Source organism: Sphingomonas sp., from assembly GCF_030145815.1.
GTDB lineage: Bacteria > Pseudomonadota > Alphaproteobacteria > Sphingomonadales > Sphingomonadaceae > Sphingomonas.
On the sequence record NZ_JAIXHL010000012.1, the window covers coordinates 57,474 to 113,093 of the forward strand.

The window sequence follows — 55,620 nt, forward strand, 5'->3', positions numbered from 1 at the left end:
GCCGATGTCGAGCTGGAGCAGTTCCGCATGCGCCGCGAGATTGAGGGGATTACAACCCCTACGGGAGGTACTTCGACTTACGAACGTATCCGCAACGCCGGCGACCGATCGGACCTCAACATCAAGCTCGATTACAAACGGGCGATGGGCGAAGGGCGCTCGCTCAACATCGGCTATCAGGGCGAGATCAGCGACACGGATTTCGACTTCCAGGGCGCACGGGGCGGGAGCTTCGACACGCTGGCCCCGGTCGCCGGACTCACCAACCGCTTCGATCTGCGTCAGAGCGTCCATGCGCTGTTCGCGACCTATCAGATCGATACCGGCAAGCTGGAACTTCAGCCAGGGCTGCGGCTCGAGCAGGTCGATCTGGACCTCAATCAGATCACCGACGGGGTGCGCGCCAAGAACGACTATTTCCGCGCCTATCCCACGCTGCATCTCGGTTACGAACTGTCGGCAAGCCAGAAGCTGCGCGCGAGCTACAGCCGCCGGGTCCAGCGCCCTTCGGGTCAGGACCTGAACCCCTACACGCTCTACATCGACCCGCTGAACCTGCGCCGCGGCAATCCGGATCTCCTGCCCGAAGTGACCGACTCGTTCGAACTGGGCTGGCATCTGCGCAAGGGCGGAGCCCTCTATTCGGTTACCGCCTTTTACCGCACCTCGCGCGGCGGCGTGACCGATGTCGTGACCGATCTCGGCAGCGCGTTTCTCACGACGCGCGCCAATCTCGCGACCGGGGAGCGCGCTGGCGTAGAGATTATCGCCAATGGCAAGCTGTCCAAGACGCTCAGCTACAATGCCTCTGCGACAGTTTTGTGGAACGAGATCGACGCGCGGATCGGCGGAGTGGCGGCACCGCGATCCGGCACCACCGGAACGCTGCGCGCCAACCTGACATGGCAGCCGACCCAGAAGGACTATGTGCAGGTCAGCGGTTTCCTGTCGGGAGATCAGCTGCTCGCACAGGGCTATCGCCGGTCGGACGGCGTGCTCAACCTCGGCTATCGCCGCAAGCTCAATGACCGCTTCAGTCTGATGCTGACGGCGCAGAATGTGCTCGACACCGCCAAGCAGGTGACCTTCATCGAAACACCGACATTGCGCGACCGCTTCGAACAGCGCGGCGCGGGCAGGATCCTATTGTTCGGTGTGACCTACACGCTCGGCCAGAGCAATCGCCGACGCAACGACCCTGGCTTCGACTTTGACCAAGGGGGAGTGCCGCAGTAAGCGCTGACCTCATCAATGCGCGGCCTAGTGGTAGTTACCTTTCGAAATGCAGCCCTCATCCAACCTTGGCCAAGTCAACATTGTCCGGTGATATGGTCGCGACTTCCGCGCCTTGCGGGTCGTGGGCAGTTCCGGGCTGTCCTGAAAACGCGCCGGCGCTTACGGGGCGGATTGTCTTGAGCGTAAATTGGATTGATCAGACGCTTGGGTTGCCGCCCCGTGACCGAGCGACATGCTTGTCACTATTTGCTGGCCTCTCCTGAAACAAGGAGTCTGGTTGCATCGCTGGACCCAGCAGACGGGTGCGCATGATCAACTGAAAGGCGCAGCGTATCGCGAGTGGTGTGACGTTGCGACCGTGACACTGCGCGTGTCGCGCAAGCGCCGGATAATCCGGCACATCGGGCAAAGCCGCGTCCACGTGCAGTTCTTCCGCGCTCGACAGAAAATCGATCGCCTGCTGCAATTCGCTGGGAGTTGGCGTGTTCATTGCTCGCCGTCTCGCGACCGCATTTGCGACAGAGCAAGCAGCGCCGCAGACGCGGTGAAGACGCGGCGCCGCGGTGCCGAGCTGACTTCGTTCAAGGGCGGCGCTTAAAAGGGTATCGATCTCGCGCAAGTAGGTAGGATTGCGCCAGCATGCCAGCCTCAAACCGGCCTAGAAGGCGACGTCGGACGCGGATCCGGCCTTGCGGGCCACCGGCCCTCAACCCGCATCGGCCTGGCCCCGGCATTGCAGCGACACGCGCGCCGCCGGCGCTTGAGCCGTCAGTCGCAGATGCCGCGTCGGACACGTTGAAACCGGGCCGCTGTTGCGCCCGGCCCTCGACCTTGCAGCACCCGGCAAGATTGCGGCGCCCCCGTCGTTGCACTGGCGGTCAGGCTGAGACCCCAAGCGTAACCGCCATCCAGCCATTCTGTGCACATCGCTCGGGCTGGTCATGTCACACGGCGTCGCCGGCATATAGCAACGCCCCGTTAGCGTTCTCCAGTTACGCAGCCGCATGACCCAGGAACTTGACCGCTCGACCCGGCTGGCCCTTCTCATTGACGCGGACAATGCGTCCCCGCGGATCGCCAAAGGCCTGTTCGAAGAGGTAGCGTCGATCGGGGAAGCAAGCGTTCGCCGAATCTATGGTGACTTTTCAGGCATGCAATTGAAGGGCTGGTCCGAAGCGCTCGCTCCTTTCGCGATCATTCCGCAACAGACACCGGCTAACACAGCCGGCAAGAATGCGTCCGACATTGCGATGGTCATCGATGCGATGGACCTGTTGCATACCGGACGATTTGGCGGCTTCTGCCTGGTATCGTCCGATGGCGATTTCACGCGGCTCGCTGCGCGAATTCGCGAGCAGGGCGCCGATGTCTACGGGTTCGGCGAGCGCAAGACGCCCCTGAGCTTCCGCCAGGCATGCAAACGCTTCATCTACACTGAAAATCTGTTGCCCGCCGGAAACGCGGCGCATGCGACCGACCAATCCGCATCGCCCGGACCGGTCATTCTGAAATCGCCCCCGCACGCTGCCATCCCGAAAATCCGCACAGCGCTAGGCCAACTCGATGACACGGACGGTTGGTATTTTCTTGGTGCGGTCGGCAACCGGCTGTCGGCACTGATGCCCGACTTCGATGCGCGCAGCTATGGTTGTCCGAAACTGGTCACCCTGATCGAGCGCTCGGAAGCGTTCGACATCAGGCGCGACAATCTCATGGTCTATATTCGGCCAAGGAGCGGGTCCGACCGCCCCATGCAATAGCGCCGCGCGCGGCGACACCGAGCATCGGAGTTGATGAAACTAAAAAGGGCGTCATCGGGCAGCCGGCGAATACGGGTCGGGGTCGCTCGCATTGTGGAGGAATGAACCCAGCTCCCGGCGGAGAGCCAACCGACCTCCCCCACCCCCCGTACCCAGGCTGTGGCACACCAAGTCGGAATATGCAGCCCCGCCCTGCCGTGGTCTGCCTCGGCCGCAATAGACCTCGGACCCGATAATGCGCGCGTTGCACGTGCTTCATAAACGCCCAGCTGGAAGCAATCGCTCCGCACCGTGCATTGAACCGATTCCGCAAAGTGAGCCGCTCACAGCTTGTGATGCATGACTCAAGCGCAACGTCGCCACGCCGCGACACCGCCAGGCGCATCAAGATCCGGAACCAGACAAATGAGCAGACAATTCAGCGCGCGGAGATGGAGGATCGACCATCCATTGTAAAATCTCAAGACCTGCCATCCGCGCCAGGCCAGCCCCGTTAGCGCGGTTCCTGCCCTACCCCCTCACCGAGCAGCTTCAACGTCTCGGCGTCAGCGACGCCCCCGAACCAACGGGCCAGCGCATCCTCGAAGAGCGCCAGCGGCCGCGCCGCCTCGAACAGAGTCAACGACGAGCGCAGCTTGAGCGCGTCCACCTCGCCGAACACGGCAATCGGATCGGCATTCGGAAGGTCCTGAAGTTCGCTAACACACTCGAGATAGCGCGCACCCAGCACCGGATGGCGCAGATACGCCCGTGCCTCTTCGAGCGACCGGATCGCATAGTGTCGTGCGGTTTCACTGCGGCCCAGACCTTCGAATTGAGGGAAGACGAACCACATCCTATGTGATCTTTTGGAACCCGCACGAATCTCGGCGAGCGCCTGCTCATAAACGCCATGCTGCGCTGTCACGAATCGCTCGAGCTCGACGTCCCGAGTTCCGCCAAGTTCAGTCCCGCCCACGCCGTTTCCCCCTTCGAGCGAATCCCCGCTTGTTCCCGCATTGTTCGTAACATGACGCCAGCCCATGTCGATGCGCTTCATCGATGAAAGACCGGAGCCGAAGCAAAAGCCAGCCACCGTACCAACCCGGCTTGCGGATGTTCTTTATATGTTCCACATCTGCGTCGTGAACAGAATAGCCCCCGATCAGATTGCCGACGCCATCCTGTCAGCCCCGGCCTGGGTCAGGCTCGGGATCGCCGCTCCTGGTGAACGGCTGCGCAGGCAAGCGGCGCTCGAACTTGCCCGCACGATCATCGGCGAGGACCAGCCGGACGATCGCAACCAGCTTTGTCTAAGACTGTGACATGGCGGCCAAACATTTGGACGGCTATGGCCAGGACTGGATCGGGCCGCCGGTCGGATCAGTTTCCGCCATATCCCGGCACCCATTGGCCGCTAGTGCCGCACCGGGACGTCCACCGTATCGAGCTCCAGACGGCAGTGGCGGATATGCGCCGCCAGTGCGGCCCGAATATCCTCGCACACCTGCACATCAGCCACGGCATCGGGAAGTATCTGCGCATTGACGAGCAGTGTGGCGATCACCTCCAGCAGGCCATCGATGGTCGCGCCGAGCTCGAGGGGCTGCCCCGATCCCTCGCTCGGCGCGCTTCTGGCCATCGCGACAATTGCGTCGACAATTCCGAGAAATACACGGCGCTGAGTCTCGGCACTGACCAGTTCGGGATCGAAGATCACGCGCGTCAACCGCTTAGAAAGTTCCCAGCGCATAGGCCGCGCTGAAATAGCGTTCGATCGCGCGCAATGCGCCATCTGACAGCGAAATCATGTGCCGCCGCCTGTCGCGTTGGTCGGGTTGACGAACCAACATGCCCGCGTCGGTCATCGACCCGATCCACCGCAATGCCGTGGTCGGTGGCGTCGCCGCCGCAATGCAAAGGCTTGAGATCGAGACCTCCCGTCCTTCCAGATGGGCAGCATAGAGGTCGAGCAACATGTCCCAGGCCGGATCGGCAAATAGCCGGCTGTCGAAATATCGTTCGCGCATCCTGCGCGCCCGGATGGTCCGGCGCACAATTTCCGCGCGACCGGTCGCGTCCAGGGTCGAGACGAACGCCGAGCTCTTTGCGAGCCCCGTTTCCGCTGCGAGCACCTGCACGGTCCGGGCGATCTTGTCGATATCTTCGCGCATGACTTCAAGGTCATTGTCTCGCGCGCCGGCGCTGTCGCGCAATATGAGTTCTCGCGGTCTAAAAACTGCCTGATCGAGCGCGGCCCTGCGATCCGCCGCAGTCGGCTCGCACAACAGCAGCGCTTCGATCGGCCAGAGATGGCCAGCAACCAGATCGAGTTGTTCCAAGGGCGTACTGGCTACAAGAGGCACGCCGGTTTCGGACGAAAAAGCTGCGAGCCGGTCGAGCAGACGCCCGAGATCCGCATGTGGCGTCGATCCGACCTCAAGAACCAACACATCGGCCAAACAATCTTCCAGCGCTAAATGCGCCGTATCGATGGTTTCATGGAGACGACAGGAAAGACCCGCTTGCGCGATTGCCTCAATCGCAGCATCGGTTCCCGGTCCCTCGTCACCGAGGAGCAGAACAGACCTGCCCAAAGATTCGATCGAACCGAAGTGTCGCGGGTCCATAGCTCTCGCTTTCAATTACACCAATACGGCGCATCCTATCCAAGCCCGGCGCGATCCACGCGAACACTTTGTCCGTATCGGATGCATTTGAGTGCGCAGGCCGTTGCAAGAGCAGGACACACCCGGACATGAGATTTTGGGCGTGGCCCCGCCGACCATAGCCGTCGTGGCGACCGGCTCCGTTTTGGACTTATCGACGGTTAACGATGTTTATATCGTCTCAGCATGAGCAGCGACTCATCCCCCGACGGCAGCGATCGCTTGCCGATCGTTTCCGAGGTCGAGCTGGATTGCATCCGGCTCGCTGGCACCGGTGCGAGCTCAAAGGTCATCGCGCGGCAGCTCGGCCTCTCGCACAATACCGTGAACGTCTATGCATCGCGGGTAAGGCGAATTCTCGGTGCCGGCGATCGCTACGAAGCGGCCCTGCTGCTGAGACGCCATGACGCTGGAGAGGACCTTAAGAAGTTTAAACTTAATGCAGAGCTGCTTGAAGCGAACACGAGAAAGGTCAATCCCGACAAGGCTTTCTCCGCTCCGCCGGAGATGGCGATCGGGAGCTTCCTTCGTGAAGATCGCGCAGAGTTCGACCTGACGATCCCTGCAGGAAATCCCGATCCACTCACGCAATTCGGGAGCTGGGGTCGAGACAACGCACTGAGTTCCGGTCAAAGGCTGTGGTGGATTGCCAGGACAACCGTCCTTGTGATCCTGGCGACGTTCCTCGCATTCGCCGCAGTCCAGTCGCTGGATGCAACGCTAACGAAGCTCGGCTTCATCAACTGATTGGCTCAATCGCTGCAGCAACAGCTCTGCCGACGGCGTCGGCGGAAAGGGAGACGTTATGCCGGAATTCAAGGAAAGCGAAATCAAGCTCGCAAGCGCCGCCGCGACCGAGGTCGCCGAGACATTTCTTCCTGCAGAACACGCCCAGGGCTTCGCCGCGCTTGACGGCGCGCGCGCCCTCGCAAGGCTGTTGGAGCTCAGCGAGAATCCGATCTTCCACGGTCGACTCGCGACCACCGCACGCGCTCTTGCAGAAGGCACGCAGCATTCGGTCAACGCCAAGTTTGCGTTCGAGTTTGCCCATGGAAGCTTCATGAAAGCTGTCGGACGCACGCCACTTCCCGAGCATGGCTGGGGCTGCCCCGGGCCTACCTGCCCATGGGACCTTGGCAAACCGAGCGGTATGGCTCCGGACCAGCAAGGTGCGCCGGTCGTTCCTGCTGATCTGGCCTAGCTCAGATTGACGGGGCGGCGCGACGATGTTTCGATACGGCAATGGCCTTCTTCATCGCATTCGTCGCGCTGCTACTCTTCTCGACCGGGTTCGCTGTCTGGAAGGGCGGCGCACCCGAACGGATCGCAGCGGGTCTGTACTGGACGGCATGGCTTGCGACCCTCCTCGCCAATCCGGTGGCAATGAACCGGTGGCGCACCATCGAAATTGGCTACCTACTCATCGATCTGTGCCTGCTGGTTGCGCTGACGCTACTCGCACTACGGGCCAATCGGCACTGGCCGATGGCAGCGGCCTCGCTGCAGCTGATCATCGTGATCGGGCATTTCGCCAAAGCACTCGATCCGACCCTGCTCGGGTCGGCTTATGCGATCATGTCGGTGTTTTGGCCCTACCTTCAGCTGATCATACTGGCGGTCGGGACGCGGGTGTATTGGCGGCGGGTCAGGATCCAAGGGGCCGCGGCCTCCTGGTCGCGCTCCTTGCCCCTGTAACATCAGACCCGGACACGGTGGGTGAGCTCCTGCTCGCGCGGCTGGGTTCGCTTCCCCGCATTCTGGCCACGGACGAACAATGCCTGACAGCGATCGGCATCTCGCCTCAGACTGCTCGCCATCTTGCCCTGAACCGAGCCGTGCTTCGCCATGTGCTCAAAGCACGGCTCGTCGATCGGCCGCTGCTCGCAAGCCTCTCCGCGGTTCGGGATTATTTGACGATCGAGATCGGCCATGCACCGATCGAGACCCTACACATCCTGTTCCTCGACGGCCGCAACCGCCTGATCGACGAATTGGTAGAATGTGGCGAGGTTGATCAGGTGCACTTCAGCATTCGAGCCATTGTTCAGCATGCCCTGATCGTGGGCGCTGCGGGACTGATTCTCGCGCACAACCACCCGTCTGGAGACAACGCCGCGAGCAAAGCTGATCGCGAGGTTACACGGACCTTGGCGCGTGCCCTCATTCCCCTCGGGATCAAGCTGTTTGATCACTTGATCATTGCCGGATGCGAGGTCCGCAGCCTCCGATCGGAAGGCATGCTCTAATTGCACGGGTTCAACTCCACGACGCTCGTACTCGCCGATATGCTCGTTGCGAGCCCAGCCATCACCGCACTCCGGAGGATCCGATTGAAGCTCCACTTTGATGAGAACAACGCGCAGCAGTCAAAATGCCCGCAGGCCCATGTAATTCTGTCGTCAGCGGTAAAGCACCTGCCGCGGATATCGCGCACACGCCTCACTTCCGAAAACCGATGTTCGCATGCGACATCAGCCGATCCACTTTTGCTCCTGTGGTTGCCAATTTTTCGCTTGATCCCTAGGACGCTCGTGCGCAATATTCAGAAACCCGCAGATTTCTGCGGGGTTCGGGGATGCTTGGAAACACCTCCAGCAGTCGCAGGATGAACTTGTAAACCGAAGGTCGCGGGTTCGATTCCTGCAACCGGCACCATTTTCTCCGTCATCCCATGCACGGCCACGTCACGAACGATCGGTGCCCCCATCAATCCGGGTCGAGTACGAACATTGCCCGCCGAGCGGTCGCGATATCCGGTGCGCCTTTCCACGTGATGCCGATGTCGCGTCGCCGCGCGCCGGGCCCCCGCGAGCGGACCTCGGCAAAGCGCGAATCCTGCGGGCGGAAGATCGCGGTCTTGGTCCCGTCGCGCGCGGTTCCCGGCATGCTCGCCCAGCCATCCGGGTGAATGTGCGCATCCATATGGCAGTCGATGAACACCGCCTGCCCGATCGCGGCGGGGTCGGCATAGCGCCCGTCCGGAAACACCGTGGTCGGATGCCAGGGTCGGCCCAGTGCGACCGAGCCATCGGCAACCCCCGCTTCGCGCGTCAGTCGCGAGCGATAGATGACGATCCCGATCGGCTGGCTGATCGGCGTCGATGGCGCGGTGACGAACGAGGCGAAGGCCTCGCCATCGGTCGCCGCGCCGCGCCGCCGCGTGCGCACCTCGCTGCGCTCGATCAGCAGCGTGCCGTTGCCGAAGATGAAGTCGACATTTCCGGCGATCAGGCTGTTGCGGATGATCGCGCGCTTGCCGCGGGTGAACAGCGTGTCCTGATAGCCGAGCAGCGCGACGCGATCGAACAGCACCCGGTCGCTCGTCGTATCGAGCGTGACGGCGACCGCCTGACTATTGGAAATCTTGCGCGGATCGCGCTCGGGCAGCGCGTCATTGGCGAGATAATCGAAGTCGTTTTCGATCGTCATGCCCGAGATCAGGACCTGATCGGCAGCGACTGTCAGCGTCGCCGATCCGGCGGTGCCCCAGCGGCCGCGATCATAATGCGCAGCATGTTCGGCGACCGCGTCGAAGTGCAGCCGGGTGCGGCCGATCCCGCGCCCGATCAGCCGGATGCGGTTGCGGCGGATCGTCGGCTTTTCCCGAAACGCGCCTGCGCCGACATCGATCGTGACCCAGCGGTCCGACCGGTCCTGTTCGGCGGCCTCCAGCGCTGCGCCGATCGTAGTGAAGCAGCGCGGCTGCTCGGCGCAGGAGGCGCGCACCTTTAGCGGGGCCGGCTTGGCAAGTGCAGGTGCCCCCGCCGTGCACAGCAAGGAGAGAAACAGCGCGGTGAGAGCGGTCTTCATCAGCGGTCCCGGAGAAAGCGGTCAATCTCTGCCGCGACGCGCGCCAGATAGGGGTCGTAGAGCCAGAAGGTGTGCGGCGCGCCGTCGAACTTGACGAAGCGGTTGCGGATACCGTGACGGTCGAGCGCGGCCTGCACGCCGACCCGGCCGGCGGTAAAGCGATCATGGCTGCTGCCCAGGATCAGCGTCGGCGGCGATTGTGGGCCGACATACGTCGCGGCGCTGGCGGCGCGCCAGCGCTCCGTCTGGCTCGCATAGTCGCCGCCAACCCAGCGCGCGAAGGGCGATGCGGCGCGGGCGGCATCTTCATGGCGCAGCGCCAGCGGATCGGTCATGTCGAGCACGCCGTCGAGGTCGACCAGCGCGCGCACCCGCGTGTCGGCGCCCGCTTGCGGCGCGAACGGTCCGGCCGTCGCCGAATAGGCGAGCAGCGCCGCCATCTGCCCGCCCGATGAGTCGCCACCCAGTGCGAGGCCATCGGGTCGCAGCCCGAACTCGGCGCTGCGCGCTTTCACCCACAGGATCGCGGCATTCACGTCGATCAACCCGGCGGGATAGCCCGCCTCTGGCGACAGGCGGAATTCGGGCATGAACACCGCATAGCCGCGCTGGGCGAGCAGATTGGCGAGCGGATAGCTGTGCGACTTGTTACCCGACGCCCAGGCACCGCCATGGATCAGCAGGATGCCCAGCCCGTTCGATCGGCGCACGGGCGGCAGGAAGATATCGAGATGAAGGTCGCGCTCGCGGATATGCCGGTAACGCTGGTCGAAGAGCATGCGCTGGCCCTTGGCGGTGCGCAGCTGCGGCAACGTGATTTCAGGATGCGCCACGCGGTCCGCGGCAAAGCGCCGCGCGACGTTGAAGCTGTCATCGATCGGCAAAAGGCTCTGCGCCGCCACGGGATTGGCGACGGCGCAGAGCAGACCCGCGGAGAGGGCCGCCGGTTTAAAAACGCAGGCGAGCGCCGACAAACCACTGCGCCCCGGTGTGCGTGTATTCCCGGGTAAGGTCCTGCGTGCCGTCGCCGGTGCCATAGATGCGCTCGACCTCATCGGTGATGTTGATCCCTTCGACGGTCAGCGTGAGCTGCGGCGTCACGTTGTAAAAAGCCGAGAAGTCGACATGGGTCGGCCCGTATTTCCGCTCCTGCGCATTGCCGCTGCTGCCAGGCTGCGACAGCAGATAATCGTCGCGCTTGTTCGCCGAAATCCGCGCCCCGAACTTCTTCGAGTCATAATAGACCGTGAGGTTGTACGAGTTGCGCGACAGGCCCGTCGAATCCCGTGCCGAAACATAGGTGTAGTTGGATGCCACGCCCAGGTTGCGCAAGGCGCCGGGCAGGAAGGTGAAGGGCTGATTATAGGTCAGCTCGATCCCCTTCACGCTGTTGCCGCCGTCCGCGTTGAAGGGGATGGTGAAGGTGTAAGGCACCAGCGCCGGATCGGCATTGTAGGACGGGTCATATTGCGGATCGGCATAAATGGCCGGCCAGAAGGCCGGGTCGACCATCTGCGTCACAACCCGCGTCGTCAGCGACGTCGTGATGTCCTTGTTGAAAAAATTGACGGCCAGCAGTCCGCCCTTGCCGAAATACCATTCCAGGCCCGCATCGATGTCGTTCGACTGATAGGGCTTGAGGTCCGGATTGCCGAGATTGCCGACGGTGCGCGTGGTGTAGCCGAACACGGGTCCGGCAATGTTCAGCGTGCTGAGGCCGGGTCGCGTCATGCTGCGCGAGTAAGCAAGGCGTGCGACCAGCTTGTCGGTGATGTCCAGCGCCAGGTTCATCGACGGCAGATAGTTTTCGTAGCTGCGCGTCACCTCGACCGGCTGGCCGGCGATGGTCGCCTGCGAGCTCAGATTGGTCTTGACGTAGCGCAGGCCGGTATTGGCGCGCAGCTGCATCCCGCCAAGGTCGAAGGTGCCGTTGAGCTCGACATAGCCCGCCAGCGTCTCCTCACCCACTTCCCAGCCGGCGCCGACATTGGTGGTGTAGCCGCCGGGGATCAGGCCGCTGCTGGCGATCTTGTCGAAATCGATCACCGCAAAGGGGTTCAACCCGATGCCCTCAAACCCCTGACCGAAATTGGGATAGGGAAAGGCGCGCATATAGGTCGACGGGTTGAAGTTGACATTCGCCCCCGCCCCCTCGCCGTAGCGGACCTTGCGGTTGTTATAGGCAAAGCCGGTCTTGGCCGAGAAACCGCTGTCATCGGCATAGGTCAGGCCGAGCTTGCCGGTGTAATTTTCCTTCAGCACGGTGTTGATGCGGTTCGCCGCGGTCAGGGCGTCGACATAGTTGGTGAACACATTGGGATCGTAGGATCCGAAGCTGACCACCGGGACATAGGGGTTGGTGCGATAGTCGTAGGAAAAGGCGTGCGGCACCGAGCGCGCGTAGAAACGCAATTCCGTGCGGTCGGCGTCATCGCTCGCCTTGCCCAGCAGCCCCTCAATCTTCACCCGGTCGGAGAGTTCGTAGCTGCTCGACAGCACGAACTGCTTGAACTCCGACGTCGACTGCTGGTGCCGGCTTTCGTACCAGGAGGTGACGTCGTTGAATTGCGCCGCGATCAGCTGTCGGCCATCCGGTGCAATCGTGAAGGCGACCGGCGTCTGGCCGACAAAGCCGCCCGCCGGACCATGGGTCAGCAGCCACTCCATCGAATTATAGCTATAGCGGTCATTGTCGAGCCGCGAATACAGCGCGTCGAACGTGACGAGCAGCTTTTCGGTCGGCTTGAACTGCAGTGACGCGGTCAGGCCCAGCCGCTTCTGGTCATTCCCGAAAAAGTCTGCGCGCGGCAGGCGCGGCGCCCACAGGCAGTCGAGCGGATCGGCCGCTCCGCACGCGCGCGGCGTGCCGGTGACGGTCGGGTTGGTGTCGGCCCAGGAGTCGCCGTTGACGTAAGGGCTGATCCACAGGACGCTCGAATAGCCCTCCTGATACACGGTGCGCTGCGAATAGGCGGCCGACAGCAGGATGCCGATCGTATCGTCGGCAAAGGTGTTGCTGACGACGGCAGCGACGCGCGGATCGACCTTGCGGGTCAGCGAATTATATCCGCCCTGCCCCGACACGAATGCGTTGAAGCCCGGATTGTCGAGCGGCTTGGACGTGTACAGGTCGACCGTACCGGCGATGCCGCCTTCCTCGATCGACGCGGTCTGGGTCTTCTGGATGTCGATCCGGTTGAACAGTTCCGACGCAAAGATGTGGAAGTCGAATGCGCGACCGGCGTTCACGGTGAAACCACCCGAATCCAGCCCGTCGCTGCTCGCGGGAACTTCCATTCCGTTCAGCGTCGTCCGCGTGAAGTCCGGCGCAAAGCCGCGCAGCGTGATGTTGCGGCCCTCACCGCCCTCACGCGAGATGGCGACGCCGGGGAGGCGCTGAATCGATTCGGCGATGTTGAGATCGGGCAGCTTGGCGATGTCTTCCGCCATGATGCTCTCGATCGTGTTGACCGCGCGCCGCTTGTTCTCCTGCGCGCTCTGCAGCGACTGGCGAAAGCCGGTGACGACGATCTCTTCGCCCGGGCCGGTGTCGTCAGCGGCGCCGGTCGCGGCATCCTGCTGCGCAGGAAGTGCGGCCGGAGCGTCGGCACCGACCGCGGCCGAAGCCGTGACTGCCGGGGTGACGGCTGCCTGCGTCCCTGCCGGGCGGCGCTTGACCACCATCGCCCCGCCGACATCGACCGCGATCAGATCGGTCCCGGCGAGCAGCTGACGCAGCGCGACCGCGACATGCATGGTGCCCTTGACGCGATTGACCTTGAGCCCGTCGACAATCGCCTGGGGCGCGAGGATCTGGATGCCGGCCTGGCGTGCGAACTGGGGGATGCCGGTCTGCGCCGATTGCGCCGGCACGTCGAACCGGCGGATCTGCGCCGCCGCTTCGGCCGGTGCGACGGCCAGCACGGCAACCGCCGCAACACTGGTCAACAGGATGTGATTCATCGTGCGCATTTGCGCTCCTCCCCCAAGTTTCCGCGCTCGCCTTGTGCGATGCTGCGATCAAGGGGGAAGAGCGGTGCCTGACCGAATTTCCGTCACTTGGTCGCGTTTTTATTTCGCGACAGGCTGATTTCTTTCGCCGTGACCGTCACCTCGGCGTCCAGCGTCGCCTCCAGCGTCCGCGCAAATCCGGCCGGATTATTGAGCTGAAACAGTCCGACCAGCCGCTCACGGCCCAGCGCCGGATCGCGCACGACGAGCTGTTGCCGGTTGTAGCGGTTGAACGCCGCCACCGCCTCGTCCAGCGTTTCGCCTTCGAGCGCGATTTCCCCCTCGCGCCAAGCGAGCGAACGCTCGATCGCGCTCGGCGCGCTGCCCGTCACCGGGGCCGTCCCGTCGCTGCGAAACGCGGCGAATTCGCCAGCCTCGAGAATGCTGACCGCGCCGCTGGCGTTGGACGCCCAGATCGCAACTCGCCCTTCGGTCACCGCGATCCGCACATCATCGCCCATCCGCGTCACCGAAAATGCCGTGCCGACCGCTTGCACCTTGGCGATGCCGGCATCGACGATGAACGGGCGCTGCCGGTCCTTCGCCACCTGAAACCACACCTGGCCGCGCGCAAGATCGATGCGGCGCGCGTCCTTCGCCAACGCAATGCGCAATTCGCTTTCGGCATCGATCGCCGCGATCGATCCGTCGGCGAGCGGCATGCGCCGGATCTCACCCGGGCCGGTCGCGACATGGTCCGCCGAAGTCGCGCGCAGACCGATCACCGCCGTGACAGCGGCGGCGGCGGCGATGCTGCCGGCCCCCGCCAGGACCCAACGGCGGCTCCGCCACGCGGGCGCCGCCGGTTCCTCGACGACGCCGACGGGTTCTGGCGCGATGGCGCGATCGATGCTGCTGAGCGCAGCCTGCGCCCGCAGCAGTGCGCCCGCATGGCGCGGATGCTCCGCCAGCCAGGCGTCGAGCGCCACGCGCTCGTCGGGCGAGAGCGGGTGCCGCAGCGCCCAGCGCGCGGCCTGGGTTTCGATTGCGTCACGCATTGCGGCGCTTCCTCCGCGCAACGCTGGGCTCGGCCCCGGCATCCGGATCGGTCAGCAGGCGCAGGATCGCGCGCAGGCTGCGGCTCGCGTCATTTTCGACGACCGCTTCGGACACCCCCATCGATTGCGCGATCTCGCGCTGCGACATGCCCTCAAGCCGGCGCATGATGAAGATGGCACGGGCGCGCTCGCTCAACGTCGCCAGTGCGGCCTGCACGCGGCCCAGTTCGCTCCGCGCCATCACGACATCCTCGGGTGACGGGTCGTCGGAACTCCACTCGATGTCCAGCTCGGCGAGCGCTTCAAGCCGCACGACGCGCGCCGACTTCAGTTGGTTCTGCAACAGATTGCGAGCCACGGCATAGAGATAGGCGCGCGGCTGGGTGATATGCGCCACATCGTGCAGGCGGGCGAGCCGACAATAGCAGTCCTGCACGATATCCTCGACATCGCTGGGCGATGCAACACGCCGCCGCAGCCAGGATCGCAGGTCGCGTTCCAGGGGAAGGATCTCGCGACCGACCCATTCAGCTAGCTCCTCGCGCGTGGTGATACCCTCTCCCCCCATGCGCATAAGAGCCGCATTCGCCGGGTTTCCGTCAAGCGCGCGAAAATTTAGTTGCAGAACGGCGCGCGCGGGGCAGGACGGTTACAAGGTTACGCCACGTTTCCTGATGTCTTCCAGTGGTCGAGCGCGGTGGACGCTATTCGGCCCGGCGCTCGATCATCTTCTGCGCCTCAAGATAATTCAGGAATTCGAGCGTATCGGCTTCGACCGTGGCCAAGGGTGCGCGATAGGCGGCGGCGAGGGCGGCACACAGGTCGCCGACCCGCACGGGCGTGTCCAATCGTTCCCAGATCGCACGGCTGGTCACCTTCATCGTGTAATAGTGGCCGGTCTCGATGCTCATCAGCACGGACTCGTCATCGACGCTGGCGTCGAGCACCGTGCCGCTCCGGACCACAATTGTTTCAAGATCGATCATGATCGTGCGAACCCTTCCCAATGCGCCCCTATAAGCCCGCTCGCGCGGGGTGAACCCCAACGCTTCAGTGATTGCCCCGCTCGCTCCAGCGGATGAAGCGGCCGGTCTGGACCGCGCGCGGCAGCAACTGCGCCAGCTCGAACCGCCGGGTTTCGGCGGCGGCGGCATCCTCGGGCCAGGTGTCGAGCAGCTGCTTGAGACGCGGGAGATCGAGCATTTCGGCGGCGAGCGGCACCTGGGCCAGCCGCTCGATCTCCGCCGCGAAACTCTCGCGCTGCGCGGTGATCCGCGTGAACCATTCAGGGTTTTGCCGCCCGAAGCCGCGCTCGGCCAGCACGGCTTCGGGCAGGCGATCGGCGAGCACCCGGCGCGCCAGGCTGCGCTGCACGCCGCCCAGCAAATACTGATCGCGCGGGATTGCGAGGCAAAATTCGGTCAGGTCGGGGTCGGCCAGCGGGTCGCGGAGCTCCAGCCCGTAATAGGCGCGGACGGCGCGAATGGTCTCGATCATGCGGACCCGCTGCGCGCCCAGATGATGCACGATCAGCTTGCGGCTGTCGCTGCCGTAGAGGGCAAGACCATCCTCCCCCTGTGCCGCAAGCGCCGCGTCCAGGCCCACTTGTGCCGCAAAATCCGACCGGATCGCGGCATATTTGGTGGAGGGTGCCGCATCGCCATGGCGCCAGCGCCACAGGGCTGCACGCAACTTGGCTGGCAGCGCGGGAAGCAGCACCTCCCCCTTGAGCGTCCCCCACAATGTATTCTGTCGATACCGCGCCGCGCCGGGAAGAAGCCGGATGAGCTGGTCGATACGGCCCGCCCGGGCCAAATCGCCCAGCCCACGCATCCCGCTATAGCTGAGCGTCAGATTGCCCGACTGGCCGGTCAGCAGAACATTGTGCCCATTACCCTGCGCAGTGCGATAGGCCGGGTCGAACCAGCCAATGTGATTGGCATTGATCACCGGTCGCCCCCCGGCGACGAAAAAGGCGGTTGGGTCCAGCTCGATCGACGCCGGATCGTCCGAATGACAGAAATGCGGCTGGAGATTGGGATAGCGCGCGGCGAGTGCGTCGACATAAGGCCGCTCGCGGTCATACCACCCGCCCCGCTCGGCAAGCGTACGGCCCGGCGGCGGCTCGACCGTGTAGGTCGGTAATGACTGCGGGGCGAGGATGCGCGCTGCCGACGCCGCCACTGCCGCGCTGTCGAGCCCACCGGACAGGGTCACCCCCGGCGTAGTGGCGGCGCGGAGGCTGCGCCGAACCGCCTGATCCAGCAGCGCGCGCGCCGCCTCGACATACGCCTCCGGCGATTTCAGCTGCACGCGACGGCTGGGATCGAGCCGCCAGAACGTGCGCTCCTGCACACCGGCCGGGCCGGCGATGACATGACACCCGGGCGCGACGAGGCGGATATCCTTGTACAGTGTGTCGGCCGGGTCGCCGACCGCAGCGGTGAACTGCAGCGCCAGTTGCAGCGGATCGAGCTGCTGTGGAACGCCCGGAAATTGATGCAGCGCGCTGAGCGTCGTGGCGAACCAGACCCCGGCCGGGCGCGCGTGCCAATAGATGGTCCGCAGCGCCATCGGCGCCACGAACAGATGCAGGCGCCGGTCACTTGGATCCCATAGGGCGCAGGCAAAGTCGCCCTGCAACCGGTGCAGCGCATCGAAGCCATATCGGGCCAGCCACGCCGCTGTCACTTCGGAGTCCGGGGTCCGCGGGCGCAGGCCGAGATCGGCAATCAGCGCCGCCGGATCGAACAGATACCCGTCGAACAAGACGACGCGGCCCGCCGCGTCAGCAACCGGCTGAAGCTCGACGCGGTCTTCCGCCGTGACGATGCGCTGGGCAAGGGCCAGCGACGCGCATGCGTCGCGCCACACGCGCGGCTTGGAAAGGCCCGCCCCGAGAAAGGGCGCGCCAGCCCGCGCCTGATCCTGCTCGGTTAGCGCGTCAGCATTATACGCGATGTGACCGCGAAAATCGCTCACGCGCTACGGATGCAGGACATTGCCTGATTTCAGGACTGGGTGAAAATGCCCAGGCCGTCGTCACCCGGGTTGGAGTCCAGCTGAGTGAACTCGGAAATCGAAAAGGTTTCGACCGACTGAAGCGGCGCGATCCACTCGGCCGACGTCGATTCCGGCGGCACCGAACCCGTCAGGGTCGCACTCATTTCCTGCTTGTCCATGTTAATCGCTCCCTCTTATGTTCCGTCCGGTCCTCAGACCACCGCCCGTTCAGGACTGGGTAAAAACGCCCAGCCCGTCGTCACCCGGACTCAAGTCAGACCGCGTGAAATCGGAAACTGAAAAGATTTCGATCGACTGAAGCGGAGCGACCCAATCCAACGACATTGTTTCACGCGACACCGAGCCGGTCGCAGATGTACCGGTTTCCTGCTTGCCCATCGCGATCGCTCCCTCTTAGTTCCGATCCGATCCTGCAGCTTGGCAAGAACACGTGCCAGACCACCCTGTTGCTCGTTGCGGTATTGAAACGCGCACCGGAAGGCAACCGGAACCAGCCATGGAGCGGTCGTTTTGGTGCGAATTGTTGGGCTTGATCGGGCAGCGCGCATGCCGCGCACGGGTCGCGCCGCGCCGACTTCACTTTCCCCTCGCCTTTCACGCATGCGGCGTTAAACATTGCGCCAGCTGACAACGTTATCAGGAGAGGGGCTTTGGCCGCACCCGTCACGAATATGAGCTCGACCGACCCGAATTCGGGCGATCCGGGCGCACAGGGGGTCAACGCCCCCGACCTTCAGGTCTTTGTCTTCGCCCTATTCTTCATCTTCGGCGGCATCACATCGCTCAACGACGTGATCATCCCCAAGCTGAAAGAGCTGTTCACGCTCAACTTTACCCAGGCGATGCTGATCCAGTTCTGCTTCTTCACCGCCTATCTGGTGGTGGGTATCCCGGGTGCGAAGCTGGTCAAGAAGCTGGGCTATATGCGCGGCGCGGTGGCGGGCCTGGCCATCATGATCGTTGGCTGCCTGCTGTTCATCCCGGCGGCGCAGACCGCAACTTACGCGCTGTTCCTCGGCGCCTTGTTCGTGCTGGCAAGCGGCGTGGTGATCGTGCAGGTCGTCGCCAATCCGCTGATCTCGCTGCTGGGCAAGCCAGAGACTGCGCATAGCCGCCTGACCTTTGCCCAGGCGTTCAATTCGCTCGGTACGACCGTGTTCCCCTATGTCGGCGCGATCGTGATCCTGGGCAGCCTTGCCGCCGTGACGGCGGACCAGTTGTCGGGTGCCGAACTTGCTGCCTATCGCACGGCCGAAAGCCAGGCGATCGTCAACGGCTATCTCGGCATCGCCGCAGCGCTGGCCGTTGTCGCCATCGCTGTCTGGGCCTTCCGCAACCGGCTTCCGCACAGCGCCAACACCATGGGCGACAAGGAATTCGTCAGCGTCCCGCGCTATGCCGCCGGTCTGGTGTTGTTCATCATCGGTGCGGTGCTCGCCGTCCAGGTCAATGCGATCGCCGGTCTTGCCCTGATCATGGCCGCTCCGATCGTCTGGCTTTATGGCAACGACCTGCTCTCACGCCGTCGCTTCAGCTTCGGCGCGCTGTGCATTTTCCTCTATGTCGGTGCCGAAGTTTCGATCGGGTCGCTGATCATCAACTATCTCGCGCTCGACCGGGTGCTGGGCCAGCCGGAATCGGTCATCGGCTGGATGGTCTCGATCTATTGGGGTGGCGCGATGGTCGGTCGCTTCATCGGGTCGGCACTGATGCGCGTCATCAGCCCGGGCAAGCTGCTTGCGTTCGTTGCGATCGGCGCAATCACCCTGATCGTGATTTCCGCCAACACGACCGGCACGGTTGCCGCTTATTCGCTGCTGGCAATTGGCCTGATGAACTCGATCATGTTCCCGACGATCTTCAGCCTGGCCAGTGAGAAGCTGGGCAGCCGGGCGGCGGACGGGTCGGGCATCATCAACGTCGCCATTTTCGGTGGCGCGGTCATCCCGCTCGCGACCGGTGCGATTGCCGACAACACCGGCAGCCTCGCCATCGCGTTCGCGCTGCCCGCCTTGTGCTACGCCATCATCGCGGGCTTCGGCTACTACGCCCGTCGCCCCTATGACGGGCCGGTCGCGGGGTAAGGTCCGAAAAGGTCGAAGGGGCCGGCGGGAGGGATCGCGCCGGCCCCTTCTTCGGGGGATCTGAGAGGGGACGTGCAGTCAGCGCGTCCCCTTGTTTATGTCAGGCCGCGATCGCGTCCTGGCTGGGCAAGCCGGGCATGGCGTCGACCCAGTAATCATCGACCGAGCAACCCGGCACCAGCGAAGGGGCGCACAGCAGGGCCACGCAATCGGCGAGCTGCGGTGCTTCCATCGGGCCGATCGTCTCTTCGACCATGTCCTCGCACCCGCCGGGCGCGGCCAGCAAACGCGCGCGCGCCGCGTTCCACAGGCAGGTCGCATCGGTCAGGGTCAGCGTGACGCTCACGCGGAATTCGGGCTGCGGGCCCATGCCCCAGACGCGGCGGTCGGGGTCGTTCTTCAGCAGTTGCGTTTCCCGCGGGTCCATCATGCTCGTTCCCTGATTTCGAGCGCTGTACTCTGGTTCCAAATGCCGGCTGCGGGCCCGGAACGAAATACTGCGCGATTACCTATTGTAGAACTACAATGCCGTCGTGACGGCTGAACCTATGCCGCCTCCGCCGCTGCTGAGAGGCTGGCCAGCGCCCGCGAATGCGCACCCACGATGCAAAGTTCGGCATAAAGCCGGTCCCACATCGTCGCGGGGATGGTCAGCATCGCGTCGTCGAGCAGATGGCGGCGCACCTCGATCCGCACGACCGGATCGTGCGAGAGGCTGAACGTCGCAGCGAGCGGGCCGTATGAGGTTTCATCGGGCAGCTGCTGACGTCCCGCGAGCCGCGCCGCGACGAGATAGCCGCACAACAAGTCTGCACCATGCACGTCGAGCCACGTCGAGCGTGTCAGCCGCCATATCGGTCGACTGGAGCGCGCTCACGGTGCCGCTCGACGCCTTCAGCAGGTTGGTGCCATTGAACTCGCTGGAGTCGATGACGGTTTCGATCTGCTCCTTGAGCCCATCGAAATCTGCTGCGAGCGACGTACGGCTGGCCGAGTCCAGACCCGCGTCCGAAGCTTCGATCGCCTTGGCCTTCATCTGGTTGACGAGGTCGGAGATCTGCTCGGCACCGGCTACCGCGACGTCAACCGTGCTCTTCGCACGGCTGAGCGACGAACCGACCGACTTCAGGCCACCCAGGTCGCCGCGAAGCGTCTGAGCAACGGCGAAGGCAGCCGAGTCGTCCTTGGTCGACGCGACGTTCATACCGGTGTTGATGCGGCTCTGGGTGGTAGCCAGGGACTTGTTGGTCTGATTCAGGCTCTGGAGAGCCGCCATCGCGCCAACGTTCGTGTTAACCGAAAAACCCATGATCATATTCCTTCTGGAAAGAGTGGCCGCTTCTGCAGCCAGGCCTAGGACGCCGGCCCAGCGACGGGCTGCACAGCGCCTCCCGCTTTTGCATTGTGGGAGGCCGGAGGGTGATCCGGTCGCGACCGGGCAATATTGATGGTTAGCAGCGGGTTTAGATTCATCACCGGATGTTGCGACGCACCCTTGTTGGGCGATTCTCGACCTCTGCACGACCGCGCGAGCCGTTACGGGTCTATATTGACCGGACGAGAGGGCGCTCATCGCGGCGCCCCCGATTTGCGACATTCAAGGGCACGAAACCGATGCAGAATTGGCCGATCTGGCGCAAGCTTGCCGCCTCCTTCCTTGTTCTCCTGCTGACCTTTGGCGGGGTCAGCGCGCTGATCGTCAACGCGATTGGTGGTCTTGAACACGCGCAGACCGAAAAGGCGAACGCCCATACGGGCGCGCGCGCCACGCAGACCCTGCTGTATCTGACGCTGGAGCAGATGAACGCTGTGCGCGGCTTCACCATCCTGGGGCAGCAGGCCTTTTACGAAACCTATGTCGAAAACCGCGACAAGGTGGCGGAAGCAGTCGAAGAGATCCGAACAGTCTCGCAGGGGCATGATTTCGGCGGCATGATCGACGAATATGCGGCCGCCACTGCCGAGTGGCAGAAGGACAAGCTGGAGCCGACGATCGCGCTGGCGCGCAACCCGGCGACGCGTGCCGAGGCGCAGGAGCTGGCGGGCAAGAAGCAGCTCAGCCGCATCCGTGACGCGATCAAGGCGCTGGACGCGGCGCAAAAGGATCGAGTTGCTGCCGCCGATGCCGAGGAAGCCAGCCTGCGCGCCGGAGTCCGCTGGACGCTGGGCCTGGGTGTCGCGATCATGCTGGCGCTATCGGGTGGCCTCGCGTTCCTGCTCAACCGCTCGATCGCCAAACCGGTTGCCGACATGGTCGGCAAAATGGGCCGACTGGCTGCGGGCGATCATGCGGTCGAAGCCGAGACCGGCGCGCGTCGCGACGAGATCGGCGACATGGGCCGCGCGCTCCACGTCTTTCGCGACGCGGCAATCGCCAAGGAGGCGGCCGAAATCGCGAAACGCGCCGATGAGGCTGAACAGAAGAAGATCGTCAACCTGCTCAGCGGCGCGCTGAAGCGGCTGTCGGCGGGCGATGTGTCGCACAGTATCGACGCCGATGTTGCGCCGGCCTATCGCGGGCTGCGCGACGATTACAATTTGGCCGTCGCGGGCCTGCGCAACCTGGTCCATGCCGTCAGCCAGAGTGTCGAGGCGATCCGCACCGGGACCAGTGAGATCGCCAGCGCGACCAACGACCTGGCGCGCCGCACCGAAAGCAATGCCGCGTCGATCGAGCAGACTGCCGCCGCCGTCACCCAGATCGACGGTAGCGTCCGGGCCAGTTCGACTGCTGCGGGCGACACCGTCGCGCGTGCCGACCGTGCGCATGGCGCCGTTGCATCGGGTCGGGCGGTCGCCGAAGAGGCGATGCAGGCGATGACCCGGGTATCGGATAGCGCCAAGGGCATCGACGACGTGATCGAAGGGCTCGACAAGATCGCGTTCCAGACCCGCGTGCTTGCGATGAACGCCGCCGTCGAAGCCGGTCGTGCCGGTGAAGCGGGCCGGGGCTTTGCGGTCGTCGCCGACCTCGTGTCGGCGCTGGCGATGCGCGCCGAGGAGGAATCCAAACAGGCCCGCGAACAGCTGACCGCGACCCAGGTCGATATCGAAGGCGCGGTCGAGGCGGTGCGCCGCGTCGATTCCGCCTTGGTCGGGATCGCCAGCGATGTGGAGGAGGTGAACAGCCTGCTCGGCACGGTCGCGGAGGGCAGCCGGTCGCAGGCGATGGCAATCAGCGAAGTGTCCGGCGCGATCCAGTCGCTCGATGGCGCGACCCAGCAGAACGCGGCGATGGTCGAGCAGACCTCCGCTGCGGCACAGACGCTGAGCACCGAAGCGGACCGGCTTGCCGAACACGCCAGTGCGTTTCAGCCGGGCAGCGATCGCATGACCACAGCGCAGCGCCTCGCCGCCTGATCATTCCCCTTTCGCGCTGCCTTCCCGGAGCGCGAACGGCCCGCCCGTCGGATCCCACCCACTCCCTCGTGGTGGCGGTCCGGCCGGGCGGGCCGAATGCGTTTATCCGCGACCCAACCGGCGTCAGCCGGTCGGCGCAGCGCCCGATTACCGCCCGCCCGAAGCGTCGCTGCCCGGGCGGCGATAGACTTGCTCGCCGCCGACCCAGGTTTCGATGACCACCGTCGCGCGCAATTCGCTGGGCGACGCGAGCAGCGGGTCACGATCCACGACGATGAAATCCGCGCGCATCCCCGGCGCGAGATGACCGAATTTGGTCTCAGCAAAGCCGGCATAGGCGCCGTCCAGCGTGAAGGCGCGCCAGCTGCGTTCGCGTGTCAGCGCTTCTTCCGGTCGCCAGCCGCCAACCGGCTGGCCTTGCGCGTCCTGCCGGGTGAAGCCCGTCGCCCAGCCTTCGAACGGATTGGGGCTTTCGACCGGATAGTCGGAGCCGAACGCGATGCGCGCGCCGCTGTCCAGCATCGATTTCCAGGCATAGGCGCCCGTCAGCCGAGCCGCACCGACGCGCGCTTCGGCCATGGTCCGGTCACTGCTCTGATGCACCGGCTGCATCGATGCGATCACACCGAGCTTGGCGAAGCGCGGCAGGTCCACCGGATCGACCACCTGCGCATGCTCGATCCGCCAGCGGCGGTCGCCCTTGTAGGTCTCGCCAACCTCGGTAATCGCGTCGAGCACCTGCTGGTTGGCGCGGTCACCGATGGCGTGGATCGCGAACTGAAACCCGTCCATGGCGCCGCGGACGAGCAGGTTGGACAGCTGCGCATCGGTCAGGAACGGCAGGCCGCGATTGCCCGGCACGTCGCTATAGGGGGCCTTGAGCCACGCCCCGCGCGACCCGAGCGCGCCATCGGTGTAGAGCTTGATCCCGCCCATGCGCAGCTTGTCGGCATAGAGCCACGGCGTCGGACCGCTGCCGCCGACGCGCAGTGCGGTTTCGACGCCGTCCGAATAGGACATGATCCGCATGCGAAGCAGCCCCAAATCGCCCATGCGACGATAGGTCAGCCAATCGTCAACACTGGTGCCCATGTCGGCGCTGGCGGTGACGCCCATCGACAGCAGGATGTCCTGCGCCTTGATGAAGGCGGCGTTGCGGTCGCGTGGTGTGGGCTGGGGCAGCGCCTTTTCAATCAGCTCCATCGCCGCATCGACGAACACGCCGCCGGGCTTGCCCGCGACCAGCTCGATCCGACCGCCCGCCGGGGATTTGGTTGCCGGGGTGATGCCGGCTGCCTTGAGCGCAGCGCTGTTGGCCCAGCCGGCATGGCCATCGGCGCGGACCAGCCAGGTTGGGACGTCACCCGTCGCCGCATCCAGCTCCGCGGCAGTGGGGAAGCGGCCAAGGCCCCACACTTCCTGGTTCCAGCCACCGCCGGTGATCCAGCGCCGCGTGGGGTTCTCGGCGGCATAGCGACGGATCGCATCCTGCGCCTGCGCCAGCGAACGCGTCGCCGACAGATCGAGCGCGAGTGCGCGGAAGCCGAGGTTCATGACATGGCCGTGCGCGTCTACCATGCCTGGGATGACGACCCGCCCCTTGAGATCGGCGCGCCAGTCAGGACGCTCGGGGCGCTTCTCCCCACGCTTGAGCAGCTTCACCACCTTGCCATCGGGCGACATCACGATGCCGGTGAAGCGGACGACCTCACCCTGCTCATCCAGCGTGATGCCGTCGACATTGTCGACCAGCGCATCGGCAAGAGCGGGCGCGGGCAGCAGCAGCGCGGCGATCAGGGCGAGCGAAACAGGAAGGCGCACAAGGGTCTCCGAAAGCGGTGGTCGGGCGTAAACCTGACCTTGGCGGGACTTTCGAATAGGCGGTGTTCCCCCATCGCGCCAGATGGTCTAGGGCCGCGCCACCGGCCCGGCGGCGTTTCCGGGATTGCGAAAGAGTCACAATGGCAACTCAGGCTGCGTCCGCCCCCACTCCCCTCCCCCTCGCGCTGGCCGATGTGCAGATGGCGGCGGAGCGGATTGGCGGGTCGATCGTGCGCACGCCGACGCTGCACAGCAAGACGCTGTCCGACCTGACCGGCGCGACCGTGTATCTGAAGTTCGAGAATCTGCAGTTCACCGCCGCGTACAAGGAGCGCGGCGCGCTCAACACGTTGCTTCAGCTTGACGCGGCGGCGCGGGCCAAGGGCGTGATCGCGGCATCGGCCGGCAACCATGCCCAGGGCCTGGCCTATCACGGCAACCGTCTTGGCATTCCCGTCACGATCGTAATGCCCAAGCCGACGCCGACGGTGAAGGTGACCCAGACAGAGGGCCATGGCGCGAGCGTGATCCTGGAGGGCGAGACGTTCGACGAGGCCTATGCCCATGCGCGCCAGCTGGAGGCGAAGAATGGCTACACCTTCGTGCATCCGTTCGACGATCCGCGCATCATGGCCGGTCAGGGCACGGTGGCGCTGGAGATGCTGGCCGATGCGCCCGACATCGACACGCTGATCGTGCCGATCGGCGGTGGCGGGCTGGTGTCCGGCATGGCGACCGTCGCCAAGGCCGCCGATCGCGCAATCGAGGTGGTCGGCGTCGAGGCCGAGCTGTTCCCGTCGATGTACAACCGCGTGAAGGGCACCGACTTGGCCATTGGCGGCGACACGCTGGCCGAGGGTATCGCGGTCAAGGAGCCCGGCACGATCACCGCGCAGGTGATCGAGGCGCTGGTCGACGACATCGTGCTGGTCAGCGAGCGCAAGCTGGAGGAATCGGTCAGTCTGTTGCTGCAGATCGAAAAGACCGTGGTCGAGGGCGCGGGCGCGGCGGGCCTTGCAGCGTTGCTGTCCAATCAGGAACGGTTTGCGGGCAAGACGATCGGCATCGTGCTGTGCGGCGGCAATATCGACACGCGGCTGCTCGCCAATGTGCTGCTGCGCGACCTTGCCCGTTCGGGCCGCCTCGCCCGTCTGCGCATCCGCTTGCAGGATCGCCCCGGCGCGCTGTTCCATGTCAGCCGCATCTTCCACGAACAGGGCGTCAATATCATCGAGGTGTATCACCAGCGCGTGTTCACCTCGCTCCCTGCCAAGGGGCTGATCACCGACATCGAGTGCGAGACCCGCGACGGCGCGCATCTCGACCGGCTGATGGCGGCGCTGCGCACTGCGGGCTATGCGGTGAGCATGGTGGAACTGGATTGAGGGTTTTCCACAGCCCCGCGATGAACTGAATCGGGCGTGCGGCGAACCGAGTCGCGTTGCCCTCCACACCGAATCACCACTCCCGTATAACTGCGGTGCGCGCGCCGCTTGGCTGCGCAATCCCGAAAAATCACTGAACCGGCGTTAACCCATTTTCATGGTAAATCGGCTTTTCATCGTGATTCCGTCGCTTCATAAGGGTCACGTCCGACGCGATTTGCGTGGTTTCAAGGGGGCGAACGGGTGACGGCACTGACGCGCTTTCCACGGTTTTTCGTGACCAGCCCTTCGGCGTGTCCGTACCTGCCCGGGCGGCAGGAGCGGAAGATTTTCACCGAGTTGAACGGCCCGCATGCCGGTGAGCTCAATGATGCGCTGGGCCGCATCGGGTTCCGTCGCAGCCAGTCGGTCGCCTATCGGCCGAGCTGTGTCGGGTGTAACGCCTGCTTGTCGGTGCGCGTGGTCAATGACGAGTTCCGCCCCAATGCGACGCAGCGCAAGCTGATCCGTCGCCATTCGGACCTGTCCGTCACCGCGTGCCGCCCCTGGGCGACCGAGGAGCAATATGCGCTGCTGCGCCGCTATCTCGCCGCGCGTCATCCCAGCGGGGGCATGACGATGATGGATGAGACCGACTATGCCGACATGGTCGAACAGTCGCCGGTCAGCACCTATGTCATCGAATATCGCGAGCCGGAGGAACTGGGCGGCGAACTGGTCGGGGCCTGCATCACCGATCAGCAGGCCGATGGGCTGTCGATGATCTACAGCTTCTTTGCCGCCGACCACCCCCAGCGGCAGGGACTGGGCAATCTGATCATCATGGACCATATCGTCCGCGCCCGCAGCGCCGGGCTGCCCTACGTTTACCTCGGCTATTGGGTGAAGGGCAGCGACCGGATGGCGTACAAGACGCGCTATCGGCCGATGGAAGTGCTCGGCCCGAATGGCTGGTCGCGGATGCCGGACGATGCCGATGCGACCGTTGCCGAAGCTGCGCCGCAACCGATGCGGCTGCGCGCTTTCGCCTGAAATCAGGCGTCGCCGTTCATCCGTTCGACCTGAAGCTCCACCGACAATTCCTCAACCCCCTCGCCCTGGCGGATGCCGACAATTGGCGCGGCGCCGTTGAAGTCGAGCGCGGTGGCCATGCGGACATAGTTGGCGTCGGGGCTAATTCCGGCGGAGGGGTCGAAGCCGACCCAGCCCAGCCCCTCCACCCAGGCCTCGGCCCAGCCATGCGGGGGACACGTTCCCTCGCCGCAATTGCGGTAACCCGAGACATAGCGGGCAGGCAGGCCCAGCGCCGAAACTCCGGCGATAAAGATATGGGCGAGGTCGCGGCAGTCGGGATCGCCGCCCTCCAGTGCTTCGACGGCGGTCGCGCCGCGATCGGGGCGGTCAGCCGCTTCGGGGAAACGCTGGCAGAGCGCGCCGTTCCAGCGGTGCAGCTGGGCAAGCACCTCCCCGCTTCCCGCCGTGTCGCGCGCCCATTCAGCCAGCATCGCGTCGGGGGTCGTGCGCGCGGTGGTGCGGCGGAACATCGGCGGCGGGAGCAGTTCGTTGCTGCCGCGGACCAGCCCATCGGCTTCGGTGGTCAGCACCTGCCCCGCCACGGTAAGCTCGATTCGGTCGATCGGCCCTTCGGCGTACAGCATCGTCACGCGGTTCCCGAAGCCGTCGATCGAATCGCGCAGCCGCACGTCGCAATCGACGTCGATGCGCCAGTCTACCACGGTCTGGTCATGCGTGTCGCCGGGCGTCAGGCGCAAAGTCTGAACCAGCCGCTGTTGCGGCTCACTAAAGCGGTAGCGGGTCTGGTGGTCGATCGCGAGGCGCATCAGAAAAACCTGAACTGGCGCGCAATGGCGGCGTCGAGCAGCGCATTTTCGCGGATGAAGGCCTGCAGATATTCGTGCAGGCCACGGACAATCACTTCATGCGCGCGGGTCTTTTGCATCCGGGCGATGCGGGCGCGGGCCATACGGTCGGCTTCCCCCTGAAGTCCGGTGCGCTTGGCGAGAGCGTTGAGCTGCTCGACCACCTCCTCGACGCATCCGGCGAGGCTGCGGGGGAGTTCGGCGCGAGTGATCAGCAGGTCGATGACATTGGCCGGGCGGAGGCCGTCGCTGTAGAGCCAGCGATAGGCGGTGACCGCCGACACGGTCTGGAGGATCGTCGTCCACTGGTCACGGTCGACCAGCCCGCCGACCTTCTCCCCTTCGGGCAGCAGCAGATGGTATTTCACGTCGAGCAGCCGCGCGGTGTTGTCCGCACGCTCGATCGCGGCGCCGAGCTGAATCAGCATCGTCGCCTCATTGTCCATCATGCGGTGGATCGCGCCTTCAAAGCCGCGCGCTTCGGCCATGACCCCTTCGATCAGCGAGAGCGTCGTCGTCGTCCCGCCGGGACTGACGCGTTTCGCAAACAGCAGCCACAGCCGGTTGATCGCGGTCCATGCCTCGCGGGTCAGCGAGGTTCGGACCGCGCGGGCATTGTTGCGCGCTTGCTCCAGGCAGCGGACGATCGATCCGGGGTGGCTCATATCGAGCGTCAGGAAATGCGCCACCGGCTGCTGGCTGATCGTCTGGTGCGCGGCGGCATAGGCCTCTTCGGTGTAGGTGACGCTGAGCGCGCTGGCCCAGGCAGCCTCCCCCGCCGGGCGGGCCGACAGGGCGTCGAGGCGGACGGTCGCCTCGACCAGCCGGGCGATGAAATCGGCGCGCTCGACATAGCGGCCGAGCCAGTAGAGCGACGACGCGGTGCGAGAGAGCATGCGCATCAGCCGACCACCTGTGTCTGTTCCTGCCCCTGCACCGGCCCGTCGGGCATCAGGACGAAGCTGTCCTTGGTCCCGCCGCCCTGGCTGGAATTGACGACCAGCGACCCTTCTTTTAGCGCGACGCGGGTCAGGCCGCCGGGGACGACGCGGACGCCGTCGGAGCCGGAGAGGACGAACGGGCGGAAATCGACATGGCGCGGGGCGAGGCCGGTTTCGGTGACGGTCGGCACCGTCGACAGCGCCAGTGTCGGTTGCGCGATATAGCGATGCGGTTCGGCGATCAGCGCGGCGCGGAACGCCTCGATCTCTGCCTTGGTCGCGGTTGGGCCGACCAGCATGCCATAGCCGCCGGAACCATCGACCAGCTTGACCACCAACTGGTCCAGATGGTCGAGCGTGTATTTGAGCGCATCCGGCTCGCGGCAGCGCCAGGTTTCGACATTGGGCAGCTTGGCTTCACCGCCGGAGTAGAATTTCACGATCTCCGGCATGTAGCTGTAGATCGCCTTGTCATCGGCGATGCCATTGCCCGGGGCGTTGATCAGCGTGACATTGCCGGCGCGGTAGGCGGCCATGATGCCGGGAACGCCGAGCATCGAATCCGGGCGGAAGACGAGCGGGTCGAGGAAATCATCGTCGATGCGGCGATAGATCACATCGACGCGGACGCGCCCGGCGATGGTCTGCATATAGACGATGTCGTCATCGACCAGCAGGTCCGCCGCCTCAACCAGCTCCACGCCCATCGTGTCGGCGAGGAAGCTGTGTTCGTAGTAGGCCGAGTTGAAATGGCCGGGGGTCAGCACGACCGACACCGGGTTCGCGCCGCTGCGTTCCGGCGCCACCGATCGCATCGTTTCGCGCAGCATGTCGCTGTAGCTGTCGACCGCGGCGACGCGGAAGCTGCGGAACAATTCGGGGCAGAGGCGGATCATCGCCTCGCGGTTTTCGAGCATGTAGGACACGCCCGACGGGGTGCGGGCATTATCCTCAAGCACATAGAATTCGTCGGGGCCGGTGCGGACCAGATCGATGCCACAGATATGCGCCCAGACATCGTGCGGGGGCCGGATGCCGACTACTTCGGGGCGGAATTGCGGGTTGAGCAGCACCAGCTCAGGCGGCAGCACCCCTTCCTTGAGGATGCGGCGCTCGCCGTAAATGTCCTGGAGGAAGGCGTTGATCGCCTCGACCCGCTGAACCAGCCCTTCGGACAGACGCTGCCATTCGTCATGCATGAAGATGCGTGGAACGATGTCGAACGGGATGATGCGTTCGCTGGCATCGGTATCGCCATAGACGGCAAAGGTGATGCCGAGCTGGCGAAAGGTCGCTTCGGCCGATTGCTGGCGGCGGTGGAGTTCGGCGTGCGGGGTTTCAGCCATCCAGCGCGCGAGTTCGTTGAATTGCGGTCGCGGCTTTGCCGGCCCACCATGACCCCAGATCTCGTCGAACGCGCGGCTTTCCCCCATCAGGCCTCCAAAGTCCCGAACCCTGTTACGGTTCCATGCTGCAATGCTTTGTTGCGTTGCACAAGGGGGTGTGGAGCGGGCGGACAAAGCGGACGTAAATGGGGGTGTTTTGGGGTGGGGCGACTGGGAGAGGGCGGGTTTGGGACTGGGACGCGACTGTTAGGCGACGGCGACGCGACAGGTGCGCGACTTTGGCGCGACTGGGGTGTCAGGCGAGGCGGAGTGCTGGGGCGAACGGTCGGCGGCATGGGTGGAACAGATCAGGAAATTTCCAACTTGTATCCAACAAAATGCAGGGCGAACGGCTCTCCGATAAATGGCAGCAAACGAACCATTTGCAGACCTCAGAAGACTGTTAAACGATTCGCATCATCGTAGATTTGGCCGCACTCATACGGCCCATCGTTGCTGTAAATGCGCAAAGTATCGCGTTCGAAAGTCAGAGTAAGGCAGAACGGCTCAACCGAACAGTCCTTCACTTTCTGCCCAATCAGAAGATGGACGAAGAGGGGGTTAAGCCTGTCCTTGTCCGTATTGTGGCAGCGGACCACTCCCGCGCTAAGGGTTGGGTGAGGGTCTTCTTTTGCCTTCTGGTGGCTGAGGCGAGCGTCTAAGAAGAAGAAGAAGAAGACCCTCCCCAACCCCTCCCGCAGGCGGGAGGGGCTAAGTGAAGTGCGGGAGGGCCGCGTTTCAAATCCTCCCCGGCACGGGGAGGTGGCAGCGCGTAGCGCTGACGGAGGGGGCCCCAGGCACCGGATGCCCTTGCCTCGGGCCCCCTCCACCATCCTTCGGATGGTCCCGCTGGCGCTGTGCGCCGTCTGCGACTCCCCCGTTCCGGGGAGGATTATTCTGGTGCCCCCCACCTCCAAATAAAAAGGCCGGGGTTTCCCCCGGCCTTCTCTCCTTCCCTGCCCCCTATCACAGGGAAGGAAAGCCTGTTCACTCGGCGTATTTGACCGAGCAGCCATAGGGCGTGGTCTGGGCGACCGAGACGGGCTTGCCGGCCTTGAGCTCGTTCAGCGCGGCGAGGACGTGGTTGCGGGCCGAGCCCATTTCCTCGACGCGGGCGGCGGGCTTGTCGTCGATGCCGCCCTGAAAGCGCAGCACGCCCGCGCCGTCGATGATGTACATGTGCGGGGTGGTCTTGGCGGCATAGCCCTTGCCGACCACGCCCTTGGGATCGAGCAGGTAATGCGCCGGGCTCGCCTTCTTGTCCGCGACCCACTTGGTCGCCTCGGTGCCCTGCATATAGCCCTGCTTGCCCGGTGCGCCCGAGTTGATCGTCAGCCACACCACGCCGCCGGCTTTCGCGGCGGCCTGGGTCTTTTGCATGTTGCCTTCGTAATGGCGCTGCACGAACGGGCAGCCGGGGTTGTTCCACTCCAGCACCACCGTCTTGCCCTTGAAGTCGCTGAGCTGGACGGTTTTGCCGCTGGCGTCGGTCAGTTTGAAATCGGTCGCCTTTTGCCCATTGGTCTGTTGGGCGGCGGCGGGGATTGCGAGGGCCGCGAGTGTCGCTGCGGCAAATGGGATCAGTCGGTGCATCGGCTCATCTCCTTGATCTGCGGTTCATTTGCCCCCGGTTAGCTCGGTCAACATGCCTTGGGTGAGAAGCTGCGGCAAGACCTGAGGCTCGGTCGCACCCGCCGGATACCAGAGGTAGAGCGGCACACCGGCGCGGTTGTGGCGTTCGATGAAGCGGCCGAGCGCGGGGTCGCCATCGGTCCAGTCGCCGACAAGGACGGTGACCCCGCCCTTGGCGAAGGCGTCGCGGACGGCATCGGTCTCGATCGCGGCCTTTTCATTGACCTTGCAGGTCACGCACCAGTCGGCGGTGAAATAGGCGAAGACGGGTTTGTTCTGGGCGCGCAGGTCAGCGAGCCTGGCTTCGCTGAAGGGCTGCGCGCCGGAGACACTGGCTGCGGCAGCGGCGGGCTTTTCGATAGTGCCGACCAGCCACATGCCGCCGATCACGATCGCTAGGCTCATCACCCAGGCGATGCCGTTCCCAGCCCCGCGCGCCTGCCGCCGCCCGAGCGCCCACAGCACAACGCCGAGCGCGAGCGCGACGGTCAGGCCGGTCGCCATGCCGTTGACCCCGGTAAGGCCGCCCAGCACCCAGGCGAGCGCGATCGCGGTGAGGAACATCGGGATCGAGAGGATCTTGCGGAAACTGTCCATCCACGCGCCGGGCTTGGGCAGCATGCGGCGCAGTGCGGGGACGAATCCAAGCAGCAGGAACGGCAGCGCGAGGCCGAGGCCGAGTCCGAGGAAGATCAGCAGCGCCACATACCAGGGCAGCACGAGCGCGGCGCCGAGCGCTGCACCCATGAACGGGCCGGTGCAGGGGGTGGCGATGAACGCGGCGAGCGCGCCGGTCAAGAAGGCACCGCCACTGCCGCCGCTGGAGAGCCGACCGGCGAATTTCGGCGTCATCAGTTCGAACAGCCCCGCGAGGTTGAGCGCGATGCCGAGCACGAGGAGCAGGAGGAACAGGATGACGCGCGGGTCGGTGAGCTGGAACGCCCAGCCGACGCTCGCCCCTGCAGCGCGCAGGCCGAGCATGAGGCCGCCGAGCGCGAGGACGACGAGGACGACGCCTGCGGTGTAGGCGAGGCCTTCGGCGCGGGCATGGGCTTCGCTCGTGCCGCTCTTGGCGAGGCTCAGCGCCTTGAGGCTGAGGATCGGAAAGACGCAAGGCATGATGTTGAGGATCAGCCCGCCGAGCAGCGCGCCGCCGAGCGCGAGCAGGGCGGCGCTCCAGTCGATGCCGACTGGCGCTGCGGGTGCGGCGGCGACGGTGCCGGGAACGGCGGTCAGCGAGAAACCATCGCGCTCACCGGTGGCGAGGATGCCGTCGAGCCGTTCGGGGACTTTCGACCCGGCCTTGACCGACAGGATCAGCGTGTCGCCGTCGCGGGTCACGCTCTGCGGCGCGGAATAGGTGACGGCGTCGGGGGTCTGGGCGAAGAAATAGGCGTCCTTCCACAGATCGACCGAAGCGGGGAACGGGATGGCGATGCGCAGCGTGCCGTCGGTGACCTGGAACGTCGCTTCGCTGCCGAGCGGCTTGGGGAGCAGGCGGCGCCACTGGTCGAACTGCGCGCGGCGTTCGGGGGTGATGCTGCCGTCACCGACGGTCAGGTTCAGCGTCAGATTTTCGGTTTCGGGGACACAGATTTCGTCGGTGCAGATGAGGTAGTCTGCGCGCACCGCGATCGGGAGCGCGGTGCCGGGGGCGAGGCCGGCGGGGATCTTGAGCGTCGCGAACTGGGTGTAATTGCCCTTGTAGATATAGTTCATGATCCCGGCGATCATCAGCCGCGTCGGCACCGGATAGCGCAGCTCGCCCGCCGTCACGCCTTGGGGCAGCGTCCAGTCGAGGCGGGTATCGAGGCCCGCGTCGCCGGGGTTCTTCCAATAGCCGTGCCAGCCGGGATTGGGTTTGGCGACGAAGGCGATCGTGACCTCGCTGCCCGGCGCGGGGGTGTCGCTTTCGGCGACCAGATCGACGGTGAGGTTGTTCTGGCCCGCAGGCTGGGCGGCGGCGGGCAGCGCGAACAGCGCCAGCAGGAATGTCACCAAAGCGAAACCGAATCTGCGCATTGCCAGCCCTTGCCGTACCGATGTCGCGGGAACATAGCGGGCGCGGCCATTTTTGCCATGCCGGAGGGTTCATGCTCGCTCGATTGCTCGCCACTGCCATGCTTGTCACCGTTCCGGTTGCGGCACAGGAAGCTACTCCCGCTCCTGCCCCGGCGACGCCGCCCAAGCTGATCGTGGCGATTTCAGTCGACCAGTTTTCGACCGATCTGTTCGCGGAATACCGCCCCTATTTCACCGGCGGGCTGGCGCGGCTGGCGGGCGGCGTGGTGTTTTCCGGCTATCAGAGCCACGCCGCGACCGAGACCTGCCCCGGCCATTCGACGATCCTAACCGGCAGCCGCCCGGCGCGCACCGGCATCGTCGCCAATGACTGGGTCGACCTCAAGACCGGACGCGAGGACACGACGATCTATTGCGCCGAAGACGAACGCGTTCCGGGCAGCACGTCGGAGAAATACACGGTGGCGCCGGTGCATCTGATGGTGCCGACGCTGGGCGACCGGATGAAGGCGGCAAGCCCCGCGACCCGCGTGGTGTCGGTCGCGGGCAAGGATCGCGCGGCGGTGATGATGGGGGGCAAGTCCACCGATCAGATCTGGTGGTGGGGCGGCAAGGGCTTTGTGAGCTATACCGGCACCGCCGAGGCGCCGGTCGTCGCGCGCGCAAATGCGATGATCGCTGAACGGATCGACAAGGGGCAGCCCGCGCTGGAGCTGCCCGATTACTGCAAGCCGCGCGATGTTGCCGTGACGGCGGGGAGCCGCACGGTCGGCACCGGGCGGTTCGAACGCGCAGCCGGCGATGTCCGCCCGTTCCGCGCTTCACCCGAGTTCGACGGCGCGGTCCTGACGCTCGCCACGGCATTCTTCGAAGATATGAAGCTGGGCCGGGGCGAGGCAACCGACGTGCTGATCGTGGGCGCGTCGGCGACCGACTATGTCGGCCATGGATTCGGCACCGAAGGCACCGAAATGTGCCTGCAGCTGACCCATCTCGACCGCCAGCTCGGCGCGTTCTTTGACATGCTCGACCGCAGCGGGGTGGATTATCAGGTGGTGCTGACCGCGGATCATGGCGGCCACGACCTGCCCGAGCGCAATGTCATGCACGGCGTCCCCGATGCCGCGCGCGCGCAGGCCGGGCTGTCGTCCAAGCCGATGAGCGACAAGGTCGCGGCGGCGCTCAAGCTGGGTGAGCAGCGCGTCCTGTGGGGTGGCAATTTCGGGGATATCTATATCGACCCGAAGCTCGCCCCCAAGCTGCGCGCCAAGGTGCTGGCAGAGGCGGTGGCGCAGTATCGCGCGCATCCGCAGGTAGCGGCGGTGTTTACCGGCGCAGAGATCATGGCGACGCCCAGCCCGAGCGGGCCGCCGGAAAGCTGGACGCTGATCCAGCGGGTGCGGGCATCCTATTATCCCGGGCGGTCGGGCGATTTCTATGTCGCGCTCAAGCCGCGCGTCACGCCGATCCCGGTGCCGGGCGGCGCGGTCGCGACGCATGGCAGCATCTGGGACTATGACCGGCGCGTGCCGATCCTGTTCTGGCGCAAGGGCGTGACGCCGTTCAACCAGCCCAATGGCGTCGAGACCGCCGACATCCTGCCGACGCTGGCGAGCGTCATCGGGTTGAAGGTCGATCCGTCGGAGATTGACGGGCGGTGTCTCGACCTCGATTCGGGTCCGGGAAGCACCTGCCGCTGAACGTCTCGGCGTCGCGCACCTACCCGTTCGGGTAGGCCGCGCGACCCAAGCGGTCGATGTGCGGCGATCCGACGCTGCCTAATCTCATCCTCGTAATCCGGCCGGTGGGACCCGGCACGAAGCGAGGAGCCAAAGGCATGACCATCACCGCCACCGCCGCACCGGCCAGCACGCTGCTGACGCCCGGCGATCACACGCTGATCCTGATCGACCACCAGTCGCAGATGGCGTTCGCCACCAAATCGATCGACACCGTCGCGCTGCGCACCAATGCCGCGCTGGTGGCGCAGGCCGGCGCCGGGTTCGGCGTATCGACCATCGTGACGACCGTCGCCGAAAAGAGCTTTTCCGGCCCGGTGTTCGATGAGGTCAGCTCCGCCTTTCCCGATGCGCAGGTGATCGATCGCACGACGATGAACTGCTGGGAGGACCAGAATGTCGTCGACCGCGTCAATGCGATCGGTAAGCCGCGCATCGTGCTGGGCGGGCTGTGGACCAGCGTGTGCATCGTCGGCCCGGCGCTGTCGGCGTTGGAACAGGGTTATACGGTTTACGTCATCGCCGACGCGTGCGGCGACGTGTCGGCCGAGGCGCATGACCGCGCGATGGACCGGATGGTTCAGGCGGGCGCGGTACCGATGACGTCGCTGCAATATCTGCTCGAGCTGCAGCGCGACTGGGCGCGCGGTGAGACCTATGCGCTGACCACCGGGATCGCCGCGAAGCTGGGCGGCGCCTATGGCCTGGGTATCATCTACGCCGGCGCGATGTTCGGCGCGAAGGAAGGCGGCCACTGACCAGCCGTCTGTCCCAGACGCAGGCCGGGCGCTCCCCCAAGCCCCCCAAGCCCGGCCTGCGCCCCCCGTTCAGGATGACGCGCATGAAGCCCTATCTCCTCTCGCTCGCGGTCGGCGCGCTGGTTGGCGTGATCTATTCGACGCTCGGCGTGCGCTCCCCCGCCCCGCCGGCCATCGCGTTGCTGGGGCTGCTCGGCATGTTGCTGGGCGAGCAGGTCGTGCCGCTGGCGCGCAAGATCGTGCAGCGTGAACCGGTGGTCGCCTGGCTGCGTACCGATTGCGCGCGTGAGGTGCTGGGGCCGCATGCCGCCCCGCCGCCCCGCGACGATGGCGGGGCGAACGCATGATGCCCCGCCGCCGTGAGGCGATCACCGGCGCGGCGGCGAGCGCACTGGTCGCCGCCACCCCCTTTGCCCGGAGCAAATCCATGAACGACCTCGTCATCGTCAATGCCAAGTTGACCACGCTCGACCGCGCCAATCCGGTCGCGCAGGCAGTGGCGATCCGCGATGGCAAGTTCCTGAAGGTCGGCAGCGAGGCCGAGGTGCGTGCTGCAGTCGGTCCCGATGCAGCGATAATCGACGCGGGCGGGCGGCGGGTGATCCCCGGCCTGATCGACAGCCATATTCATGTCATCCGGGGAGGCCTCAACTATAACATGGAGCTGCGTTGGGACGGCGTCCCGACGCTGGCCGATGCGATGGACATGCTGCGGCGACAGGTTGCGCGCACGCCCAGCCCGCAATGGGTGCGCGTTGTCGGGGGCTTTACCGAGCATCAGTTCGCCGAAAAGCGCCTGCCGACGCTGGATGAGATCAACGCGGTCGCGCCGGATACGCCGGTGTTCATCCTGCACCTCTATGATCGCGCGCTGCTCAACGCGGCGGCGCTGCGCGCAGTGGGCTATGGCAAGGACACGCCCGACCCGCCGGGCGGGGTGATCGTGCGCGATGCCAAGGGCAATCCGACCGGGCTGCTGCTCGCCAACCCCAATGCCGCGATCCTCTATGCGACGCTCGCCAAGGGACCGAAGCTGCCGCCGGACTATCAGAAGAATTCGACGCGGCATTTCATGCGCGAGCTCAATGGTCTCGGTGTCACCAGCGTGATCGATGCGGGCGGCGGGTTCCAGAATTACCCGGACGATTATGCGATCATCGAGGAGCTGCACCGCGAGGGGCAGTTGACGCTGCGCATCGCCTACAACCTCTTCACGCAAAAGCCGAAGGAGGAGTTGAAAGACTTCGCCAACTGGTCGACGCAGGTGAAGCCCGGCGATGGCGACGACACCTATCGCCACAATGGCGCGGGCGAGATGCTGGTTTATTCGGCGGCAGATTTCGAGGATTTCCGCGTCGCGCGGCCCGAAATGCCGCCGAATATGGAGGCGGATCTGGAGCCAGTCATCCGCCTGCTTGCCGAGCGGCGCTGGCCGTGGCGGCTGCACGCGACCTATGACGAGACGATTACCCGCGCGCTCGACGTGTTCGAGAAGGTCAATCGCGACATCCCGCTGAACGGCCTCAACTGGTTTTTCGACCATTGCGAGACGATCAGCCAGCGCAGCATCGACCGGATTGCTGCGCTGGGCGGCGGGATCGCGGTGCAGCATCGCATGGCCTATCAGGGCGAGGAATTCGTTAATCGCTATGGTGCGCGTGCGGCGGAGCGGACCCCGCCGGTCGCGGCGATGCTGCGCAGCGGGGTGCCGGTCGGCGCGGGGACCGATGCGACGCGGGTGGCGAGCTACAACCCGTGGGTGTCGCTCGCCTGGCTGGTGACGGGGCGGACGGTGGGCGGAACGGCGCTGTACCCGGTCGCGAACCGGCTGGACCGTGAGGGCGCGCTGCGGCTGTGGACCGAAGCCAACACCTGGTTCTCCAACGAAGTCGGCAAAAAGGGGCAGATCAAGGCGGGGCAGCTCGCCGATCTGGCGGTGCTGAGCGACGATTATTTCGGCGTGGCGGAGAGCAATATCGCCCGCCTGCGATCGGTGCTGACCCTGCTCGGCGGGCGGGTGGTGCATGGCGACGGCGATTTCGCGCCGCTCGCCCCGGACCTGCCGCGCCCCATGCCCGACTGGTCGCCGGTCGCGACCTTCGGCGGCTATCATCAGGCGCCCGCGACCAACGCGAAGCTCGCAGATGCGTGCGGCTGTGCCAGCGGATGCGCAGTGCATGGGCATGACCATGCTGCGGCGCTGGGGGCGGACGTACCGGTGGCCGATGCGCGCAGCTTCTGGGGCGTGTTCGGTTGCGGTTGCTGGGCGATTTGAGCGTGGCCAAGGATCTGATCGAACGCGTCACCGGGAGCCGCTGGTTTCTGGCCAGTGCGCGGCTGGCGCTGGTTGCGCCGTTCCTGACGAGCGGAATCGCCAAGCTGGTTGATCCGACCGGCGCGACGGCGGAGATGCAGCAGTTCGGGCTGACTCCGGCGGGGCTGTTCGCGGGATTCGTGATCGCGGTGCAGCTGGCTGGCGGGATCGCGGTGCTGGTCGGGCGGTGCAGTGCGATCGCGGCGGGGGTACTGGCGCTGTTCACGCTGGCCGCGACCTTGCTGGCGCACCCCTTCTGGAGCTTTGCCGATCCGATGCTGTGGGCGCTCCACCGCAACATCTTTGTCGAGCATGTCGCGATCATCGGCGGGCTGATGCTCGCGGCGAGTCTGAGCGCGCGCCGGTGAGTTCGCCGCTTTCGAGCCCGGTGTTCCGGGCGCTGTGGCTGGCGACGATCGTGTCGAATATCGGCACCTGGATGCACGATGTCGGCGCGGCGTGGTTGATGACCTCGCTGTCGCCCAGCCCGCTGATGGTGGCGCTGGTGCAGGCGGCGACGACGTTTCCGCTGTTCCTGCTGGCGCTGCCTGCGGGCGCGCTGGCGGATATCGTGGATCGGCGGAAGGTGCTGATCGGGGCGCAGCTGTGGACCTTATGCGCGGCCGGAGCGCTGGCGGCGGTGACGCTGGCGGGGTGGGCCTCACCGGCGTTGCTGCTGGGCTTTACCGTGGCGCTCGCCTGTGGTGCGGCGATGAGTGCGCCGGCGTTTCAGGCGAGCGTGCCGGAGTTGGTCCCGCGCGCCGCGCTGACGCAGGCGGTCGCGCTCAATTCGACCGGGATCAACATTGCGCGGGCGATCGGTCCGGCGCTGGGCGGGGTGATCATCGCTGCCGCCGGTTCGGGCGCGGTGTTCGCGCTCAACGCGGTGTCGGTGACCGGCGTACTGATCGTGCTGTGGCGCTGGCGGCGCGCGCCGGGCGACCATCATCTGCCGCCCGAGCACTTTGGAGGAGCGCTGGCGGCGGGACTGCGCTTTGCCGTGCGGGCACCCGCGTTGCAGGTCGTGCTGATCCGGGCGCTTGCCTTCTTCCTGTGTGCGAGTGCGCTGTGGGCGCTGCTGCCGGTGGTGGCGCGGCGCGAGCTGAGGCTGGATGCGCTGGGCTATGGCGTATTGCTGACCGCGCTCGGCTGTGGCGCAGTCGCGGGCGCTTTGCTGTTGCCATGGTTGCGCAAGCGCGTTCCGGTCAACGCGCTTACGGTCATTGCCGCATTGCTGTTTGCCGGAGCGACTGCTGCGCTGGCGCTGGCGCCGGGACTGGCGCTGGCGATCCCGGTGCTGGTTGCGGCGGGGATGGCGTGGATCGCGATGATGGCGGCGCTCAACGGCGCGGCGCAGCTGGCGGTGCCGGGATGGGTGAAAGCGCGGGCACTGGCGATCTACCTGCTCGTCTTTCAAGGATCGATGACGGCGGGCGCGGCGCTGTGGGGATCGATCGCACTCCAGGCCGGGACCGATGCCGCGCTGTTCGCGGCGGCGGGTGGCCTCGTCGTTGCACTGATCGCAGCGTGGCGATTCCCGCTGTCGGGTGAGGATGCGCTGGACCTTGCGCCATCGCTGCACTGGGGGACGCCGGTCGTTGCGGGAGAGATCGCGCATGATCGCGGACCGGTGCTGGTCACGATCGAATATCGGATCGACCCCGACCAGGTCGCCGCATTCGCGCGCGCGATGGCACCCATGCAGCGCGTGCGGCGACGCGATGGCGCGAGCGGCTGGGGGCTGTACGAGGATGCCGCGATGCCCGGGCTGATGATCGAAAGTTTCACCGTGCCGAGCTGGGTCGAACATCTGCGCCAGCATGTACGCGTGACCAATGCCGACCGCACCGATCAGGACGCGGCGCGCGCGTTTCACCTCGGCCCGCAGCCGCCGGTGGTGCGCCACTGGATCGCGCCGGGATGACGCGCGGCGCCCTGCTCGCGCTTGCGCTGCTGCCTGGTCCGGCCGCAGCGCAGGCACTGACGCTGGATGCCGGGATCGAGGCGCGGGTGCGGGTCGAGGAGCTGCAGGACGACGCGCCCGGTAGCGACCGCTGGCTGCGTGTGCTTCCGCATGCGCAGGTCGAGGTTGGGCCGTTGCGGCTGTTCGTGCAGGGGATCGCGACCGCCGCCGCTGGGGCACCGGAGCCTGGGCCCACCGATACGACCGGCATCGACCTGTTGCAGGGCCATGCCGCGCTGACGTTGACCACCGGCGGCGCCGATGTGACGCTGCGAGCCGGGCGGACGCTGATCGCACTCGGGTCGGAGCGGCTGGTCGGGCGGCGCTATGGCGCAAATGTCCCGCGCGCGTTCGAGGGTGCGATGCTGACCGTGTCGCGCGGGCGACTGAACCTGTTGGCAATGGCGCTGCGCCCGGTGCGGGTGGGGCGCGGCGATTTCGACGATCGCGCTGACCCGTCGCGCTGGCTGAACGGCGTCCAGGCGCAATGGTCGGGGCGGCCGGTGTCGGTCGATCTCTACTGGCTCGACGACCGGCGCGCGGCGATCGGCGCGCGCGCGTCGCTGGGCGTGCGGGTATATGGCGCGCAGGGGGCGTGGCGCTGGAACTGGGAGGCGATGCGCCAGCGCGGTGAGGTCGAGGGGCGGCGTATTCGCGCATGGTCGCTGGCGAGTGAGACCGCGCTGGTGCTGGATCCGCTGACGCTGCGGCTGCGCGCCGCGATCGCCAGCGGCGATCGGTCGCCGGACGATGTCACCGCCGGAACCTTCGACCCGCTCTATCCCAAAGCGCAATATTTCGGCGAATTGTCGCCGATCGGGCCGCGCAACATGATCAATCTGCATCCGGGGATCGAACTTGCGCTTGACGAGCGTCTGACCGTTTCGGCCGCCGCGATCGCCTATTGGCGGCATCGGCGGGGCGATGGCGTTTATGATCTGGCGGGCCTGCCCCTGACCGGGCCGGGCGGGTCCGCGCGGCTGATCGGAACGCAGGTCGAGGTGGGTGCCGAGTGGCGCGCGCGACCGGGCCTGTCGCTGACGGGGGCGATCGCGCGCTTCCGGCCGGGGCCGGCGCTGGGTGGGCCTACACAAAAGCTCGTAGCGGTCGAGGCAACGCTGACGCTGTAACGTCAGATGTCGCCAAGTCCCGGAGATGCCTCGCCGCCCGCCTCCACGAAGCGGTCGAGCAGCCACGCTGCCGCGGGGCCGGGGGGCGTGTCGCGGCGATAGATGGCGCAGAAGCGGTAGGCGCCGCCGGGTGCTTCGGGCATGGCGAGGCGGACGAGGCTGCCGTCGATCAGATCTGGTTCGACCATCGGCAGCGGCATATTGCCCCAGCCGATGCCCTGGCGCAGCAGCTGGTGCTTCGCGCTGAGGTCGGCGAGCCGCCAGGTGCGCGGGCTCTGCACGGCAAAATCGCGGCCGGCCGTCAGCGGCGAGCGGTCGGTCAGCACCAGCTGGATATGCGCCCGCCCTGCCCCCGGCGGGACCGGATGAAGCTGTGCCAGCGGGTGGTCGGGCGCGGCGACGGGAATCATCTCGACCGATCCCGCCGCGACCAGTTCGATGCCATCGGCGTCGGTAGCGAGCGGGCCGCTGATCCCGACGCCCGCCTTGCCCTCAAGCACCAGCGCCGTCACCGCGCCGAGCGCCTCGACATGCAGCCGCAGCGCGACGGTGGGAAAGGCAGTGCGGAAGTCGCGCAGCACGGTGCCGAGCGTCGCGGCGGGCATCATCACGTCGACCGCCAGGCTGACCTCGGCCTCCAGCCCCTCCAGCAATCCGCGCACCTTGGCGCGGAGGCCGTCCATCCCCTCGGCAATCCCGCGCGCCTCCGCTAGTACCGCCTGTCCGGCGACGGTCAGCGTCGGTTTCCGCGCGCCCTCCCGCTCGAACAGGGTGACGCCGAGCTGCGCCTCGAGATTGGCGATGGCGTAGCTGATGACCGACACCGCCCTGTTGAGACGCCGCCCCGCCCCGCCGAAGCTGCCGGTATCGGCAACGGCGAGGAAGATACGCAGCTGGTCATAGGTCGGGGTGCCAGGCTGAACCATTCAACTTTCTCGAACGAATATGTGAATTTTATTCCACTCTTCACCGCCAGCGGCAAGGCCTATTTCCGCCTTCGTAGCCACCGCGAACCAATCGCGCGGCGGCCTGGAGAAGACCAATGATCGAACTTCGTCCTTTCGACAGCCTTGGCGGCGACAATCATGGCTGGCTCGATGCCAAGCATCATTTCTCGTTCGCCGGCTATTATGACGAGAACCGCGTCCATTGGGGCAATCTGCGCGTCTGGAACGACGACACGATCCAGCCCAAGACCGGCTTCCCGCCGCATCCGCATCGCGACATGGAAATCATCACCTATGTCCGCAAAGGCGCGATCACCCACCAGGACAATCTGGGCAACAAGGGCCGCACCGAAGCGGGCGACGTGCAGGTGATGAGCGCCGGCACCGGCATCACGCACAGCGAGTATAACATGGAGGAGGAGGTCACCCAGATCTTCCAGATCTGGATCATCCCCACCCGCAATGGCGAGAAGCCGAGCTGGGGCGCGCGGCCCTTTCCCAAGGGTGAGCGGGCCGGGCAGTTCGTCACGCTGGCGAGCGGATATGACGGCGACGGCGACGCGCTGCCGATCCGCACCGATGCGCGGGTCGTCGCGGCGACGCTGAAGGCGGGCGAGAGTGCGGAATACCCGCTCACCGCCGCGCGCAAGGCCTATCTCGTCCCCGCCACCGGTGCGGTCGAGATCGACGGCCTCCGCGTCAATGCCCGTGACGGCGTGGCGATCAGCGAGCTCGAAACGCTGCGCGTCACCGCGATCGAGGACAGCGAAATCGTGCTGGTCGACGCGGCCTGAGCACCCCCGGCCGCCGGGCCATCGCTTGCCCGGCGGCCAACCCCTTCTTTCGCATTTTGAACAGGAGACTATGACATGAACACCACCCGTGTTTCGCCCGCCGCCAATGGCGTGCTGCCGCTGTTTGCCCGTATCGCAATCGCCGCGATCTTTCTGTTGAGCGGGGTGTCGAAGCTTACCGCGCCGGCAGGGACGATCGGCTATATCGCGTCAGCAGGGCTGCCGCTGCCGGAGGTCGGTTATGCCATCGCGTTGCTGGTCGAGATCGTCGGCGGGCTGTTGCTGGTCGTTGGCTACCGCACCCGCATCGTCGCCGCCGCACTCGCGCTGTTCACCGTGGCTGCTGCGATTTTCTTCCACAACTCGCTGGGTGACCAGAACGAATTCATCCACTTCTTCAAGAACCTCGCCATTGCCGGCGGCCTGTTGCAGGTCGTGGCGTTCGGCGCGGGGCGGCTGAGCTTCGACAAGAACTGAAGCGCGCCAGACGCAAAAGGGGCCGGACCACCGATGGGTGGCCCGGCCCATTCTTGTGCGCGCAATCAGCCCTTGATGAAGGCGAGCAGGTCGGGATTCACGACATCGGCATGGGTGGTGCACATGCCGTGCGGCAGGCCGGGATAGGTCTTGAGCGTGCCGTGCTTCAGCAGCTTGACCGACAGCAGCGCCGAGGCGGCGATCGGGACGATCTGGTCGTCCTCGCCATGCATCACCAGCGTCGGCACGGTGATCGCCTTCAGGTCTTCGGTGAAGTCGGTCTCGCTGAACGCCTTGATGCAGTCGTAATGCGCCTTGGTGCCGCCAGCCATGCCCTGACGCCACCAGTTCCAGATCACGCCCTGATCGACCTTTGCGCCCGGCCGGTTGAAGCCGAAGAACGGGCCGGTCGGAACATCGAGGAAGAATTGCGCACGGTTGGCGAGCAATGCGGCACGGAAGCCGTCGAACACTTCGATCGGCAGCCCGCCGGGATAGGCGGCAGTCTTGAGCATGATCGGCGGCACCGCGCCGATCAGCACCGCCTTGGCCACGCGGCCCGGCTTGGCGCGGGCGACATAGCGGGCGACTTCACCGCCGCCGGTCGAATGGCCAATATGCACTGCGCCCTTGAGGTCGAGATGGTCGGTCAGCGCCGCGACATCGGCGGCATAGGTGTCCATCTCGTTGCCCGTATCGGTCTGGGTCGATCGGCCATGGCCGCGGCGGTCATGCGCGATGACGCGATAGCCCTTAAGCAGGAAGTACATCATCTGGCTGTCCCAGTCGTCCGCCGAGAGCGGCCAGCCATGGTGGAAGACGATCGGCTGCGCGTCCTTCGGCCCCCAGTCCTTGTAGAAGATTTCGGTGCCGTCCTTGGTGGTGATGATACCCATGCGTCGGTCTCCTGCGGTGGATGCGGCAAGCGCCGGTAACGCGCCGGCTGACAACGCGGACGCACCGGTCAGCAGCGCGGCGGCGGTCAGCAGATCGCGCCGGGTGAGATCGATAGACGCGCTGAAGGTCGGGGGCATGACAGGCTCCTGCTGCGGATTGCCGCGCGATCATCCCGGTTACGCCTGCGCACGACCATCCCCCCACAGGTATGCAGCGCCACCCATTTGGGTAGGTCGCGCGCGGGGCGACAAGCTGATAGGGTTGGCGATCACGGGGCGTGGGATTGGATTGGGCGTGCAAGCGTGGCATCGGCTGTTAGCGCTGCTCTTGGCCCTGGCCTGTCCCATGTTGCTGGCCGCGCGCGATGCGCCCGCAGGCTTTGACGGCTTCATCCACCGCGCCTGGACCAGCGACGACGGCGTCCCCGACTTCGTCCAGTCGCTGGCGCAGACGCCGGACGGATTTCTGTGGCTCGGCACCTATGAGGGGCTGTTCCGTTTCGATGGCGTCAGCTTCGAGGCTGTGCCGGTGGCCCCCGGCCATCCGCCCGGCGCGATTCCGGTCAGCGCGGTCACGGTCACGCGACGCGGGCAGCTATGGGTCGGCTATGCCGGCGGCGCGGGCGTCGAGGCGATGCGCGACGGGCGGCTGGTGCGGATGCACATGCCCGACCCGCCCGGCGAGGTGACCGGCATCCATGAGGGACAGGATGGCGCGATCTGGGTCGTCGGCGGGCGCGGGCGGCGCGCGCTCAAGCGCTTTGCCAATGGCCGCTGGGAATTGATCGACGCGCGGCGCAGTGTGCCCGACAACGAACATGTCGCAAGCCTGATGGTCGCGCGGGACGGCGTGGTGTGGTTGGCCATGCAGTCGCGGCTGCTGTTCCTGCGTCCGGGTTCGACGCGGTTCGAGGCGACTCCGCTGCGCATCGCGGCGGGCGCGAGCATGGCGCAGGATGCGCGCGGGCGCATCTGGCTGGCCGATCAGGCGGGAACGCGGATGCTGCCCGATTATCCGGCCGGAGCAACGCGCGCCGCCGACCCGCGCGTGTATCCCCCGGTGGCCGATATCCGCTACACATCGCTGCTCGCCGAACCGGGCGGCGCGCTGTGGGGGACAACCTATACCGGTGGGGTTTTTCGAATCGCAACGCCCGCCACCGGGCCGTTGGCGCAGCCCCCGGCTTTTCGCACCGATCACGGGCTGAGTTCCAATCAGGCGATGGCGGTGCTGCGCGACCGGGAAGGCAGCATCTGGGTCGCCACCGAGGCGGGGCTGGACCAGTTCCGTCCGGCCAATCTGGTCGCGCTTGCCAGCCCGCCACGCAGTTCCCCGACCGGCTATCTGACCGCAACCGATGTGGCGGGCATAACCTGGTTCATCGCCCGCGACCGGCTGTATCGCGTCGACCGAGAGGCGGAGCCGGTCGCCGTCGCGGGCGACGTTTCCGGCGCACGGGCGCTGTGCGCCGATCCCGGCGGCGGGCTGTGGGTCGATCGCCCGGGGCGCATGGTTCGCATGCGCGAGGGGCGGACGGTCGACACGCGCGCGCTGCCCGCCGGCGAAGTATTCGGATGCGGGGTCGATGGGCGCGGGCAGCTGTGGGTGGCGCGGTTCGGGCGGGGTGTCGGGATCGCCAGCGCAACCGGCTGGCGGGACGTTCCCGTCCCCGGGCCGGAGCGCCGTCGCCCGCAGGATATCGTGATCGACCGACAGGGGCGCGCGGTCATCATCCTCGATCGCCGCGCGGTGATGCGGGTCGAGGAAGGACGGACGCGCCTATGGTCCAATGCGCAGATCGGGGTCGCCGGCCTGACGGTCGTCTATGACAGCGTCGGCGGGCTGATCATCGGCGGCGGCACCGGCCTTGCGCGGTGGAACAGGCGCGGGTTCGACCGGCTGTCGATCGAGCAGCATCCATGGCTGCGCGGCGTGCGCGGCATCGTCCAGACGTCGGGCGGAATGACCTGGATGGTCAACAATCGCGGCGTGATCCGGATGCGCACCGCCGAACTCGACCGCGCCTTCCGCGCGCCGCGCACGCCGATCGCCCATGCGCTGTTCGACGAGCAGGATGGCTTTGCCAGCCGCACGCAAGGCTCGGACGGGTTGCAGCTCACGCAGGGCGGAGACGGTCGGCTGTGGGTGCTGACGCGCCAGGGGGTCATCCGGATCGACCCGACCAAGCTGGGCCGCAACACCACCCCACCGCTGGTCGCGATCCGCGCGGTGACGGCCAATGGCGTGCGTCATGTCGATCCGGTGACGCTGACGTTGCCAGCCGGGACCAGCCGGTTGGCGATCGATTATAGCGGCCTCAGCCTGGCCGAGCCGGGGCGGGTGCGGTTTCGCATGCGGCTGACAGGGGTGGATGGCGACTGGATCGATCCGGGCGAGCGGCGTCAGGCATTCTACACCAATCTCGGCCCCGGCCGGTACCGGTTCGAGGTGATGGCGGCGAACAATGACGGCGTTTGGAATCCGGTCCCGACCAGCGTCACGCTGACCATCCCGCCTACGTTCATCCAAACCCCACTGTTCGCGCTGATCTGTCTGATTGCAGCGGGTGCGTTGGCGACATTGCTGTTCCGCCTGCGGCTGCGGGCGCTTGCCCGCGGCATCCGCGCGCAGATGGCCGAGCGGATGCGCGAGCGCGAACGTATCGCGCGCGAACTGCACGATACGCTGCTTCAGTCGGTACAGGCGTTGATCCTCCGGCTGCATCTGGTGGCCGAAGAACTGCCCAAACGCGGCGCACCGCGTCGTGCGATCGAGGACGCACTCGACCGCGCGGAAGAGGTGCTGGAGGAAGCGCGCGACCGGGTGCGCGACTTGCGCAAGCCGACCGGCGATTCCGATGCGCTCGACCAGCGGCTGCTGGATATTGTGAGCAAGCAGGGCTTTCCGCCCGACCTGGCGATCCGTGTCGAGAGCGAGGGCCAACCCCGTTACCTCGACCCCCTTGTCTTCGAGGAGGTCGCCAATGTGGCGGGCGAGGCGCTGTTCAACATCCGCAGGCACGCCGGGGCGCGGACGGTGTCGATCCTGGTTGCATGGCGTGCGCATGCGCTGTGCGTCCGCTTTCGCGACGATGGCGTGGGGATCCCGCCGCAGATCCTGCAAAGCGGGCAGCGCGAGGGGCATTTCGGCCTCCCCTCGATGCGCGAACGCGCCCACCGGATCGGCGGCGAGTTGAGCATCACGCCCGCCCCGGGCGGCGGCACCGATGTCATGCTGATCGTCCCGGCATCGATCGCCTATGCGCGTGGAGGTGACGATGAGTGAGGCTGGCTCCATCCGGGTGCTCGTTGTCGATGACCATCCGATGCTGCGCGAGGGGATCGTCGCGGTGATCGAGCGGCAGGCGGACATGACGGTGGTCGGCGAGGCCAGCGACGGCTTGGAGGCAATTGCGCGCTTTTCCGAACTAAACCCCGACGTCACGCTGATGGACCTGCAGATGCCAGGTGCCAGCGGGTTCGCGGCAATCGAGGGCATCCGCGCCCGCGCGCCGCGCGCGCCGATCCTGGTGCTCACCACCTATCCCGGCGACAGCCAGGCGCTGCGCGCGCTCAAGGCCGGGGCGAATGGCTATTTGCTCAAAAGCTGCATCCGCCGCGAATTGATCGACGCGATCCGCGCGGTGCATGCCGGCCGCCGTCCGATCAGCGCCGAGATCGCGCAGGAAATCGCCGCGCACGCGCTCGACGAACGCCTGACCGACCGCGAAGTCGCGATCCTGAAGCTAGTCGCCGAGGGCCATCCCAACAAACAAGTCGCATGGCGGCTGCAGGTGTCGACCGACACGGTCAAGGCGCATCTCAAGAACATCTTCGCCAAGCTCGACGTGAACGACCGGACCCAGGCGGTGATCATCGCGGCGCGACGCGGCTATATCGACCTTTGAAATGGTGTCCCGGAGAGGATTCGAACCTCCGACCTGCAGTTTAGGAAACTGTTGCTCTATCCTGCTGAGCTACCGGGACACTGCGGGCTGGTTAAGAGCAGAGGGCCACGCGGTCAATTGCACTGCTCCGGCGGGATGACCGGGAGCGGCAGGGGCGCGACGGGGACGCCATCTTCGATCAGCGCCTTGGCTTCGGCCAGGCTGGTCTGGCCGTGGATCGGGGCGGCGGCTTCCTCGCCCGCATGCATCGCGCGCGCCTTGTCGGCGAAGGACATGCCGACCCATTGCGAGCCTTCGAGCATTTTGGCCTGAGCCTGTGCGAGTGCGGCCATCAACGCTTTGGGGTCGGGGATCGCCGCTGCGGGCGTGGCGGGCGCGCGGTTGCCCTTGGCGGGGATGTTGGGGGCCATCACCGCCTTGGCGATGTCGGCGTCGCCGCAGATCGGGCAGGTGAGCAGGCCGCGCGCGCGCTGGTCCTCATAATCGGCGCTCGAGCCGAACCATGCCTCGAACACATGGGCGTGGGTGCATTTGAGGTCGAACACGATCATGCGCGGGTGACCGGTGGGATCGGGCGGCGATGCGCGATGGCGGGGACGCGGCTTCGCACTTCGGTGACGCGCGCGGGGTCGATTTCCACGAAGCCGAGGCCGGCTGGTTCGCCCATATCGAGCAGGATTTCGCCCCAGGGGTCGATCGCGAGGCTGTGGCCATAGGTGCTGCGGCCGTCGGCGTGCGTGCCGGTCTGCGCGGCGGCGATGACGTGCACGCCGGCCTCGATCGCGCGGGCGCGCAGGAGCGTGTGCCAATGCGCCGCGCCGGTGGGTCGGGTGAAAGCCGCGGGGACGGCGAGCAGCGTCGCGCCGGCATCGGTCAGCGCGCGGTAGAGATCGGGGAAGCGGATGTCGTAACAGATCGACAGTCCGAGCGGGCCGAGCGGCGTGTCCACCACCACCGCGCGGTCGCCGGGGGCATAGGCGTCGGATTCGCGCCAGCGCTCGCCGGTGGGCAGATCGACGTCAAACAGATGGAGCTTGTCATAGGAGGCGCGGATCGCGCCGTCCGCGTCGATCACGAAGCCGCGATTGACGAAGCGGCCGTCATCGCCGCGCAGGGCGAGCGAGCCGAGCTGAACCCAGATGCCGTGGCGCGCGGCAGCGTCTCGCACGGCGGCGAGGACCGGATCGTCATCTTGCGCCACGATCGACGCCGCGCCGCGCGCACGATCGCGATCGAGCAGGCCCGACATTTCGGGGGTGAACAGCATCGCCGCGCCCTCCCCCGCCGCTGACGCGATGCCATTAACGAGCGTGCGGGCATTGGCCAGCGGATCGATGCCGCTGGTCATTTGAAGGATCGCTGCGCGGGTCACGCGTTGAGCAAAGCGTCCAGCTTGCCCTCACGCTCCAGCGCCATGAGGTCGTCGGAACCGCCGATATGCGCGCCGTCGATGAAGATCTGCGGCACGGTGGTGCGGCCATTGGCGCGCTGAATCATCTCCTGCCGCTTGGGCCCTCCCATGGTGAGGTCGAATTCCTCATAGTCCGCACCCTTGCTATCGAGCAGCGTCTTGGCGCGGTGGCAGTAACCGCAAAATGCCTTGGTGTAGATTTCGATCTTGGCCATGGTCCCGAGTTGTGGATCGCGACCGCGCTTGTCAATCCGCGTCCTCACCGTCGATCACCCGCGCCCAGCACAGGATCGTCACGCTGCGCGCGGCGGCGCGCTTGAGGAGGCGGGCGCAGGCGGTGGTGGTTGCGCCACTGGTGTGGACGTCGTCGACCAGAATGATCGCCTTTCCACGAACGGCTTCCCTGGCTCCGGGAGCGAGCGCGAAGGCTCCCGCAACCGCCTTGGCGCGCCCGCGCGGGCCGAGGCCGCGCAGCACCGGGGTTGCCTTGATTCGGCGGAGCAGGTCGGGCGCGACCGGCACGCCCGATGCAGTGCCGAGCGCGCGGGCGATCAACAGCGCCTGATTGAACCCCCTCCCCCAGATTCGCCAGCGATGCAGCGGCACCGGGATCAGCAGCTCGGCATCTTCGGGCATGAGGCGCGCCATCAACCGCCCTGCGGTGACGGCGAACCCGGTGCGCCCGCCATATTTGAGGCGTAGCGCGAGCGTGCGCGCCGCCGGGCCATAGGCGACCGCGGCGCGCACCCCGTCATGCACCGGGGCATCGGCCAGGCATTCGCCGCACTGCGCATCCGGCCCACGGTCGTGCTCGAACGGCAGGTTGCAGGTCGCGCACCAGGGCGGGGCAATCAGACGCATCCCGCTCCAGCAGGCAGCGCAGAAGCGGTGATCGGCATCGACCACATCGCCACAGCCCGGGCAACGCGGGGGCAGCGCCAGGCCGATCAGGTCGAGCAACATTTGACGTGGCCCCATGCAGCGCTTGTCGCGCGGCGCGCGACGCGGCACAAGCCGCGCCGTGACCCCCGCCGCCACCCCGCCCGAGATTTTCGACCGCACCCGCCGCCGCCTGCGCCGGGATCGCGCCGCACCGGGCTTTGCCGGGTTCGACTTCATCCGCGCATGGATGCTCGACGGGATTGCCGAGCGGCTGGACGCGGTGCGGCGCGAGTTTCGGGATGTGCTGGATTTGGGCAGTTTCGACGGCGCGTTCGTCCCGCCGCCCGGCGCGAACCTCACGCGGATCGACGCCGGGGCGCGTTTTGCAGCGGTATCGGGCGGCGTGCAGGCCGATGAGGACCGGCCGCATTCGCCCGAGGGTGCCTATGACCTCGTCGTTTCGGCGGGGGTGCTCGACAGCGTCAACGACCTGCCCGGCGCGCTGGCGCTTATCCGCCGCTCGCTGCGGCCGGACGGGCTGTTCATGGGCGCGTTTCTGGGTGGGTCGACGCTGGCAACCTTGCGCAGCGTGATGCTGGAGGCGGAGGGCGACCGGCCGGCGGCGCGGGTGCATCCGCAGGTTGATGTCCGCGCAGCGGGCGACCTGCTGGTCCGCGCCGGATTCGCGCTGCCGGTGGCGGATGTTGAGACGCTGGAGGTCCGCTATGCCAGCCTGTTCGATCTGGTGCGCGACCTGCGCGGCATGGGCGCGACCAGCCTGCTGCGCGACCCCGCCCCGCTGACCCGCAGCGCGGTGGCGCGCGCCGCGCAAGCCTTTGCCACACGCGCCGATGGCGAGGGGCGGACCAGCGAGCGGTTCGACGCGATCTTCGTCACCGGCTGGGCCCCCGATCCCAGCCAGCCCAAACCCGCGCGGCGTGGGTCCGCCAGCGCGTCGCTGGCCGACGCGTTGCGGCCCAAGCCCTGATATCTTGACAAAATGGCGCGTTATAGCCATAAACAGCGCGCGGACCGGGCCCCTCTGGCGATCCACTTGATCGCGATGTCGGACCGCATCGGATGACCCCGATGCAGGCTGGGCTTTGTTTGACCGTATCCACCCGCTGACGGCCATCCGATCGATTTCACATCGACAGGAGGCATTATGATGAGTGGCATGTTGTACCGTCTGAGCGTCGTCCACCGGAAGCTGGACGAGGAGATTCGCCGCGAAGCGCGGCGACGCAATCCGGACGGGTTTCGGCTGCTGCGGCTCAAGAAGCTGAAGCTGGCGGTCAAGGACCGTCTGGCCGGCCACTGGAAGCGCACGCTCGTGACCGGGAACTAACCGAACCACCACCGGCGGCCCGGGCCCCTCTGATGCGCACGATGCGCATGATGTCGGGCCGCCATGATGGCGCGCGCAGCGCCTCACCCAACAGGGGCTGATCTACCATGGAATTTCTGATGTTGCTCTGGCTTGGCAAGCCGGTGTGGATGTGGCTCGCCTTCATGGGGCTGGTTGCCGCACTGCTCGCGCTTGACCTCGGCGTCCTGCATCGCAAGTCGCGCGAGATCGGGGTCAAGGAGAGCCTGATGCTCTCCGCTTTCTATATCGTTCTGGGCCTCGCGTTCAGCGGCTTTGTCTGGTGGCAGCTCGGCGAGACGGCGGCGATCAACTACGTCACCGGCTTCGTCGTCGAGAAAAGCCTGGCGATGGACAATGTCTTCGTCATCGCGATGATCTTCACCTATTTCGCGATCCCGCGTCAGTATCAGCACCGGGTGCTGTTCTGGGGCATCCTGGGCGTTATCGTGTTGCGCGCGATCATGATCGCACTGGGCGCAACGATCGTGTCCGAATTCGGCTGGGTGCTTTACCTCTTCGCCGCCTTCCTGATCTTCACGGGAATCAAGATGTGGCGGATGGTCGACACGCCCTATGACGTGGCGAACTCGCCGCTGCTCGGCTGGCTGAAACGGCATATGCGCGTGACAGACGGGCTACGCGGATCGGCCTTCTTCGTTCAGGAACCGGATGCGAAGACGGGAACGATGGTGCGGCACGCGACGCCGTTGTTCCTCGCGCTGGTGATGATCGAGTTCGCCGACCTGGTGTTCGCAGTCGATTCGGTGCCGGCGATCTTTGCGATCACCACCGACCCGTTCATCGTCTACACGTCGAACATCTTTGCGATCCTGGGCCTGCGCGCGCTGTATTTCGCGCTGTCGGCGCTGGTCGACCGGTTCCATTATCTGAAGTACGCGCTTGCCGTGCTGCTGGTGTTCATCGGGTCGAAGATCTTCGTTGCCGATGCGCTGGGGCTCGCCAAGATCCCGCCGGTGGTGTCGCTGGGCATTACCGCGCTGATCCTGACGACGGGCGTGGTCTACTCGCTGTGGCGCACGCGCAATGCGCCGACGCCGAGCCTGACCTAAAGCAGCGCCTCGAGCATGCCGATCAGCGGGATATCCGCTGGCGGCATGGCGAGGGTGCGCAACGCGGGCGGGTCAACCCATTGCAGCGCGGTCGCGTGCCGCGCCTGGGGTTCCCCGCCCCATTTGCGCAGCGTGTAGAGCAGCAGCAGCAAATGCCGGTCGCCCAGCGCTTCGCTGGCGAAGGTCGCGGGGATGAGCGCGGCGGGATCGACCGTGATGCCCAGTTCCTCGTGCAGCTCGCGGCACAGCGCGGCCTCGGGCAGCTCGCCCGGCTCGACCTTGCCGCCGGGAAATTCCCACAGATCGGCCATCGGCTTGCCCGGTGGCCGCTGCTGCACGAGCACGCGTCCGTGATCGTCGACCATGGCCGCCGCCACCACCGTAAGGATACGCCCTCTTGAAATCCCAGCATCCGATTTCAGCATTTCGTTAATCTTGTTTCCGTAGTTTCCCGGTAGCGCCAACATGAAAGGCCGAGGATGCGTGAACGCAAGCCATTGCTGACCCGGCTGTCACGCTGCAACCGCGGCGCGACGGCGGTCGAATATGGGTTCATCCTCGCGCTCATCGTCCTGGTCCTGATCGGGGCACTGACCGAACTGGCCGGCGGCACCACGGGCATGTGGAACAATGTCAGCAACAAGGTCCAGAACCCCGGCTGAATTTTCGTCGATGCGGGCGTGCGTCTAAGGCCTTTATTAACTTCCGTCCCCTAGTTTCGGGCTTGCTGAGACCGGTTTTCGCCGGGGGCAGCCGGGAAAACTGAAGCTTCGAACAGGATGGAGACCGGTATGAACACGATCCGCAAGATTTTTGGCAACAAGAAGGGCGCCACCGCAATCGAGTACGGCCTGATCGCCGCTCTGATCGCCGTCGCTGCAATCGCCGCGATGCAGGGCCTGGGCAACCAGCTCAAGACCACCTTCACCAACGTTTCGTCGAACATGAAGGCGTCGTAAGACCGCTTCGTTTCGAAACGACTGAACAGGGGGCGGTGAGCCAGCGGTTCACCGCCCCTTTTTCGATGCAGGGGGATTTATGGTTAAGCGCCTGTTGGCGACGCTGCGCGACACCCGCGCCGCGACCGCAATCGAATATGGCCTGATCGCCGCGCTGATTGCCGTGGCCGCGATCGCCGCGATGCAGGGCCTGGGCAATCAGCTCAAGAAGACGTTCACCAACGTCTCGTCGAACATGAAAGCGTCGTAATCTCGGCGACCCAACAATAAGGGGCGGCGACCATCGGTCCCGCCCCGTTTTCGTTGGCACCTACAGAGCGGATCAGGCTCGGCCCATCGCCAGAAACTTGGCGCGGCGGGCCTGGCGGAGCGCGGTGGCGCTTTGGCCCGACAGATCCTTGAGTGCGGATTCGATCGCGTCGCCCAGCGCATCGATCGCCTTGGCATGGTCGCGATGCGCGCCGCCCAGCGGCTCGGCGACGATCGTGTCGATCACGCCGAGTTCCTTGAGGTGCTGTGCGGTCACCTTCATCGCCTCGGCGGCGTCGGCGGCCTTGTCGGCGGTGCGCCACAGGATCGACGCGCACCCCTCGGGCGAGATCACCGAATAAACCGCATGCTCCATCATCAGAACGCGGTTGCCCGCGGCAAGCGCGACCGCGCCACCCGAACCGCCCTCGCCCAGGATCGATGCGACCATCGGCACGCCAAGGTTGAGGCACGCTTCGGTCGAGCGGGCGATGGCCTCGGCCTGACCGCGCTCCTCCGCCTCCATGCCGGGGAAGGCGCCGGAGGTGTCGACGAGGGTAATGACCGGAATCCCGAACTTGTCGGCCAGCTCGACGAGGCGGATCGCCTTGCGATAGCCCTCCGGCTTGCCCATGCCGAAATTGTGGCGCAGGCGGCTGGTGGTGTCGTCGCCCTTTTCATGGCCGATCACCATGACGCGCTGGCCGCGGAAGCGACCAAGCCCGCCCTGAATCGCCTGATCGTCGGCGAACGCTCG

57 protein-coding genes, 1 tRNA gene and 1 pseudogene (2 of these 59 running past the window's edge) are annotated in these 55,620 nt (G+C 65.9%); 29 read left to right on the top strand and 30 right to left on the bottom strand.

The features are described from left to right. The 3 genes from KYX69_RS12135 to KYX69_RS12145 all read left to right on the top strand — a co-directional run. Positions 1-1,236: the 3' portion of an outer membrane beta-barrel family protein gene (locus KYX69_RS12135; protein ID WP_300497651.1), read on the top strand. The gene continues 945 nt to the left of window position 1, outside the view; 1,236 of the gene's 2,181 nt are visible here — the last part of the coding sequence; its start codon lies off the left edge, out of view; the stop codon is at positions 1,234-1,236. A gap of 277 nt (positions 1,237-1,513) precedes the next feature. Continuing rightward, entirely contained in the window at positions 1,514-1,834 is a 321-nt protein-coding gene (locus KYX69_RS12140) for a hypothetical protein (protein WP_300497653.1), read from the top strand. A gap of 406 nt (positions 1,835-2,240) precedes the next feature. Continuing rightward, a complete protein-coding gene (locus KYX69_RS12145) occupies positions 2,241-2,996 on the top strand; it encodes an NYN domain-containing protein (protein WP_300497654.1) in 756 nt (251 codons plus the stop codon). 493 nt (positions 2,997-3,489) lie between these two features. Here the strand turns inward: KYX69_RS12145 and KYX69_RS12150 are convergent, their stop codons facing one another. Then, positions 3,490-4,035, bottom strand: coding sequence for a DUF1810 domain-containing protein (locus KYX69_RS12150; protein WP_367280206.1), 546 nt, complete (start codon positions 4,033-4,035; stop codon positions 3,490-3,492). On the opposite strand from KYX69_RS12150, the gene KYX69_RS12155 reads away from it, so the two are divergent. After that, on the top strand, positions 4,019-4,300 hold the full coding sequence (locus KYX69_RS12155; protein ID WP_300497656.1) for a DUF6771 family protein: 282 nt from the start codon (positions 4,019-4,021) through the stop codon (positions 4,298-4,300). The genes KYX69_RS12150 and KYX69_RS12155 overlap by 17 nt on opposite strands. 92 nt (positions 4,301-4,392) lie before the next feature. Here KYX69_RS12155 and KYX69_RS12160 read toward each other — a convergent pair whose 3' ends face one another. Together KYX69_RS12160 and KYX69_RS12165 are read right to left on the bottom strand one after the other, a co-directional pair. Further along, positions 4,393-4,704 carry a hypothetical protein gene (locus KYX69_RS12160; protein ID WP_300497658.1) on the bottom strand — a complete coding sequence of 104 codons (312 nt, stop codon included), beginning with the start codon at positions 4,702-4,704 and terminating at the stop codon, positions 4,393-4,395. A 4-nt stretch (positions 4,705-4,708) separates the two neighbouring features. Then, positions 4,709-5,605 carry a hypothetical protein gene (locus KYX69_RS12165; RefSeq protein ID WP_300497659.1) on the bottom strand — a complete coding sequence of 299 codons (897 nt, stop codon included), beginning with the start codon at positions 5,603-5,605 and terminating at the stop codon, positions 4,709-4,711. Positions 5,606-5,830: 225 nt separating this feature from the next. Here KYX69_RS12165 and KYX69_RS12170 point away from each other — a divergent pair, with 225 nt between their 5' ends. The 4 genes from KYX69_RS12170 to KYX69_RS12185 are packed head-to-tail and all read left to right on the top strand — an operon-like array spanning position 5,831 to position 7,890. Next, positions 5,831-6,391, top strand: a complete 561-nt coding sequence (locus KYX69_RS12170) for a LuxR C-terminal-related transcriptional regulator (protein ID WP_300497661.1) — start codon at positions 5,831-5,833, stop codon at positions 6,389-6,391. A 58-nt stretch (positions 6,392-6,449) separates the two neighbouring features. Beyond that, the gene (locus KYX69_RS12175) at positions 6,450-6,845 is read left to right on the top strand and encodes a hypothetical protein (protein ID WP_300497663.1); all 396 of its coding nucleotides are present in this window, start codon (positions 6,450-6,452) and stop codon (positions 6,843-6,845) included. A 41-nt stretch (positions 6,846-6,886) separates the two neighbouring features. After that, the gene (locus tag KYX69_RS12180; protein WP_300497664.1) at positions 6,887-7,339 is read left to right on the top strand and encodes a hypothetical protein; all 453 of its coding nucleotides are present in this window, start codon (positions 6,887-6,889) and stop codon (positions 7,337-7,339) included. 17 nt (positions 7,340-7,356) lie between these two features. Beyond that, complete coding sequence (locus KYX69_RS12185; protein WP_300497665.1) at positions 7,357-7,890, top strand: RadC family protein; 534 nt, start codon at positions 7,357-7,359, stop codon at positions 7,888-7,890. A gap of 460 nt (positions 7,891-8,350) precedes the next feature. Here KYX69_RS12185 and KYX69_RS12190 read toward each other — a convergent pair whose 3' ends face one another. The 9 genes from KYX69_RS12190 to KYX69_RS12230 form a co-directional block, all read right to left on the bottom strand. Then, positions 8,351-9,454, bottom strand: a complete 1,104-nt coding sequence (locus tag KYX69_RS12190) for a pectinesterase family protein (RefSeq protein ID WP_300497666.1) — start codon at positions 9,452-9,454, stop codon at positions 8,351-8,353. Further along, the gene (locus KYX69_RS12195) at positions 9,454-10,356 is read right to left on the bottom strand and encodes an alpha/beta hydrolase (RefSeq protein ID WP_300497668.1); all 903 of its coding nucleotides are present in this window, start codon (positions 10,354-10,356) and stop codon (positions 9,454-9,456) included. The genes KYX69_RS12190 and KYX69_RS12195 overlap by 1 nt, the downstream gene beginning before the upstream one ends. A gap of 46 nt (positions 10,357-10,402) precedes the next feature. After that, complete coding sequence (locus KYX69_RS12200; protein ID WP_300497670.1) at positions 10,403-13,426, bottom strand: TonB-dependent receptor; 3,024 nt, start codon at positions 13,424-13,426, stop codon at positions 10,403-10,405. Positions 13,427-13,509: 83 nt separating this feature from the next. After that, positions 13,510-14,463 (bottom strand): FecR domain-containing protein, encoded by a 954-nt coding sequence (locus KYX69_RS12205; RefSeq protein WP_300497673.1) that lies wholly within the window; start codon positions 14,461-14,463, stop codon positions 13,510-13,512. After that, on the bottom strand, positions 14,456-15,031 hold the full coding sequence (locus KYX69_RS12210; RefSeq protein WP_300497674.1) for an RNA polymerase sigma factor: 576 nt from the start codon (positions 15,029-15,031) through the stop codon (positions 14,456-14,458). The genes KYX69_RS12205 and KYX69_RS12210 overlap by 8 nt, the downstream gene beginning before the upstream one ends. Before the next feature lie 136 nt (positions 15,032-15,167). Continuing rightward, positions 15,168-15,449 (bottom strand): PqqD family protein, encoded by a 282-nt coding sequence (locus KYX69_RS12215; protein ID WP_300497677.1) that lies wholly within the window; start codon positions 15,447-15,449, stop codon positions 15,168-15,170. Positions 15,450-15,513: 64 nt separating this feature from the next. Then, the gene (locus KYX69_RS12220) at positions 15,514-17,445 is read right to left on the bottom strand and encodes an asparagine synthase-related protein (RefSeq protein WP_300497678.1); all 1,932 of its coding nucleotides are present in this window, start codon (positions 17,443-17,445) and stop codon (positions 15,514-15,516) included. A gap of 29 nt (positions 17,446-17,474) precedes the next feature. Continuing rightward, positions 17,475-17,645, bottom strand: coding sequence for a hypothetical protein (locus KYX69_RS12225; protein WP_300497680.1), 171 nt, complete (start codon positions 17,643-17,645; stop codon positions 17,475-17,477). Positions 17,646-17,694: 49 nt separating this feature from the next. After that, on the bottom strand, positions 17,695-17,865 hold the full coding sequence (locus KYX69_RS12230; RefSeq protein WP_300497683.1) for a hypothetical protein: 171 nt from the start codon (positions 17,863-17,865) through the stop codon (positions 17,695-17,697). Between the two features lie 293 nt (positions 17,866-18,158). Here KYX69_RS12230 and KYX69_RS12235 point away from each other — a divergent pair, with 293 nt between their 5' ends. Next, the gene (locus tag KYX69_RS12235; protein WP_300497903.1) at positions 18,159-19,571 is read left to right on the top strand and encodes a sugar MFS transporter; all 1,413 of its coding nucleotides are present in this window, start codon (positions 18,159-18,161) and stop codon (positions 19,569-19,571) included. Positions 19,572-19,671: 100 nt separating this feature from the next. On the opposite strand, the gene KYX69_RS12240 is transcribed toward KYX69_RS12235, so the two are convergent. The 3 genes and pseudogenes from KYX69_RS12240 to KYX69_RS12250 form a co-directional block, all read right to left on the bottom strand. Beyond that, positions 19,672-19,998 carry a hypothetical protein gene (locus KYX69_RS12240; protein ID WP_300497684.1) on the bottom strand — a complete coding sequence of 109 codons (327 nt, stop codon included), beginning with the start codon at positions 19,996-19,998 and terminating at the stop codon, positions 19,672-19,674. A 119-nt stretch (positions 19,999-20,117) separates the two neighbouring features. Further along, on the bottom strand, positions 20,118-20,375 hold the full coding sequence (locus KYX69_RS12245; protein WP_300497686.1) for a hypothetical protein: 258 nt from the start codon (positions 20,373-20,375) through the stop codon (positions 20,118-20,120). Positions 20,376-20,391: 16 nt separating this feature from the next. Continuing rightward, a pseudogene (locus KYX69_RS12250) lies at positions 20,392-20,880 on the bottom strand (flagellin); the annotation flags it as partial. A gap of 305 nt (positions 20,881-21,185) precedes the next feature. Here KYX69_RS12250 and KYX69_RS12255 point away from each other — a divergent pair. Then, positions 21,186-22,931: a methyl-accepting chemotaxis protein gene (locus tag KYX69_RS12255; protein ID WP_300497688.1), complete on the top strand. Its 1,746-nt coding sequence runs from the start codon at positions 21,186-21,188 to the stop codon at positions 22,929-22,931. 147 nt (positions 22,932-23,078) lie between these two features. Here the strand turns inward: KYX69_RS12255 and KYX69_RS12260 are convergent, their stop codons facing one another. Then, complete coding sequence (locus tag KYX69_RS12260; RefSeq protein ID WP_300497691.1) at positions 23,079-24,752, bottom strand: amidohydrolase; 1,674 nt, start codon at positions 24,750-24,752, stop codon at positions 23,079-23,081. A 140-nt stretch (positions 24,753-24,892) separates the two neighbouring features. On the opposite strand from KYX69_RS12260, the gene KYX69_RS12265 reads away from it, so the two are divergent. Then, complete coding sequence (locus KYX69_RS12265; RefSeq protein WP_300497693.1) at positions 24,893-26,137, top strand: threonine ammonia-lyase; 1,245 nt, start codon at positions 24,893-24,895, stop codon at positions 26,135-26,137. A gap of 243 nt (positions 26,138-26,380) precedes the next feature. After that, positions 26,381-27,169 carry an arginyltransferase gene (locus KYX69_RS12270; RefSeq protein WP_300497696.1) on the top strand — a complete coding sequence of 263 codons (789 nt, stop codon included), beginning with the start codon at positions 26,381-26,383 and terminating at the stop codon, positions 27,167-27,169. 2 nt (positions 27,170-27,171) lie between these two features. On the opposite strand, the gene KYX69_RS12275 is transcribed toward KYX69_RS12270, so the two are convergent. From KYX69_RS12275 to KYX69_RS12295, 5 genes are all read right to left on the bottom strand, one after another. Continuing rightward, on the bottom strand, positions 27,172-27,978 hold the full coding sequence (locus KYX69_RS12275) for a transglutaminase family protein (RefSeq protein WP_300497699.1): 807 nt from the start codon (positions 27,976-27,978) through the stop codon (positions 27,172-27,174). After that, a complete protein-coding gene (locus KYX69_RS12280) occupies positions 27,978-28,913 on the bottom strand; it encodes an alpha-E domain-containing protein (protein ID WP_300497905.1) in 936 nt (311 codons plus the stop codon). The genes KYX69_RS12275 and KYX69_RS12280 overlap by 1 nt, the downstream gene beginning before the upstream one ends. 5 nt (positions 28,914-28,918) lie before the next feature. After that, complete coding sequence (locus KYX69_RS12285; protein ID WP_300497701.1) at positions 28,919-30,391, bottom strand: circularly permuted type 2 ATP-grasp protein; 1,473 nt, start codon at positions 30,389-30,391, stop codon at positions 28,919-28,921. Between the two features lie 939 nt (positions 30,392-31,330). Then, positions 31,331-31,936 carry a redoxin domain-containing protein gene (locus KYX69_RS12290; protein WP_300497704.1) on the bottom strand — a complete coding sequence of 202 codons (606 nt, stop codon included), beginning with the start codon at positions 31,934-31,936 and terminating at the stop codon, positions 31,331-31,333. A gap of 24 nt (positions 31,937-31,960) precedes the next feature. After that, positions 31,961-33,997 (bottom strand): protein-disulfide reductase DsbD, encoded by a 2,037-nt coding sequence (locus tag KYX69_RS12295; RefSeq protein ID WP_300497707.1) that lies wholly within the window; start codon positions 33,995-33,997, stop codon positions 31,961-31,963. 71 nt (positions 33,998-34,068) lie between these two features. Between KYX69_RS12295 and KYX69_RS12300 the strand changes: the two genes are divergently transcribed. The 7 genes from KYX69_RS12300 to KYX69_RS12330 all read left to right on the top strand — a co-directional run bounded on the left by KYX69_RS12300 (position 34,069) and on the right by KYX69_RS12330 (position 41,901). Next, positions 34,069-35,697: an alkaline phosphatase family protein gene (locus KYX69_RS12300; protein ID WP_300497908.1), complete on the top strand. Its 1,629-nt coding sequence runs from the start codon at positions 34,069-34,071 to the stop codon at positions 35,695-35,697. Positions 35,698-35,834: 137 nt separating this feature from the next. Next, positions 35,835-36,494 carry a hydrolase gene (locus tag KYX69_RS12305; protein WP_300497710.1) on the top strand — a complete coding sequence of 220 codons (660 nt, stop codon included), beginning with the start codon at positions 35,835-35,837 and terminating at the stop codon, positions 36,492-36,494. 83 nt (positions 36,495-36,577) lie between these two features. Then, complete coding sequence (locus KYX69_RS12310) at positions 36,578-36,841, top strand: DUF1427 family protein (protein ID WP_300497713.1); 264 nt, start codon at positions 36,578-36,580, stop codon at positions 36,839-36,841. 80 nt (positions 36,842-36,921) lie between these two features. After that, positions 36,922-38,769 (top strand): amidohydrolase, encoded by a 1,848-nt coding sequence (locus KYX69_RS12315; protein WP_300497911.1) that lies wholly within the window; start codon positions 36,922-36,924, stop codon positions 38,767-38,769. A gap of 2 nt (positions 38,770-38,771) precedes the next feature. Then, a complete protein-coding gene (locus KYX69_RS12320) occupies positions 38,772-39,176 on the top strand; it encodes a DoxX family protein (protein WP_300497913.1) in 405 nt (134 codons plus the stop codon). Beyond that, entirely contained in the window at positions 39,173-40,732 is a 1,560-nt protein-coding gene (locus KYX69_RS12325) for an MFS transporter (protein WP_300497715.1), read from the top strand. The genes KYX69_RS12320 and KYX69_RS12325 overlap by 4 nt, the downstream gene beginning before the upstream one ends. Next, positions 40,729-41,901, top strand: coding sequence for an alginate export family protein (locus KYX69_RS12330; protein WP_300497718.1), 1,173 nt, complete (start codon positions 40,729-40,731; stop codon positions 41,899-41,901). Before KYX69_RS12325 ends, KYX69_RS12330 begins: the two co-directional genes overlap by 4 nt. A gap of 2 nt (positions 41,902-41,903) precedes the next feature. Here KYX69_RS12330 and KYX69_RS12335 read toward each other — a convergent pair whose 3' ends face one another. Then, positions 41,904-42,827 (bottom strand): LysR family transcriptional regulator, encoded by a 924-nt coding sequence (locus tag KYX69_RS12335; protein WP_300497721.1) that lies wholly within the window; start codon positions 42,825-42,827, stop codon positions 41,904-41,906. A gap of 116 nt (positions 42,828-42,943) precedes the next feature. Here KYX69_RS12335 and KYX69_RS12340 point away from each other — a divergent pair, with 116 nt between their 5' ends. Next, positions 42,944-43,642: a pirin family protein gene (locus KYX69_RS12340; RefSeq protein ID WP_300497724.1), complete on the top strand. Its 699-nt coding sequence runs from the start codon at positions 42,944-42,946 to the stop codon at positions 43,640-43,642. Positions 43,643-43,717: 75 nt separating this feature from the next. Further along, the gene (locus KYX69_RS12345; RefSeq protein ID WP_300497726.1) at positions 43,718-44,119 is read left to right on the top strand and encodes a DoxX family protein; all 402 of its coding nucleotides are present in this window, start codon (positions 43,718-43,720) and stop codon (positions 44,117-44,119) included. A gap of 65 nt (positions 44,120-44,184) precedes the next feature. Here the strand turns inward: KYX69_RS12345 and KYX69_RS12350 are convergent, their stop codons facing one another. Continuing rightward, positions 44,185-45,015, bottom strand: a complete 831-nt coding sequence (locus KYX69_RS12350; protein ID WP_300497916.1) for an alpha/beta hydrolase — start codon at positions 45,013-45,015, stop codon at positions 44,185-44,187. A 346-nt stretch (positions 45,016-45,361) separates the two neighbouring features. Here KYX69_RS12350 and KYX69_RS12355 point away from each other — a divergent pair, with 346 nt between their 5' ends. After that, positions 45,362-48,301: a sensor histidine kinase gene (locus KYX69_RS12355; RefSeq protein ID WP_300497729.1), complete on the top strand. Its 2,940-nt coding sequence runs from the start codon at positions 45,362-45,364 to the stop codon at positions 48,299-48,301. Further along, positions 48,294-48,923 carry a response regulator transcription factor gene (locus tag KYX69_RS12360; protein ID WP_300497732.1) on the top strand — a complete coding sequence of 210 codons (630 nt, stop codon included), beginning with the start codon at positions 48,294-48,296 and terminating at the stop codon, positions 48,921-48,923. Before KYX69_RS12355 ends, KYX69_RS12360 begins: the two co-directional genes overlap by 8 nt. Before the next feature lie 2 nt (positions 48,924-48,925). Here the strand turns inward: KYX69_RS12360 and KYX69_RS12365 are convergent. The 5 genes from KYX69_RS12365 to KYX69_RS12385 form a co-directional block, all read right to left on the bottom strand. Continuing rightward, a tRNA-Arg gene (locus KYX69_RS12365) sits at positions 48,926-49,002 on the bottom strand. Positions 49,003-49,036: 34 nt separating this feature from the next. Further along, positions 49,037-49,474: a DUF1178 family protein gene (locus KYX69_RS12370; RefSeq protein ID WP_300497735.1), complete on the bottom strand. Its 438-nt coding sequence runs from the start codon at positions 49,472-49,474 to the stop codon at positions 49,037-49,039. After that, a complete protein-coding gene (locus tag KYX69_RS12375; protein WP_300497738.1) occupies positions 49,471-50,295 on the bottom strand; it encodes a carbon-nitrogen hydrolase family protein in 825 nt (274 codons plus the stop codon). Before KYX69_RS12375 ends, KYX69_RS12370 begins: the two co-directional genes overlap by 4 nt. Further along, positions 50,292-50,549: a glutaredoxin 3 gene (gene grxC / locus KYX69_RS12380; RefSeq protein WP_300497741.1), complete on the bottom strand. Its 258-nt coding sequence runs from the start codon at positions 50,547-50,549 to the stop codon at positions 50,292-50,294. Before grxC ends, KYX69_RS12375 begins: the two co-directional genes overlap by 4 nt. Before the next feature lie 31 nt (positions 50,550-50,580). Beyond that, positions 50,581-51,312: a ComF family protein gene (locus KYX69_RS12385; RefSeq protein WP_300497743.1), complete on the bottom strand. Its 732-nt coding sequence runs from the start codon at positions 51,310-51,312 to the stop codon at positions 50,581-50,583. On the opposite strand from KYX69_RS12385, the gene KYX69_RS12390 reads away from it, so the two are divergent. The 3 genes from KYX69_RS12390 to KYX69_RS12400 all read left to right on the top strand — a co-directional run bounded on the left by KYX69_RS12390 (position 51,311) and on the right by KYX69_RS12400 (position 53,655). Next, entirely contained in the window at positions 51,311-52,204 is an 894-nt protein-coding gene (locus KYX69_RS12390; RefSeq protein ID WP_300497744.1) for a methyltransferase domain-containing protein, read from the top strand. The two genes, KYX69_RS12385 and KYX69_RS12390, sit on opposite strands and share 2 nt — an antisense overlap. A 180-nt stretch (positions 52,205-52,384) precedes the next feature. Beyond that, entirely contained in the window at positions 52,385-52,564 is a 180-nt protein-coding gene (locus KYX69_RS12395; RefSeq protein ID WP_300497745.1) for a DUF465 domain-containing protein, read from the top strand. Between the two features lie 107 nt (positions 52,565-52,671). Next, on the top strand, positions 52,672-53,655 hold the full coding sequence (locus tag KYX69_RS12400) for a TerC family protein (protein WP_300497747.1): 984 nt from the start codon (positions 52,672-52,674) through the stop codon (positions 53,653-53,655). Here KYX69_RS12400 and KYX69_RS12405 read toward each other — a convergent pair. Next, positions 53,652-54,080 (bottom strand): (deoxy)nucleoside triphosphate pyrophosphohydrolase, encoded by a 429-nt coding sequence (locus KYX69_RS12405; RefSeq protein WP_300497750.1) that lies wholly within the window; start codon positions 54,078-54,080, stop codon positions 53,652-53,654. The genes KYX69_RS12400 and KYX69_RS12405 overlap by 4 nt on opposite strands. Before the next feature lie 54 nt (positions 54,081-54,134). Between KYX69_RS12405 and KYX69_RS12410 the strand changes: the two genes are divergently transcribed. From KYX69_RS12410 to KYX69_RS12420, 3 genes are all read left to right on the top strand, one after another. Next, on the top strand, positions 54,135-54,317 hold the full coding sequence (locus KYX69_RS12410; protein ID WP_300497753.1) for a Flp family type IVb pilin: 183 nt from the start codon (positions 54,135-54,137) through the stop codon (positions 54,315-54,317). A gap of 129 nt (positions 54,318-54,446) precedes the next feature. Further along, the gene (locus KYX69_RS12415) at positions 54,447-54,614 is read left to right on the top strand and encodes a Flp family type IVb pilin (RefSeq protein ID WP_066665303.1); all 168 of its coding nucleotides are present in this window, start codon (positions 54,447-54,449) and stop codon (positions 54,612-54,614) included. Between the two features lie 79 nt (positions 54,615-54,693). Then, on the top strand, positions 54,694-54,864 hold the full coding sequence (locus tag KYX69_RS12420) for a Flp family type IVb pilin (RefSeq protein ID WP_300497758.1): 171 nt from the start codon (positions 54,694-54,696) through the stop codon (positions 54,862-54,864). A 72-nt stretch (positions 54,865-54,936) separates the two neighbouring features. Here the strand turns inward: KYX69_RS12420 and KYX69_RS12425 are convergent, their stop codons facing one another. Then, positions 54,937-55,620, bottom strand: the 3' portion of a protein-coding gene (locus KYX69_RS12425) for an acetyl-CoA carboxylase carboxyltransferase subunit alpha (protein ID WP_300497761.1). Its footprint extends 264 nt past the window's final position; the window shows 684 of its 948 coding nt (coding positions 265-948); its start codon lies beyond the right edge, outside the window; its stop codon occupies positions 54,937-54,939.

Excerpts from the sequence above, each read along its gene's own strand:
- KYX69_RS12145 (WP_300497654.1), top strand. The coding sequence starts at position 2,241 with ATGACCCAGGAACTTGACCGCTCGACCCGGCTGGCCCTTCTCATTGAC.
- KYX69_RS12155 (WP_300497656.1), top strand. The coding sequence starts at position 4,019 with ATGTCGATGCGCTTCATCGATGAAAGACCGGAGCCGAAGCAAAAGCCA.
- KYX69_RS12150 (WP_367280206.1), bottom strand. The coding sequence starts at position 4,035 with ATGAAGCGCATCGACATGGGCTGGCGTCATGTTACGAACAATGCGGGA.
- KYX69_RS12165 (WP_300497659.1), bottom strand. The coding sequence starts at position 5,605 with ATGGACCCGCGACACTTCGGTTCGATCGAATCTTTGGGCAGGTCTGTT.
- KYX69_RS12170 (WP_300497661.1), top strand. The coding sequence starts at position 5,831 with ATGAGCAGCGACTCATCCCCCGACGGCAGCGATCGCTTGCCGATCGTT.
- KYX69_RS12175 (WP_300497663.1), top strand. The coding sequence starts at position 6,450 with ATGCCGGAATTCAAGGAAAGCGAAATCAAGCTCGCAAGCGCCGCCGCG.
- KYX69_RS12180 (WP_300497664.1), top strand. The coding sequence starts at position 6,887 with ATGGCCTTCTTCATCGCATTCGTCGCGCTGCTACTCTTCTCGACCGGG.
- KYX69_RS12190 (WP_300497666.1), bottom strand. The coding sequence starts at position 9,454 with ATGAAGACCGCTCTCACCGCGCTGTTTCTCTCCTTGCTGTGCACGGCG.
- KYX69_RS12200 (WP_300497670.1), bottom strand. The coding sequence starts at position 13,426 with ATGCGCACGATGAATCACATCCTGTTGACCAGTGTTGCGGCGGTTGCC.
- KYX69_RS12205 (WP_300497673.1), bottom strand. The coding sequence starts at position 14,463 with ATGCGTGACGCAATCGAAACCCAGGCCGCGCGCTGGGCGCTGCGGCAC.
- KYX69_RS12210 (WP_300497674.1), bottom strand. The coding sequence starts at position 15,031 with ATGGGGGGAGAGGGTATCACCACGCGCGAGGAGCTAGCTGAATGGGTC.
- KYX69_RS12215 (WP_300497677.1), bottom strand. The coding sequence starts at position 15,449 with ATGATCGATCTTGAAACAATTGTGGTCCGGAGCGGCACGGTGCTCGAC.
- KYX69_RS12225 (WP_300497680.1), bottom strand. The coding sequence starts at position 17,645 with ATGGACAAGCAGGAAATGAGTGCGACCCTGACGGGTTCGGTGCCGCCG.
- KYX69_RS12230 (WP_300497683.1), bottom strand. The coding sequence starts at position 17,865 with ATGGGCAAGCAGGAAACCGGTACATCTGCGACCGGCTCGGTGTCGCGT.
- KYX69_RS12235 (WP_300497903.1), top strand. The coding sequence starts at position 18,159 with ATGAGCTCGACCGACCCGAATTCGGGCGATCCGGGCGCACAGGGGGTC.
- KYX69_RS12240 (WP_300497684.1), bottom strand. The coding sequence starts at position 19,998 with ATGGACCCGCGGGAAACGCAACTGCTGAAGAACGACCCCGACCGCCGC.
- KYX69_RS12255 (WP_300497688.1), top strand. The coding sequence starts at position 21,186 with ATGCAGAATTGGCCGATCTGGCGCAAGCTTGCCGCCTCCTTCCTTGTT.
- KYX69_RS12265 (WP_300497693.1), top strand. The coding sequence starts at position 24,893 with ATGGCAACTCAGGCTGCGTCCGCCCCCACTCCCCTCCCCCTCGCGCTG.
- KYX69_RS12275 (WP_300497699.1), bottom strand. The coding sequence starts at position 27,978 with ATGCGCCTCGCGATCGACCACCAGACCCGCTACCGCTTTAGTGAGCCG.
- KYX69_RS12280 (WP_300497905.1), bottom strand. The coding sequence starts at position 28,913 with ATGCTCTCTCGCACCGCGTCGTCGCTCTACTGGCTCGGCCGCTATGTC.
- KYX69_RS12285 (WP_300497701.1), bottom strand. The coding sequence starts at position 30,391 with ATGGGGGAAAGCCGCGCGTTCGACGAGATCTGGGGTCATGGTGGGCCG.
- KYX69_RS12290 (WP_300497704.1), bottom strand. The coding sequence starts at position 31,936 with ATGCACCGACTGATCCCATTTGCCGCAGCGACACTCGCGGCCCTCGCA.
- KYX69_RS12295 (WP_300497707.1), bottom strand. The coding sequence starts at position 33,997 with ATGCGCAGATTCGGTTTCGCTTTGGTGACATTCCTGCTGGCGCTGTTC.
- KYX69_RS12300 (WP_300497908.1), top strand. The coding sequence starts at position 34,069 with ATGCTCGCTCGATTGCTCGCCACTGCCATGCTTGTCACCGTTCCGGTT.
- KYX69_RS12305 (WP_300497710.1), top strand. The coding sequence starts at position 35,835 with ATGACCATCACCGCCACCGCCGCACCGGCCAGCACGCTGCTGACGCCC.
- KYX69_RS12310 (WP_300497713.1), top strand. The coding sequence starts at position 36,578 with ATGAAGCCCTATCTCCTCTCGCTCGCGGTCGGCGCGCTGGTTGGCGTG.
- KYX69_RS12315 (WP_300497911.1), top strand. The coding sequence starts at position 36,922 with ATGAACGACCTCGTCATCGTCAATGCCAAGTTGACCACGCTCGACCGC.
- KYX69_RS12330 (WP_300497718.1), top strand. The coding sequence starts at position 40,729 with ATGACGCGCGGCGCCCTGCTCGCGCTTGCGCTGCTGCCTGGTCCGGCC.
- KYX69_RS12335 (WP_300497721.1), bottom strand. The coding sequence starts at position 42,827 with ATGGTTCAGCCTGGCACCCCGACCTATGACCAGCTGCGTATCTTCCTC.
- KYX69_RS12340 (WP_300497724.1), top strand. The coding sequence starts at position 42,944 with ATGATCGAACTTCGTCCTTTCGACAGCCTTGGCGGCGACAATCATGGC.
- KYX69_RS12345 (WP_300497726.1), top strand. The coding sequence starts at position 43,718 with ATGAACACCACCCGTGTTTCGCCCGCCGCCAATGGCGTGCTGCCGCTG.
- KYX69_RS12350 (WP_300497916.1), bottom strand. The coding sequence starts at position 45,015 with ATGGGTATCATCACCACCAAGGACGGCACCGAAATCTTCTACAAGGAC.
- KYX69_RS12355 (WP_300497729.1), top strand. The coding sequence starts at position 45,362 with ATGTTGCTGGCCGCGCGCGATGCGCCCGCAGGCTTTGACGGCTTCATC.
- KYX69_RS12360 (WP_300497732.1), top strand. The coding sequence starts at position 48,294 with ATGAGTGAGGCTGGCTCCATCCGGGTGCTCGTTGTCGATGACCATCCG.
- KYX69_RS12370 (WP_300497735.1), bottom strand. The coding sequence starts at position 49,474 with ATGATCGTGTTCGACCTCAAATGCACCCACGCCCATGTGTTCGAGGCA.
- grxC (WP_300497741.1), bottom strand. The coding sequence starts at position 50,549 with ATGGCCAAGATCGAAATCTACACCAAGGCATTTTGCGGTTACTGCCAC.
- KYX69_RS12390 (WP_300497744.1), top strand. The coding sequence starts at position 51,311 with ATGCAGCGCTTGTCGCGCGGCGCGCGACGCGGCACAAGCCGCGCCGTG.
- KYX69_RS12385 (WP_300497743.1), bottom strand. The coding sequence starts at position 51,312 with ATGGGGCCACGTCAAATGTTGCTCGACCTGATCGGCCTGGCGCTGCCC.
- KYX69_RS12395 (WP_300497745.1), top strand. The coding sequence starts at position 52,385 with ATGAGTGGCATGTTGTACCGTCTGAGCGTCGTCCACCGGAAGCTGGAC.
- KYX69_RS12400 (WP_300497747.1), top strand. The coding sequence starts at position 52,672 with ATGGAATTTCTGATGTTGCTCTGGCTTGGCAAGCCGGTGTGGATGTGG.
- KYX69_RS12405 (WP_300497750.1), bottom strand. The coding sequence starts at position 54,080 with ATGCTGAAATCGGATGCTGGGATTTCAAGAGGGCGTATCCTTACGGTG.
- KYX69_RS12410 (WP_300497753.1), top strand. The coding sequence starts at position 54,135 with ATGCGTGAACGCAAGCCATTGCTGACCCGGCTGTCACGCTGCAACCGC.
- KYX69_RS12415 (WP_066665303.1), top strand. The coding sequence starts at position 54,447 with ATGAACACGATCCGCAAGATTTTTGGCAACAAGAAGGGCGCCACCGCA.
- KYX69_RS12420 (WP_300497758.1), top strand. The coding sequence starts at position 54,694 with ATGGTTAAGCGCCTGTTGGCGACGCTGCGCGACACCCGCGCCGCGACC.